The organism is Leisingera sp. (genome assembly GCF_982940295.1).
The window spans coordinates 57,672-113,473 of record NZ_CEYXRG010000014.1 but is presented as its reverse complement, the minus strand read 5'-3'; the positions used below and the strand labels follow the sequence as shown (position 1 = coordinate 113,473).

At 64.0% G+C, this 55,802-nt stretch carries 48 protein-coding genes and 1 tRNA gene (1 of these 49 only partly in view); 22 read left to right on the top strand and 27 right to left on the bottom strand.

Going from position 1 to position 55,802, the window contains the following annotated elements; all coding sequences use genetic code 11:
- Both AC4HIX_RS13945 and AC4HIX_RS13940 read left to right on the top strand, forming a co-directional pair.
- A protein-coding gene (locus AC4HIX_RS13945) for a YeaH/YhbH family protein (protein ID WP_475047100.1) crosses the window boundary here: on the top strand, positions 1-768 show its 3' portion. It extends 570 nt beyond the left edge of the window; the window shows 768 of its 1,338 coding nt (coding positions 571-1,338); its start codon lies beyond the left edge, outside the window; it ends in the stop codon at positions 766-768.
- A complete protein-coding gene (locus tag AC4HIX_RS13940) occupies positions 755-2,269 on the top strand; it encodes a SpoVR family protein (protein WP_475047098.1) in 1,515 nt (504 codons plus the stop codon). Before AC4HIX_RS13945 ends, AC4HIX_RS13940 begins: the two co-directional genes overlap by 14 nt.
- 122 nt (positions 2,270-2,391) lie before the next feature.
- On the opposite strand, the gene AC4HIX_RS13935 is transcribed toward AC4HIX_RS13940, so the two are convergent.
- On the bottom strand, positions 2,392-3,504 hold the full coding sequence (locus AC4HIX_RS13935; protein WP_475053008.1) for an S-(hydroxymethyl)glutathione dehydrogenase/class III alcohol dehydrogenase: 1,113 nt from the start codon (positions 3,502-3,504) through the stop codon (positions 2,392-2,394).
- Positions 3,505-3,860: 356 nt separating this feature from the next.
- On the opposite strand from AC4HIX_RS13935, the gene AC4HIX_RS13930 reads away from it, so the two are divergent.
- Together AC4HIX_RS13930 and cueR are read left to right on the top strand one after the other, a co-directional pair.
- Complete coding sequence (locus AC4HIX_RS13930) at positions 3,861-6,368, top strand: heavy metal translocating P-type ATPase (RefSeq protein WP_490399385.1); 2,508 nt, start codon at positions 3,861-3,863, stop codon at positions 6,366-6,368.
- Positions 6,365-6,754 carry a Cu(I)-responsive transcriptional regulator gene (cueR, locus tag AC4HIX_RS13925; RefSeq protein ID WP_039181103.1) on the top strand — a complete coding sequence of 130 codons (390 nt, stop codon included), beginning with the start codon at positions 6,365-6,367 and terminating at the stop codon, positions 6,752-6,754. The genes AC4HIX_RS13930 and cueR overlap by 4 nt, the downstream gene beginning before the upstream one ends.
- A 109-nt stretch (positions 6,755-6,863) precedes the next feature.
- On the opposite strand, the gene AC4HIX_RS13920 is transcribed toward cueR, so the two are convergent.
- From AC4HIX_RS13920 to pcaC, 4 genes are read right to left on the bottom strand one after another with little or no spacing between them, the layout of a single operon-like run.
- Complete coding sequence (locus AC4HIX_RS13920) at positions 6,864-7,694, bottom strand: 3-oxoadipate:acetyl-CoA acetyltransferase (RefSeq protein WP_490399384.1); 831 nt, start codon at positions 7,692-7,694, stop codon at positions 6,864-6,866.
- A gap of 11 nt (positions 7,695-7,705) precedes the next feature.
- Positions 7,706-8,326, bottom strand: a complete 621-nt coding sequence (pcaG, locus tag AC4HIX_RS13915) for a protocatechuate 3,4-dioxygenase subunit alpha (RefSeq protein ID WP_490399383.1) — start codon at positions 8,324-8,326, stop codon at positions 7,706-7,708.
- Entirely contained in the window at positions 8,326-9,063 is a 738-nt protein-coding gene (gene pcaH / locus AC4HIX_RS13910; RefSeq protein ID WP_490399382.1) for a protocatechuate 3,4-dioxygenase subunit beta, read from the bottom strand. Before pcaH ends, pcaG begins: the two co-directional genes overlap by 1 nt.
- On the bottom strand, positions 9,060-9,455 hold the full coding sequence (pcaC, locus tag AC4HIX_RS13905) for a 4-carboxymuconolactone decarboxylase (protein WP_490399381.1): 396 nt from the start codon (positions 9,453-9,455) through the stop codon (positions 9,060-9,062). The genes pcaH and pcaC overlap by 4 nt, the downstream gene beginning before the upstream one ends.
- A gap of 86 nt (positions 9,456-9,541) precedes the next feature.
- Here pcaC and pcaQ point away from each other — a divergent pair, with 86 nt between their 5' ends.
- Both pcaQ and AC4HIX_RS13895 read left to right on the top strand, forming a co-directional pair.
- Positions 9,542-10,468 (top strand): pca operon transcription factor PcaQ, encoded by a 927-nt coding sequence (pcaQ, locus tag AC4HIX_RS13900; protein WP_490399380.1) that lies wholly within the window; start codon positions 9,542-9,544, stop codon positions 10,466-10,468.
- Between the two features lie 119 nt (positions 10,469-10,587).
- Entirely contained in the window at positions 10,588-11,499 is a 912-nt protein-coding gene (locus AC4HIX_RS13895; protein WP_490399379.1) for an MBL fold metallo-hydrolase, read from the top strand.
- A 155-nt stretch (positions 11,500-11,654) separates the two neighbouring features.
- On the opposite strand, the gene AC4HIX_RS13890 is transcribed toward AC4HIX_RS13895, so the two are convergent.
- The 9 genes from AC4HIX_RS13890 to AC4HIX_RS13850 all read right to left on the bottom strand — a co-directional run bounded on the left by AC4HIX_RS13890 (position 11,655) and on the right by AC4HIX_RS13850 (position 26,982).
- On the bottom strand, positions 11,655-14,300 hold the full coding sequence (locus AC4HIX_RS13890) for a methyl-accepting chemotaxis protein (protein ID WP_490399378.1): 2,646 nt from the start codon (positions 14,298-14,300) through the stop codon (positions 11,655-11,657).
- Between the two features lie 264 nt (positions 14,301-14,564).
- Positions 14,565-15,023, bottom strand: coding sequence for a hypothetical protein (locus tag AC4HIX_RS13885; protein ID WP_490399377.1), 459 nt, complete (start codon positions 15,021-15,023; stop codon positions 14,565-14,567).
- Between the two features lie 170 nt (positions 15,024-15,193).
- On the bottom strand, positions 15,194-16,852 hold the full coding sequence (locus tag AC4HIX_RS13880) for a transcriptional regulator (protein ID WP_475047082.1): 1,659 nt from the start codon (positions 16,850-16,852) through the stop codon (positions 15,194-15,196).
- Between the two features lie 610 nt (positions 16,853-17,462).
- Positions 17,463-17,537: transfer RNA gene (locus AC4HIX_RS13875), tRNA-Gln, on the bottom strand.
- A 298-nt stretch (positions 17,538-17,835) separates the two neighbouring features.
- Positions 17,836-19,767 (bottom strand): acyl CoA:acetate/3-ketoacid CoA transferase, encoded by a 1,932-nt coding sequence (locus AC4HIX_RS13870; RefSeq protein ID WP_475047076.1) that lies wholly within the window; start codon positions 19,765-19,767, stop codon positions 17,836-17,838.
- 226 nt (positions 19,768-19,993) lie between these two features.
- On the bottom strand, positions 19,994-22,027 hold the full coding sequence (locus AC4HIX_RS13865; RefSeq protein ID WP_490399376.1) for a peroxidase family protein: 2,034 nt from the start codon (positions 22,025-22,027) through the stop codon (positions 19,994-19,996).
- A gap of 233 nt (positions 22,028-22,260) precedes the next feature.
- Positions 22,261-24,639 carry a hybrid sensor histidine kinase/response regulator gene (locus AC4HIX_RS13860; RefSeq protein WP_490399375.1) on the bottom strand — a complete coding sequence of 793 codons (2,379 nt, stop codon included), beginning with the start codon at positions 24,637-24,639 and terminating at the stop codon, positions 22,261-22,263.
- A gap of 25 nt (positions 24,640-24,664) precedes the next feature.
- Positions 24,665-25,666: a cytochrome-c peroxidase gene (locus tag AC4HIX_RS13855; protein WP_490399374.1), complete on the bottom strand. Its 1,002-nt coding sequence runs from the start codon at positions 25,664-25,666 to the stop codon at positions 24,665-24,667.
- Between the two features lie 95 nt (positions 25,667-25,761).
- Positions 25,762-26,982 (bottom strand): NnrS family protein, encoded by a 1,221-nt coding sequence (locus AC4HIX_RS13850; protein WP_490399373.1) that lies wholly within the window; start codon positions 26,980-26,982, stop codon positions 25,762-25,764.
- A 241-nt stretch (positions 26,983-27,223) separates the two neighbouring features.
- Here AC4HIX_RS13850 and AC4HIX_RS13845 point away from each other — a divergent pair, with 241 nt between their 5' ends.
- The 3 genes from AC4HIX_RS13845 (at position 27,224) to AC4HIX_RS13835 (ending at position 28,980) form a co-directional block, all read left to right on the top strand.
- A complete protein-coding gene (locus AC4HIX_RS13845; protein WP_490399372.1) occupies positions 27,224-27,919 on the top strand; it encodes a Crp/Fnr family transcriptional regulator in 696 nt (231 codons plus the stop codon).
- Between the two features lie 101 nt (positions 27,920-28,020).
- The gene (locus AC4HIX_RS13840; RefSeq protein ID WP_490399371.1) at positions 28,021-28,761 is read left to right on the top strand and encodes a cation efflux transmembrane domain-containing protein; all 741 of its coding nucleotides are present in this window, start codon (positions 28,021-28,023) and stop codon (positions 28,759-28,761) included.
- 21 nt (positions 28,762-28,782) lie between these two features.
- Complete coding sequence (locus AC4HIX_RS13835) at positions 28,783-28,980, top strand: Rossmann-fold NAD(P)-binding domain-containing protein (protein ID WP_490399370.1); 198 nt, start codon at positions 28,783-28,785, stop codon at positions 28,978-28,980.
- Positions 28,981-29,001: 21 nt separating this feature from the next.
- Here AC4HIX_RS13835 and AC4HIX_RS13830 read toward each other — a convergent pair whose 3' ends face one another.
- A complete protein-coding gene (locus tag AC4HIX_RS13830; protein WP_490399369.1) occupies positions 29,002-29,211 on the bottom strand; it encodes a hypothetical protein in 210 nt (69 codons plus the stop codon).
- Positions 29,212-29,335: 124 nt separating this feature from the next.
- On the opposite strand from AC4HIX_RS13830, the gene AC4HIX_RS13825 reads away from it, so the two are divergent.
- Genes AC4HIX_RS13825 through AC4HIX_RS13800 form a run of 6 tightly spaced genes read left to right on the top strand, consistent with a single transcriptional unit; the run spans position 29,336 to position 34,222 of the window.
- Positions 29,336-29,788, top strand: a complete 453-nt coding sequence (locus AC4HIX_RS13825; RefSeq protein ID WP_490399368.1) for a c-type cytochrome — start codon at positions 29,336-29,338, stop codon at positions 29,786-29,788.
- Positions 29,789-29,802: 14 nt separating this feature from the next.
- The gene (locus AC4HIX_RS13820) at positions 29,803-31,146 is read left to right on the top strand and encodes a cbb3-type cytochrome c oxidase subunit I (protein ID WP_490399367.1); all 1,344 of its coding nucleotides are present in this window, start codon (positions 29,803-29,805) and stop codon (positions 31,144-31,146) included.
- Positions 31,147-31,149: 3 nt separating this feature from the next.
- Positions 31,150-31,944: a CbbQ/NirQ/NorQ/GpvN family protein gene (locus tag AC4HIX_RS13815; RefSeq protein WP_490399366.1), complete on the top strand. Its 795-nt coding sequence runs from the start codon at positions 31,150-31,152 to the stop codon at positions 31,942-31,944.
- 4 nt (positions 31,945-31,948) lie between these two features.
- On the top strand, positions 31,949-33,826 hold the full coding sequence (locus tag AC4HIX_RS13810; protein WP_490399365.1) for a nitric oxide reductase activation protein NorD: 1,878 nt from the start codon (positions 31,949-31,951) through the stop codon (positions 33,824-33,826).
- 1 nt (position 33,827) lies between these two features.
- Positions 33,828-34,001, top strand: coding sequence for a hypothetical protein (locus tag AC4HIX_RS13805; RefSeq protein ID WP_475047055.1), 174 nt, complete (start codon positions 33,828-33,830; stop codon positions 33,999-34,001).
- Positions 33,998-34,222, top strand: a complete 225-nt coding sequence (locus AC4HIX_RS13800; protein ID WP_490399364.1) for an NnrT protein — start codon at positions 33,998-34,000, stop codon at positions 34,220-34,222. The genes AC4HIX_RS13805 and AC4HIX_RS13800 overlap by 4 nt, the downstream gene beginning before the upstream one ends.
- Before the next feature lie 118 nt (positions 34,223-34,340).
- On the opposite strand, the gene AC4HIX_RS13795 is transcribed toward AC4HIX_RS13800, so the two are convergent.
- From AC4HIX_RS13795 to AC4HIX_RS13755, 9 genes are all read right to left on the bottom strand, one after another.
- Positions 34,341-34,589, bottom strand: coding sequence for an EF-hand domain-containing protein (locus AC4HIX_RS13795; RefSeq protein ID WP_475047052.1), 249 nt, complete (start codon positions 34,587-34,589; stop codon positions 34,341-34,343).
- A gap of 433 nt (positions 34,590-35,022) precedes the next feature.
- Positions 35,023-36,165 (bottom strand): M56 family metallopeptidase, encoded by a 1,143-nt coding sequence (locus tag AC4HIX_RS13790; RefSeq protein ID WP_490399363.1) that lies wholly within the window; start codon positions 36,163-36,165, stop codon positions 35,023-35,025.
- Positions 36,155-36,571: a BlaI/MecI/CopY family transcriptional regulator gene (locus tag AC4HIX_RS13785; protein ID WP_490399362.1), complete on the bottom strand. Its 417-nt coding sequence runs from the start codon at positions 36,569-36,571 to the stop codon at positions 36,155-36,157. Before AC4HIX_RS13785 ends, AC4HIX_RS13790 begins: the two co-directional genes overlap by 11 nt.
- A gap of 325 nt (positions 36,572-36,896) precedes the next feature.
- A complete protein-coding gene (locus AC4HIX_RS13780; RefSeq protein ID WP_027236659.1) occupies positions 36,897-37,175 on the bottom strand; it encodes a DUF2160 domain-containing protein in 279 nt (92 codons plus the stop codon).
- On the bottom strand, positions 37,175-37,972 hold the full coding sequence (locus tag AC4HIX_RS13775) for a carbohydrate ABC transporter permease (RefSeq protein WP_421055566.1): 798 nt from the start codon (positions 37,970-37,972) through the stop codon (positions 37,175-37,177). The genes AC4HIX_RS13780 and AC4HIX_RS13775 overlap by 1 nt, the downstream gene beginning before the upstream one ends.
- Before the next feature lie 13 nt (positions 37,973-37,985).
- Positions 37,986-38,849: a carbohydrate ABC transporter permease gene (locus tag AC4HIX_RS13770; RefSeq protein WP_475047047.1), complete on the bottom strand. Its 864-nt coding sequence runs from the start codon at positions 38,847-38,849 to the stop codon at positions 37,986-37,988.
- On the bottom strand, positions 38,849-39,943 hold the full coding sequence (locus tag AC4HIX_RS13765; protein WP_475047046.1) for an ABC transporter ATP-binding protein: 1,095 nt from the start codon (positions 39,941-39,943) through the stop codon (positions 38,849-38,851). The genes AC4HIX_RS13770 and AC4HIX_RS13765 overlap by 1 nt, the downstream gene beginning before the upstream one ends.
- 7 nt (positions 39,944-39,950) lie before the next feature.
- Positions 39,951-41,015, bottom strand: coding sequence for an ABC transporter ATP-binding protein (locus AC4HIX_RS13760; RefSeq protein ID WP_490399361.1), 1,065 nt, complete (start codon positions 41,013-41,015; stop codon positions 39,951-39,953).
- 156 nt (positions 41,016-41,171) lie between these two features.
- Complete coding sequence (locus AC4HIX_RS13755; protein WP_490399360.1) at positions 41,172-42,905, bottom strand: ABC transporter substrate-binding protein; 1,734 nt, start codon at positions 42,903-42,905, stop codon at positions 41,172-41,174.
- A gap of 278 nt (positions 42,906-43,183) precedes the next feature.
- Between AC4HIX_RS13755 and AC4HIX_RS13750 the strand changes: the two genes are divergently transcribed.
- Complete coding sequence (locus tag AC4HIX_RS13750; RefSeq protein ID WP_490399359.1) at positions 43,184-44,302, top strand: THUMP domain-containing class I SAM-dependent RNA methyltransferase; 1,119 nt, start codon at positions 43,184-43,186, stop codon at positions 44,300-44,302.
- A 67-nt stretch (positions 44,303-44,369) separates the two neighbouring features.
- Here AC4HIX_RS13750 and AC4HIX_RS13745 read toward each other — a convergent pair whose 3' ends face one another.
- Entirely contained in the window at positions 44,370-45,824 is a 1,455-nt protein-coding gene (locus tag AC4HIX_RS13745; RefSeq protein WP_490399358.1) for a hypothetical protein, read from the bottom strand.
- Between the two features lie 362 nt (positions 45,825-46,186).
- On the opposite strand from AC4HIX_RS13745, the gene AC4HIX_RS13740 reads away from it, so the two are divergent.
- Entirely contained in the window at positions 46,187-47,200 is a 1,014-nt protein-coding gene (locus tag AC4HIX_RS13740) for a hypothetical protein (protein ID WP_490399357.1), read from the top strand.
- A gap of 90 nt (positions 47,201-47,290) precedes the next feature.
- Positions 47,291-48,091, top strand: a complete 801-nt coding sequence (locus tag AC4HIX_RS13735) for a TIGR03084 family metal-binding protein (protein WP_490399356.1) — start codon at positions 47,291-47,293, stop codon at positions 48,089-48,091.
- 241 nt (positions 48,092-48,332) lie between these two features.
- Here AC4HIX_RS13735 and AC4HIX_RS13730 read toward each other — a convergent pair whose 3' ends face one another.
- Positions 48,333-49,178, bottom strand: coding sequence for a 2-dehydro-3-deoxygalactonokinase (locus AC4HIX_RS13730; protein WP_490399355.1), 846 nt, complete (start codon positions 49,176-49,178; stop codon positions 48,333-48,335).
- Positions 49,179-49,595: 417 nt separating this feature from the next.
- Here AC4HIX_RS13730 and AC4HIX_RS13725 point away from each other — a divergent pair, with 417 nt between their 5' ends.
- From AC4HIX_RS13725 to AC4HIX_RS13710, 4 genes are all read left to right on the top strand, one after another.
- Entirely contained in the window at positions 49,596-50,612 is a 1,017-nt protein-coding gene (locus AC4HIX_RS13725) for an AraC family transcriptional regulator (protein WP_490399354.1), read from the top strand.
- A gap of 389 nt (positions 50,613-51,001) precedes the next feature.
- A complete protein-coding gene (locus AC4HIX_RS13720; protein ID WP_490399353.1) occupies positions 51,002-51,799 on the top strand; it encodes a sugar transferase in 798 nt (265 codons plus the stop codon).
- Between the two features lie 159 nt (positions 51,800-51,958).
- The gene (locus AC4HIX_RS13715; RefSeq protein WP_475047026.1) at positions 51,959-52,810 is read left to right on the top strand and encodes a CpsD/CapB family tyrosine-protein kinase; all 852 of its coding nucleotides are present in this window, start codon (positions 51,959-51,961) and stop codon (positions 52,808-52,810) included.
- Positions 52,811-52,946: 136 nt separating this feature from the next.
- Entirely contained in the window at positions 52,947-54,188 is a 1,242-nt protein-coding gene (locus AC4HIX_RS13710) for a GumC domain-containing protein (protein WP_490399352.1), read from the top strand.
- A 110-nt stretch (positions 54,189-54,298) separates the two neighbouring features.
- On the opposite strand, the gene AC4HIX_RS13705 is transcribed toward AC4HIX_RS13710, so the two are convergent.
- The gene (locus AC4HIX_RS13705; protein ID WP_490399351.1) at positions 54,299-55,669 is read right to left on the bottom strand and encodes an oligosaccharide flippase family protein; all 1,371 of its coding nucleotides are present in this window, start codon (positions 55,667-55,669) and stop codon (positions 54,299-54,301) included.
- Between the last annotated feature and the right edge of the window lie 133 nt (positions 55,670-55,802).

Genomic DNA, 55,802 nt, shown 5'->3' with positions numbered 1-55,802 from the left:
CGCGACCTGGAAGAGCAGATCGCTGAACTGGAAGCGCTGGACGACCGCACCCCTCCGCAGGAGGAATTCCTGGAGGCGCTGCGGAAAAAGCTGGACGGCATCATCCGCAAACGCAAGGTGGTCGGCTATATCGACCCGCTGGATCTGCGCTACGATACTTTTGTGCCGGAAAAGATCCGCAATTCCCGTGCAGTTGTGTTCTGCCTGATGGATGTGTCCGGCTCAATGCAAGAGCGCGAGAAGGACCTGGCAAAACGGTTCTTCCTGCTGCTGCACCTGTTCCTGGAGCGCTGCTATGAGCACACTGAGCTGGTGTTCGTGCGCCACACCCATCACGCGCAGGAAGTGGATGAGGAAACCTTCTTCTACGCCCGCGAAACCGGCGGCACCATCGTGTCGACCGCGCTGGAGAAGATGAAGGAGATCATCGAGGAACGCTATCCGCCGGATGAGTGGAACATTTACGGCGCTCAGGCCTCCGACGGAGAGAACTTCGGCAATGACTCGGCACGCTGCAAGAACCTTTTGCTGAACGACCTGCTGCCGGTCAGCCAGTTTTATGCCTATGTGGAGATTGTAGATGAAGCGGCGGAAATGCTGCTGAACAACCCGGAAGCAGGCGAAGACCTGTGGCAGAACTACCGTGAAGTGAAAGCACAGGCCCCGCATTTCGAGATGCAGCGGGTTTCGCAGCCGGGCCATATCTATCCGATTTTCCGGGAGTTCTTCCTTCCCAAGGTGAAAGGGGTGCAGAATGCAGGCAGCTGAAAAGGCGCGCGCGCCGCTGTTCGACGGGCCGGAATGGACCTTTGAGCTGATGGAAAAGGCGCGCGACGCGATCGAGCAGATCGCGCTCGAAGATCTTGGGCTGGATGTCTATCCCAACCAGATCGAGATCATCTCTGCCGAGCAAATGCTGGATGCCTATTCCTGTGTCGGCCTGCCGCTGATGTATCAGCACTGGTCCTTCGGCAAGCATTTCGCCCGCGACGAGGCGCTGTACCGCACCGGCCGCCAGGGGTTGGCCTATGAGATCGTCATCAACTCCAACCCCTGCATCAGCTACAACATGGAAGAAAACACCATGGCGATGCAGACGCTGGTGATGGCGCATGCGGCCTTTGGGCACAATCATTTCTTCAAAAACAACTACTTGTTCCAGCAATGGACTGACGCGGCGGGCATCCATGACTATTTGGCATTTGCCAAAAATTACATCGCCGCTTGCGAAGAGCGTTATGGCCTCAGCGCGGTGGAGGAAGTGCTGGACGCCGCCCATGCCTTGCAATCCCAAGGCGTGTTCCGCTATGGCCGCCCGCCCAAGCCAACCAGCGAGGAACTGGTCGCGATGCAGAAGGTGCGCGAGGGCTACGAAAGCGGCCAGAGCGTGCTGGACATCTGGACCGATAGCACCCTGGGGCGCGACAAGCTGGAAGAGGCCGAGGATGCGTCCTACAGCGCGCGCCGCAAGCAGATGAACCTGCCGCAGGAAAACCTGCTGTATTTCCTGGAGAAACACAGCCCGGTGCTGGAGCCCTGGCAGTGCGAGATCCTGCGTATCGTGCGGATGCTGGCGCAATACCTCTATCCGCAGAAACAGACCAAGGTGATGAACGAGGGCTGCGCGACCTTCGTGCATTACTACATCATCAACAAGCTCTATGAGGAAGGCCAGATCACCGAAGGCGCCTACATGGAGATGCTGCACAGCCATACCAATGTGGTGATGCAGCCTGAGTTTGACGACCCGCGGTATTCAGGCATCAACCCCTATGCGCTGGGGTTTGCGATGATGCAGGACATCCGGCGCATCTGCCAGGACCCGACCGATGAGGACCGGGAGTGGTTCCCGGACTTTGCGGGCAACCCGGATTGGCGCGGTGTGCTGCGCGATGCCTGGGCGAACTACCGCGACGAAAGCTTCATCCAGCAATTCCTGTCGCCGAACCTGATCCGCAAGTTCAAGCTGTTCACGCTGACCAATGACGCGGATCTGCCCAATCTGGTTGTCAGCCAGATTCACAACCGCGCGGGTTACAAGGCGATCCGGCGCGATTTGGCCAAGCAGTATGACCTGGCCTATCTGGAACCGGATATCCAGGTGACGGACGCGGACTTGCGGGGCGACCGCGAGCTGAAGCTGACACATACCGTGCGCGACGGCATCCATCTGGATGAAGAGGATCAGGAAGAGGTCCTCAAGCACCTGCGCCGCCTGTGGGGCTACGGCGTCAGACTGGATGCTGCGGAGGCGGCCGGCGAACACTGACCATAATATTCGGGCCTAGCCCTGGTGCTGGGGCATACTGGGCGCTGCAAGACTAGCCCCTCGTCAAAATGAAAACGCAGGCCCTGGGGCCTGCGTCTTGCGGTTTGGCAGTCTGCCGGGGATTAAAATTCCACCACGGCGCGGATGGATTTGCCCTCGTGCATCAGGTCAAAGCCTTCGTTGATCTGGTCCAGGGTCAGCTTGTGGGTGATCATCGGGTCGATCTCGATCTTGCCGTCCATGTACCAGTCGACGATCTTCGGAACGTCGGTGCGGCCTGATGCGCCGCCAAAGGCGGTGCCGCGCCAGCTGCGGCCGGTGACCAGCTGGAACGGACGGGTCGAAATCTCGGCCCCGGCCGGCGCCACGCCGATGATGATGCTTTCACCCCAGCCTTTGTGAGCGCATTCCAATGCAGTGCGCATCACTTGCACATTGCCTGTGGCGTCAAAGGTGTAATCCGCGCCGCCGCCGGTCAGCTCGACCAGATGCGCCACCAGGTCGCCCTCGACCTCAGCGGGGTTGACGAAGTCGGTCATGCCGAATTTCTCGGCCATTTCCACTTTGCCCGGGTTCAGGTCGACACCGACGATCTGGTCGGCACCAGCCAGCCGCAGGCCCTGGATCACGTTGAGGCCGATGCCGCCGAGGCCAAAGACCACCGCGCGCGAGCCGATCTCCACCTTGGCGGTGTTGATCACCGCGCCGATGCCGGTGGTGACGCCGCAGCCGATGTAGCAGACCTTGTCAAAAGGCGCGTCCTCGCGGATTTTCGCCAGCGCGATTTCCGGCACCACTGTGTGGTTCGCAAAGGTCGAGCAGCCCATGTAGTGGTGGATCGGTGTGCCGTCCTGCATCGAGAAGCGGGTGGTGCCGTCCGGCAGCAGGCCCTGGCCCTGGGTCGAGCGGATCGCCTGGCACAGGTTGGTCTTGGGGTTGAGGCAGTACTCGCACTCACGGCATTCGGGCGTGTAGAGCGGGATCACGTGGTCGCCGGGCTTCAGCGAGGTGACGCCTTCGCCGACCTCGACCACGACGCCGGCGCCTTCATGGCCCAGGATTGCCGGGAAGATACCTTCGGGGTCGTCGCCCGAGCGGGTGAATTCATCGGTGTGGCACAGGCCGGTTGCCTTGATTTCCACCAGAACCTCGCCCGCCTTGGGGCCTTCGAGGTTCACCTCCATGATTTCCAGCGGTTTGCCGGGGGCAACCGCAACGGCGGCGCGGGTTTTGATCATGTGACTGGTCCTTCGTCCATATTCTCCGGGGCCGGGCCGCCGCAGGGCGGGTCCGGGGTGAATGCGTTGCCAGCGGCAGGGCCGCGGGCCGGAATGACCCAGCGTTACATTTGCCGGCTGGCGCACGCAAGCATTGCCTCGGCACCCTAGCAGTCCCGGTGTGCCGGGCTTTGCCCCGAATGCGACAGCTGAGCGGCGGTCCGCGCCATCTGTTAAGGAAGAAAAAACTGCGTATTCCAGCAGCTTGCCCGCAGGCTTCCAGTTTTGGGAAGGAATCTTGCCGCGGGGCCTTGACCTTCCCCTGACTGGAACCCTCATATGGCCTAACATAGGATAAAACCCGCAGGTCTCCCATGTCAGAAAACAACCGTATTTCACTGCAAATCACCAATCTGAGCTGCGCGGGCTGCGCCGGGCGCGCCGAACGTGCCCTGGCTGCGGTCGAAGGGGTTGAGACGGCCTCGGTGAACCTTGCAAACGCAACCGGCCAGGTCGAGGCCGCGCCGGAAGTGGAGCTGGTTCAGCTGACGGATGCGCTCAAGTCCGCGGGCTACCCGGCGGCGGAGTCGGAAGTGACCCTGGCGCTCAGCGGCATGAGCTGCGCGTCTTGCGTGGGGCGCGTAGAGCGGGCGCTGCTGGCGGTGCCAGGCGTGCTGGAGGCGCGCGTCAACCTGGCCAGCGAAAGCGCGCAGGTGCGGTTCCTGACCGGGGCGGTCCGCGCCGCCGATCTGGCCCGCACGGTGACAGATGCGGGCTATCCGGCGCGTCTGAGCAGCGGCGCACCGGATGAGGCGGAGCAGGCGAGCCAGCGCAAGGCGGATGAGATCGCCGCGCTGGGGCGGCAGGTGCTGATCGCCGCGGTGCTGACGCTGCCGGTTTTCCTGATTGAGATGGGCAGCCATATTATTCCGGCGCTGCATCATTGGGTTGCGGCCAATATCGGCATGCAGAACAGTTACTTGCTGCAATTCGCCCTGACTACCCTGGTGCTGGCGGGGCCGGGACGTCAGTTCTATACCAAGGGGTTCCCGGCACTGTTCCGGGGGGCGCCGGATATGAACGCGCTGGTGGCGCTGGGCACCTCGGCCGCTTACGGGTTCTCAGTCATCTCCACCTTTGCGCCGCGGTTGCTGCCCGCGGGCACCGCCAATGTCTATTACGAGGCCGCCGCGGTGATCGTGGTGCTGATCCTGACCGGCCGGTTTCTGGAAGCGCGCGCCAAGGGGCGCACCGGCGCCGCGATCCGCAAACTGGCCGGGCTGCAGCCGAAGACCGCCATGGTGGTTGCCGGCGGCGACGCTGTGGAAACGCCGGTCGAGGAGATCGGGGCAGGGGACCTGATCCGGGTCCGCCCGGGCGAGCGCATTGCGGTGGACGGCGAGATCGTCTCGGGCAGCTCCTACATCGACGAAAGCATGATCAGCGGTGAGCCGGTGCCGGTGGCGAAATCCCGCGGCGATGAGGTGACAGCAGGCACCATCAACGGCAACTCCGCGCTGGAATTCCGCGCCACCCGTGTGGGGCGCGACACTGTGCTGGCGCAGATCATCCGCATGGTGGAGCAGGCGCAAGGCGCAAAGCTGCCGGTGCAGGGGCTGGTCGATCGGATCACCCTGTGGTTTGTGCCCGCGGTCATCGTGGTGGCGGCGCTCACGGTGCTGGCGTGGTCGTTGTTCGGTCCGGCGCCGTCGCTGCCGCTGGCGCTGGTGGCCGGCGTCTCTGTGCTGATCATCGCCTGCCCCTGCGCGATGGGGCTGGCCACGCCGACCTCGATCATGGTGGGCATCGGCCGCGCCGCCCAGATGGGGGTGCTATTCCGCAAGGGCGACGCGCTGCAGCGGCTGCAGGAGATCAAGGTGGTGGCGCTCGACAAGACCGGCACCCTGACCGAGGGGCGTCCGGCGCTGACTGAGCTGATCTGCTCCGAGGGTTTCACCCGCGAGGAGGTCCTGCGCTTGGCCGGCGCGGCTGAGGCGCAGTCCGAACATCCCATTGCCCGCGCCATCACGGCAGCGGCCGGCAAGGGGCTGCCCAAGGCGGACGCCTTTGAGGCGATCCCGGGCTACGGCCTGCGGGCAGAGGCAGAGGGGCGCGAGGTTCTGGTGGGCGCTGCCCGGCTGATGGTGCGCGAAGGCATCGCGCTTGGCGCGCTGGCGGCGGAAGGTGACAGGCTCGCGGAACGCGGTGAAACTCCGCTGTATGCAGCCATTGACGGGCAGGCGGCGGCGGTGATTGCGGTGGCCGACCCGATCAAGCCGGGCACCCCGGCAGCGATCAAGGCGTTTCACGATCAGGGGCTGAAGGTGGCGATGATCACCGGCGATGCAGCCGCGACGGCGCAAGCGATTGCCAGGCGGCTGGGCATTGACGCGGTGAAAGCCGAATGCCTGCCTGCGGACAAGGTCAAGACGCTGCAGGAGCTGCAGGCGGAGCATGGCGCGCTGGCTTTTGTCGGCGATGGCATCAATGACGCGCCGGCGCTGGCAGCGGCGGATGCAGGCATCGCCATCGGCACCGGCACCGATGTGGCCATTGAAGCGGCAGATGTGGTGCTGGTTTCCGACGATCTCCGCGGGGTGGTCAATGCGCTGACCGTCAGCCGCGCCACCATGCGCAACATCCGCCAGAACCTGGGCTGGGCCTTCGGCTATAATGTGCTGCTGATCCCGGTGGCCGCCGGGGTGCTCTATCCCTTTGGCGGGCCGTTGCTGTCGCCGGCATTGGCTGCGGGCGCGATGGCGCTGTCGAGCGTGTTTGTGCTGTCCAATGCCCTGCGCTTGCGCCGCCTGAAACCTGCCATAGATGAGGAGCAGGCAGTATCTGCGGCCAAGGAAACCGGCAAGCAGGAGGCGCGCGCATGAACATCGGGGACGTATCCAGCCGCTCAGGGCTTCCTGCCAAGACGATCCGCTATTACGAGGACATTGGTCTGATCAAGCCGCACCGCAGCGCCAACGGCTACCGCTGCTTTGCCGAGACTGATCTGCACAAGCTGGCCTTTCTGGGCCGGGCCCGGGCGCTGGGTTTCACCATCGAGGACTGCCGCACCCTGATGGCGTTGTACGAGGACGAAAGCCGCGCCAGCGCCGATGTGAAACAGCTGGCGCAGGAGCATTTGGCCAAGATCGAGGAGAAGATCGCGGATCTTCAGGCGATGCACGACACGCTTGGCGAGCTGGTCAACAGCTGCGCGGGCGACAGCCGCCCGGACTGCCCGATCCTCAAGGACCTGTCCGGCGAGGGGTGATCCTTCCGGCGGGGGAGGCGGGGTGTGCTCCCGCGCCCTCGGCTGCCCTGGTGGGCCGCCTGGCGGCCTTGGGCATGGCTTCGGGCCTTACGGCCCGAAGCGGGCGCTCTCAGGCAGGTCGCAGCTCCAGGATCTCGCGGGCCTGCTGCCAGGTGGCGACGGGGCGCTCGTATTTTTCACAAAGCTCTGCTGCGCGTTTCACCAGCGCAGCGTTGGAGGGCGCCAGGGTGTCCCGGTCCAGCCGCATGTTATCCTCCAGCCCGGTGCGGGTATGGCCGCCCGCGGCGATGGACCATTCGTTGACCAGGATTTGCCCCGGCCCGACGCCGGCGCCGCACCACTGGGCCGCCGGCGCCAGCCGCTGCATGGTTTTGACGTAGTAATCGAACACGTCCTTATCGACCGGCATCGCGTTCTTCACCCCCATCACGAACTGCACGTAAAGCGTGCCGGGAATGCGTCCCTCGCGGTTCATCTTCACCGCCTGGTGGATATGCGACAGATCGAAGGCCTCGATCTCCGGTTTCACCTCGTGAGCGCGCATCTCCGAGGCCAGCCAGTCCACCAGATCGGGGGAATTCTCATAGACCCTTGTGGGGAAGTTGTTGGAGCCGACCGACAGTGATGCCATGTCGGGGCGCAGGGGCAGCATTCCGCCGCGCTCGCGGCCCGCACCGGAGCGGCCGCCGGTCGACAGCTGGATGATCATGCCGGGGCAGTGTTTCTGCAGTCCCTCCATCAGACGCGCGAATTTCTCCGGGTCCGAGGTCGGCGTCTGGTCGTCGTTGCGCACGTGGCAATGGGCAATCGAGGCACCGGCCTCAAACGCCTCATGCGTGCTTTCGATCTGTTCTTCGATGGCGACCGGCACCGCCGGGTTGTTTTCCTTGGTCGGCACCGAGCCGGTGATGGCGACGCAGATGATGCAGGGTTTGCTCATGGAATTCCCCTTCAGATATCGAAAAACACGGTCTCGTTTTCGCCCTGCAGGCGGATGTCGAAACGGTAGACAGGCGTGCCGCCGCGCAGCTCACGCTTGGCGATCAGGGTGGCGCGGCGGCGCTCCCACTCTATCACATTCAGCACCGGGTCGGCAGCGTTGGCCTCACCTTCGTCCTCGAAGTAGATCCGCGTGTTCAGCCCCACGTTGATGCCGCGGGCGACGATCCACAGGCTGATATGCGGTGCCATCATCTGCCCGCTACGGCCCATGACCGGCCCGGGTTTCACGGTGTCAAAGCCCCATTCGCCGGTCTCAAAGTCGGTGATCACCCGGCCCCAGCCGCGAAAACCCTCCTCCACCCCGCCTGAATGCTCCGGGTGGGCATAGAGGCCGTCTGCATTGGCCTGCCAGGCCTCCAGCAGCACGTCCTTGACCGGCGAGCTGGTGCCGTCGATGACGACGCCCTCGACCCGGATGCGCTCGCCCTTGGCATTGGGGCCGGCGATGTCCCAGCCAAGCTCCTGATCGTAGATTTCGAACCCTGCCGCACCGGGGGCGAGGCCGATATGGACATACGGCCCGGCGGTTTGCGAGGGGGTTTCCTTCAGGTAGTCCAGCTTCTGCCGCATCAGTTCCCCTCCAGCCGGTTTTCAAACAGGGTGGACCGCCGCCCGCGCAACACGATGTCAAAGCGATAGGCGATGGTGTCGAGCGGGATGGTGGCGTTCATATCGAGCCGGGCCACCAGCATTTCTACCGCCTCCGGGTCCGGGATGGTGTTCACGATCGGGCAGCGGGCAATCAGCGGGTCGCCCTCGAAGTAGAGCTGGGTGATCAGCCGCTGGGCAAAGCCGCTGCCGAAGACCGAGACATGGATATGCGCGGGCCGCCAGTCGTTGACCCAGTTGCGCCATGGGTAGGCGCCGGGTTTGACGGTGCGGAAATGGTAGCAGCCGTCCTCATCCGTCAGGGTCCGGCCGCAGCCGCCGAAATTCGGGTCCAGCGCGCCGAGGTAGGTGTCCTTCTTGTGCCGGTAGCGGCCGGAGGCATTGGCCTGCCAGATCTCCACCAGCGTGTTCGGCACCGGACGCGCGTTTTCATCCAGAACCCGGCCATGCACGATGATGCGTTCGCCAACCGGGCTTTCGCCGGGCTGGGCGAAGTTGCTCAGCAGGTCGTTGTCGGCGGCATTGATGTCGTTGTGCCCGAATGCCGGGCCGCTGATTTCGCTGGCGGTGTTTTCCAGGCTGATCAGCGGAAACTGCGGCGAGCGGGTGACCGAAGTCTTGTAGTCCTGCGACAGGGCAGGCGGGTGCCAGCGCCGGTCGCGCTGATAGAACTCCCCAGGTTTCGGCGGCGTGCTCATGCGGGCTCCCCTCCTTCGGCTGCCATTTCGGCATAGGTCTCTTTGGCCAGTTTCAGCGCCTGATTGGCGCGTGGCACGCCGGCATAGATGGCGACATGCTGGAACGCTTCCATCACGTCTTGCTGGCTGGCGCCGGTGCGGGCGGTGGCGCGAATGTGCATCGGGATCTCGGCAAAGTTGCCGGTCGCCGCCAGCAGCGCGAGTGTCAGCATCGACCGTTCCCGCAAGGAGATCCGGTCCGAGGCCCAGACCGTGCCCCAAGCGCCCTCAGTAATCAGTTTCTGAAACGGCTGGTCGAGCGCGGTCTTGGCGGACTCGGCGCGGTCCACATGGGCATCGCCCAGCACCTTGCGCCGTATTTGCATGCCGCGGTCGTAACGGTGTTGCGTCATTGCAGCCTCCCTTTGCCGGGGAGTATCGCATACCGCAAGTGATCTGTATAATCCCCAGTCAGGCATGAAATGATAACTGTATTGATATGCGTCTCTCGTCCTCTTTAAAGTTGCGCCACCTTGAAGTCTTCGTCGAAGTCGCCCGCAAGATGAGCGTCACCCAGGCGGCTGAGGCGCTCGGCATGACCCAGCCTGCGGTCACCCGGGCGCTGCGCGAGCTGGAAGCGGTTTGCGGCAAGCCGCTGGTGGAAAAACATGGCCGCGGCATCCGGCTCAGCAGCTATGGAGAGCTGTTCCGGGATCACGCGGGGCGCAGCCTGGCGCTGGCGCGTGACGGGGTGGCGCTGTTGCAGGGGCTGGGGGAGGCGGAGGGGCCGCAGGTCGCCATCGGGGCGCTGCCGACCGTGGCCGCGGATCTGGTGCCGGACACGCTGGCGCAGCTGCGCGCAGGCAGTGCTCCGGGGCGATTTACGGTGATGTCCGGCGGCAATCAGTATCTGATCGATCAGCTGCGCCGCGGCAGTCTGGATGTAGTGGTCGGCCGGTTGCCCGCGCCCGAAACCATGGCCGGAGTGGAATTCGACCCGCTGTATCGCGAGCGCGTCACAGCGGTGGTCGCGAAAGACCACCCGCTGGCCGGCGTTTCCCACTTGCCGCCGGGCGTATTCGAGGGCTTTCCGGTGCTGATGCCGTCGGAAGGCTCGATCATCCGCCCCTTTGTCGAGCGGATGTTCCTGGAGCAGGGGCTGGCGCTGCCGCGGTTCCCGGTCGAAACGGTGTCCGCCTCCTTCGGGCGGCGCTTCGTGCTGGCGCATCAGGCGGTCTGGATCATCAGCCATGGTGTGGTGCGGCCGGATCTGGAAGGCGGCACCATGACCGCACTGCCGCTGAACACGGACAGCACGTTGGGGCCCGTGGGCCTGTGCACCCGCCGTGAACACCAGCTTAGCGCTGCCGCCCAGCGGTTTAGCGCTGCCCTGCGCCGCCATTGCTCCGCTTTAGGGCTCAGGTGATGCCACCGCTGGCCGGCCTGCGGCAAAGCAGGCGTTTCCCTCTCGGCTGCCATGCCTTATAATTCACCAAATGGAATATTTGCATTTGATGCAGGCTGAGTGACACGGGAGGAGAGGTCATGACCTTGAGCAGACGGAATTTCGGCCTGGCGGCTGCGGCGGGGCTGGCTGCGGCGGCAGCACCTCGATGGGCCCTATCCCGGATCGAACTGGGTACTATGCGGCTCGAAACGCTGTCGGACGGCCACCTGACCCTGCCGCCGGAGTTTATCTTTGGCGGGCTGGACCCGGAGGCGCTGCAGCCGCTGCTAGACCAGTACGGGATCGGGGACGGGCCGCTGACGCCGGAGGTCAACGTAACCCTGCTCAGGGACGAAGGCCGGGTGGTGCTGTTCGACGCGGGCTCCGGGCCCGCGTTCCAGGACAGCGCGGGGAGGCTGCCTGAGGCGCTTGAAGCCATTGGGGTTGGCCCGGAGGAGGTAACCCATGTGGTCTTTACCCATTGCCATCCGGATCACCTCTGGGGGGTGCTCGACGATTTCGATGAGCTACTGTTTCCCGAAGCTGCCTTCTTGATGGGGCAGGGCGAGTGGGATTACTGGTACGATCCGGAGACGGCCGCCAGCATCGGCAGCAGCCGCGCTGCCATGGCCGCTGGGGCCCGCCGCAGGATGGAAGTGCTGGAGGACAGGGTGCAGCTGTTCGCCGATGGTGCGGAAATCCTCCCCGGTGTTGCCGCCCGGGCCACACCGGGCCACACGCCGGGGCATATGGCCTTTGAAGTCCGCAGCGGCAGTGAAAGCGTCCTGATCCTGGGCGATGCTGTTGGCAATCACCATGTGAGCTTTGCCGAACCCTCCTGGCCGGTCGGCTCCGACCAGGATCCGCAAACAGCGGCTGCGACGCGCCTGCGCCTGATGGATCAGCTGGCCGCGGAACAGATGCGGCTGATTGGCTATCACTTGCCGGGCGGTGGCATCGGGCGTGCCGAACGTTCCGGCAGCGGCTACCGCTTTGTGCCTGAGGGGTAGGGCAGGGCTCTTCCAGCGCCGCCTTTGTCCTCCCTGCCTGCTTAGGCGGGTGCACCAATTGCATCCGCAGAACGGGGAAGGTGCGCCCAAGCCGCTGTCCGGTTGATCCGGGCAAACGCAGCCCGGCCAAACTACAGCAGGTGTGCGGAAGCGCCTCAGGCTCGCATCCGCCAGGTCTCCTCTGGTTCCGGGCTGCTGCTTTGTCCAGTGTCTGCAGCTTGGGTGCGGAAGGCGCCGATGGCGCCTGCCATGGCCTGAGCTTCCCTGGACAGGCCCAGGCTGGAGGAGGTGACCTCCTCGAACAAAGCCGCGTTGCGGGTGGTCGCGTCGTCCAGGTTGGCCATCGCCGTATTGATCTCCTGAAGACTTCCGGATTGCTCCGCAGACGCCTGCGAGATGGACTTCATCAGGTCGGCTGCGCTGGCGACAGAGGCAGAGATTTCGCCGATCGCCGTTCGGGTCTGCTCAACCAGATCTGCACCGAGCTCGACGTTCCGGCCAGCCTCATCCACCAATGCAGCGATTTCTGTCGCGGCCTCCTTGGACCGGTGCGCCAGGGTCCGCACTTCCGAGGCGACGACGGCAAAACCCTTGCCAACAGTGCCTGCACGGGCTGCCTCAACACCGGCATTCAGCGCCAGCAGGTTGGTCTGCTGGGCAATGGCCTCGATCATGCCAATGATCCGGGAAATCTTCTCGGAACTGTCCTTGATCGCCTCCATCGCGCCATAGGTCCGTTTCACCACCTCGATGCTATCGCTGGCGTTCTGCCGCGCGGCCTCGACCGAAGCCGACGCGTCACCCGAAGCCTGGGCGGTGCCGGCAATGGAGACGGACAGCTGGTTCACCGCAGCCGCGGTTCCGGCCAGGGTCTGCGCGGTGTGCTCTGAGCGCTCGGACAGGTCGTGAGACGCTGAGGAGATTTCAGTGCTGCCGCCTGCGATCGACTGGCCACTGGTGCTGAGGCTGCGCACGGAGGCCTCCAGTTTCTCCAGCGCTGCATTGAAATCATCGCGCAGCTTGGCGTAGCCTTCGCCTATCTCACCCTGGATGCGATAGGTCAGATCGCCCTGGGACAGGCGTTCCAGCCCGTTGCCGATGGCCGCCACCGCGGCAGTCTGCTCAGCCAGGCGCGCACTGCGCTCGGCCTCGGCTGCCTGCTCCACTTCTGCCTTTTCCACCAGCCCGTCGCGGAAGACGGAGAGTGCCGTGGCGATGCGGAAGATTTCGTCGCTTGAACGCTCGTAGCCGGTCACCGGGCGCAGGTTGCCTGCCGCCAAACGCTCAGTTGTGCCGCTGATGTCTGCCAGCGGCCGCAGGATGAGGAACCGGGTCAGCACCAGCGAACCCAGAAACACTGCCGCCGCGACTGCCGCCAGGATCTGAAGCTGCCGCTGCGCTGCAGTCACATCGGCGGCAAGCCCATCTGCGATAGAGGCAATCTGCTGCTGGCTTTCGGCTCCCAGGCTGGTCGCCTTGTGGGAAAACTCCAGCACCGCCTCCACCGTGGCCCGGGACGCTGCCGCGGCTTCGGCCGCGGCCTCCAAAGCTGCAACCTTGAAAACTGGCAGGCCCTGCGAGGGATCCGCCAGCGCTACCATCCCCTTCAATTCCTGTTCGAATACGCCACCGTTGAAACCGCTATAGCCCGCCAGCATCCGGGCGGCCTCCTGCAGCGGCCCGGCGGCATCTTGGGCCGCGGCAATGTCATGCGCAGCGGCCATGTCCAGCGCTGCCACCTGAAAAGCACTGATCCAGCCGTTGATTTCCAGCAATTGCTGCAGCACGCCGACCTGGTTGTCCAGCAGACCTTGGATCGCAGTGCGGTTGTCGGCGCTGGCCTGGGTCGCCGCAACCGACAGGGTGAACACCATCCGCTCCATCGCCTCGGTCAGCGGGCGCACGCTGGCATTGCGGGCGGCCAGCACGTCTTTACGGCTGTCCTTCAGCTCCTTGCGGCTGGCCGTCAGCGTATAGCTGAACAGCTCAACGGCCTCACGGACCTTTTTCACGCGAGAAGCTTCCAGGCCAAGCTCTTCCAAACTGCCCAGCACCGGCTCCAGACGTTTCAAAGCGTCCTTCGCCATCTTCTTGAGCGCCCGTTTTGTTGGCACATCGCGCACGTGGCCCAACGCCAGCGCCGCGCCTGAGAGAACGCTGATGTCAGCCCTTGCTTCCAGCAGCGTCTGCAGGCCGCCGAATTGCTTCTCCACCAGGTTGTTCAGGACCTCATCGACCTGGATGATAGTTTCTTCGCCGCCGTCCATCAGGCTGTCGCGGGCCTCTGCGGCCACCGCGACAAGCTTGTCCTGCACTGTCTGGCTAAGGGTTTGCAGGCTGGCCGTCTGTGTGTCGATCCAGGCCTGATTGCGAAAGGCCCCCTGGCGCGCAGCGATCAGGTTCCTGAGCATTCCGGCGGCGGCAGACGCCTCCGGTGCGAATAGGGCCTGCTCCGCAGCGGGCAGCCCGGCAACGGTGCCATCAAGTTTTGCGACGGCGGCAGCGGCCCTTTCCTCGGCCTCGGCCAGCTCCTCAACCGATCCGGCCTGTAAGACGCCGATCATCGAGTTCTTGGTACTGCCTGCGGCATTGACCAGCCGGCTGCTGAGTTCCAGCTGCGGGACCTTCTCCTGGGTCAGAACCTCCATCTGGCGGCCGGTCTGTGTAAACACCAGAGTGACCAGAACACCGCCAACGGCGGAGGCGGCGCCCATTGCCATCAGAATAAGCGTGACCTTGGCGCCTATGCTGGAAAACAGCCGGAAGCGCCGCCGCGCCGGCACATCATTTGTATTCGTCATCGTCTCACCCTAGCCAGCCGCCTGTTTTCATCTGCGCCCGGTCCAGCCAAGGGGGGGCACGCCCCCACTGCCGTGATGGTTGGGCCAGGCACTTAACGATGCAGGGATGCCGCGACGCGGCTGCCTGCTTCTTTCCGTTAGCAGGGCAGCAAGACTCTAAAGAAAGCATGAGCGGCACGGAGAAAATCGGTCGCATTTTATCGGCCGGCAGCCAGCTCATCGGTTCCGCAATCGGAGTGCCGCTGGTTTCTTGTGGCTCTGAGGCTAGTTAGCGTCCGAGAGCCGCCATACGGCGTGCAAAGGCAGGTTCATGGTTTCGCCCACAGGACGGTAACCGGCCACTGGGTCGAACGCATGGCGGATCTTGCCGCCCTCGCGGCGGCTAGTGAGCAGAACCGGGCGGCCATTGACGTGTTCGCCGGAAACCGAGACCGGCAATGTTCCGGTTAACCATCCGCCATAGCTGACCGAACCGTTGCGGCCGCGGATGACGATCTCGAAATAGTCCAGCGCTGCCATGCGGAAAATCAGATCCGGAACACCTTCTGGACTGCTGCCAAGATGTTCGACCGTTATCTCGGCCCCGATCAGATTACGCACCGAGTAGCCCCAGCGGTGCATAAAATCTTCGACAACATCCAGGATGTCCTGCGTTCGCTCCTCAGGCTGCACAGCAGGTCCGAAGTCAGAGAAACTGCGTTCAAATTCCAGGTTTTCGCTCACACGCACTCCCTATGCTGCCCGCTGCAGGTCATAGCTGCCGCCGTCAGCGGGCAGTTACCGGCGATGCTAACACGTGCGGTCCGGCTTATCGGTAAAAGATGCTATTCAAATGTGTATTACTAAGCGTCACCCGGTGGCGGACATTGCCCGCATGGACCGCTGGGCCAGTATCAGTCCGGCACACCGGCTTGCCGCAAGGCTGAGGCCCACTCCGGCCCGGCCGGGCTCATTGCGGCCGGGTTATCCCGCTGGAATTGCGACAGACAGAATTTCGGCGCCGCCTCAAGCAGTTTATGCACCGTGGTCCGCGCCTCGTCGTCCCGGCCAGACATTTGCAGCGCAATTGCCTTGGAACGCAGCGGTACCGGGAACGCGCCCTTGGCCGCCAACGAGCGGTCGGCCAGCTCTATCGCGCGGCCATAGTTGCGGGCCGAAAGATGCGCCAGCGCCGAAATCGCGTCGAAGTAGTAGCGCTGCGGACCCAGAGGTGTCAGCCTCCGGGCCGCGTCGGTCATCTCAACCGCTTCGTCCGGCATATCCTGATAGGCCAGCGTTGCCCCTTTCAGCAGCAGCGCCAGGGCTTCGTTCGGATTGTCGCGCAGCGCCAGGTCATAGGCGTCCTGCGCCAGATCGAAGCGGAAGGTCAGGTGGCTGGAGATGAGCCCCTTCAGGGTGTGGGCAAGCGAAAATCCCGGAGCCCCTTCGATTGCCGCTTCCGCCATCCTGCTGGCGAGGCGGCTGTCCTCTTCGCGGTTCGGCGACAGCCCCTTTTCAACCCGCATCACATGCCAGAACCCCATCCAGGTCAGCGGCAGCGCATGTTTTGGCTCCCGCTCCAGCAGGTGGGACAGGATTTCATGCGCCCGCTGGAACTTTTTCACATCCATTTCCTGCATCAGGGAAATTGCGGCCATCAGCAGAACATGGCTTTCCAGCGCCTTCAGCGGTTTGAACCCGGCCAGCCGAACCGCCTCGCCCGCGGCGCTTTGGCCGATCTGAAGTGTGGCGTTGCGCAGCATAGAGCTGCGCCCCTCCGTCAGGCTGTTCTTGCTGCCTTCGAAGCTGCGCGACCAGATCACCTTTTCGCGGACCGCATCATGCAGGTCTATTTCGGCGCGGAACCGGTTGCCTTCGCTAGTGACCGTCCCCGACACCAGGAAATCGACCCCCGCAACGGAAGAAACTTCAGCAGGCCGCACCGTTTCCGGGTCGAACTGGCGCGAGGCCAGATAGGAGGTCACCGAAAACGCCCAGCTGCGGGACAGGTGCCGCGACAGCTCTTCGGACATCAATGACCCAAGCGGTGCGTCCGCCTCGCCTGGCGACCGGTGGGCAAAGGGCAGCACTGCAATCGACGGCAGCAGCCTGTCCAGGATTACGCGCCCCGGAGTTGCTCCTGAATGAGACGACGGCTGCGCCGAACTGCGGGCAAACTCCGCCCGGGCTTCCGTCAGCCAGGCCTTAAAGACGGATTCATGAGGAAGCTCAAAGCCCTCCATGAATTCTGCATTGCCATTGCAGCTGTCCAGCTCCACCCGGGACAGGTCCAGGATGACCCGTTCGCGGTTGGCAAACAGCAGCTTGGCTGCTTCCGGTCCCAAGTGCCGCCGCAGCGTCGACAGCGCCGTGCGCAGGCTGGCCTTGGCCTGCTCGGGCTGCGCCAGGCACCAAAGTGTCTTTTCCAGAAACGCCCGCGTCCGGATCCCTCCGTCGGCGGTGGACAGCAACGACATCAGAGCCTGGTGCTTGGCCCCAAGCTGTACGCTGGTTCCATCTGTGTCAAAAACGCCAAAAGCGCCAAACCGGCAAATCTTGAGAAAGACAGTCATCCGCCAACCCCACTATACGGTTGCTACATACTGGATTAAATCACCATCATATTGCATTGCTCGAAACTGTTTTGCAATTAAAGATTGTAAAAGGCGGAAAATTCGGCTTGATGCCTCTGCCTGCACCCGGAATTTGAGTGCGCTCAACCTAGCATAGTTTACCTTGCGTTAACTTGCAACCGGCCTGCTGCGCAGCGGCCCGAACCGCTCAGGCGCCGTCCCGCACTGCTGTTCGCGCTGGCAGGATGCAACTGCGGGTACGCACGGAATGCGTGTAAACGCTTTCTGACAGATGGCTTCTTGGCGGTTTGCGGGGCGGCAAGCCCTCTTCGCCAGATCGGAAGCGTACCGGCAGTGACGAATGCAATCGCAACGGACGCCTTACGGACTTGGGTCATCGCGCACCACTTGCCTTCTCCACCAGGATTCCTTCCGTGCCAGGCTGGCCTCATTCAGTGCAGCTTCAGCGAGGAGGGCGGAAACAGGTGGAACTCTGCACAATGCGGAGTTGAAGCCAGATCAGCATGATCCGAAGAAAAACACTTCGAGGGAAGCCGCCTCTGATCTCTTTAGAGGTTGGTACCTGAAAAGAATTTTTCTGAGAGGCCGATGGCTGGGGTGGTAGGATTCGAACCTACGGTACACGGTACCAAAAACCGCTGCCTTACCACTTGGCTACACCCCATCGGTGAGGCGCTGTCTAAAGTTTGTTGCGGGGGGGTGCAAGAGGGTTTTTGAAAAAAAAATGCAGTTCCTTCTCCATACCCCCGAAAAAATCTGCGAGCAGGTGGCGGAGTGCCTGCCCGGCTGGAGGGATGCGAAAGGAAAAGAGTAATGAATTTAAATAGTTGACCTATTCCCGCCACACGCCCGCGAGCCGTTCCCGGGTGGATCCAAAGGCCTTGCTGCGGCTGTTCAAACCGTTCGCAGCACGCAAAAAACGGCGGCCAGCCCAGGGAGGGCTGGCCGCAAGTGAAACCGTCTCAGGAACCCCAGATCGCCTGGTGCGCTTCCTCGCCGCTTTCGAAGATATGCGGCTGCACGCCACGGCTGGCGAGCTCGCCTTGCATCTTGAGGCGCATGAAGGCGCTGGTGGTGTAATGGGCGATCGAGGCTGAGTGCGCCTCCAGCGTCTGGCCGACCGAGACAGCGTAGTCGTCCTGCAGGTCTTCGGCGATGCGGAAGCCGTTCTGGTTCATCACCATCTTCACATCGCGGCCGCTCTTGGCGAAGGCCTCCTGCAGAACGCGGTCCAGGTCCTCGATGTCGCGCTTCTTCTTCACGCTCCATCCTTCGAGGTTCAGGAACATTGTGTGGCGCGCGGCGTCATAGGTGACCCGCTCGGAGAGGTTGAGGTTGAGCAGGTCATCCAGCAGCCCCATCGGCTCATCCCGGAAAATGCGCGCGTCCATCTGGGCGACGTTTTCGATGATGGGCCTAAACTCCATCTGGTCGAGGATGTCGCGCTGCAGGTCGATACCGGGGGCGATCTCGATCAGCTCCAGCCCCTTGGGTGTCAGTTGCAGCACGCAGCGTTCGGTCACATAAAGCACCGGCTGCGAGCGCTGAGAAGCGTACGGGCCGGAGAAGGTGATCTGCTCGATCAGGCGGACGAATTTCTTGTTGCGGCCCTCCTGAACGATGCGCAGCTCGCCGTCCTCGACCGCAACTTTCAAGCCGCCTGCGGTGAAGGTGCCGGCAAAGACCACGGCGCGGGAGTTCTGGGAGATATTGATGAAGCCCCCGCAGCCATTCAGGCGGCCGCCGAAACGGGAAGCGTTGACGCTGCCTTCAGCGTCGCATTCAGCCATACCGAGGCAGGTAAGGTCGAGGCCGCCGCCGTCGTAGAAATCGAACATCTGGTTCTGGTCGATCACCGCATCGGCATTGGCCGAGGAGCCGAAGCTGGAGCCGCCCGCCAGCACGCCGCCCACCGCGCCGGCCTCGGTGGTGAGGGTGATATACTGGGTGGCTTTCTCCTCGTTGGCCACCGCCGCCACACCATCGGGCGCGCCGACACCGAGATTCACGGCACCGTTGGGCGGCAGCTCAAAGGCGGCGCGGCGGGCGATGATCTTGCGCTGGTCCAGCGGCATTTTCGGGATGCCTTCGACGGGCACGCGGATTTCGCCTGACAATGCCGGATTGTGCTGCACGCCATAGTTCATCCGGTGCATTTCCGGGTCATCTGCGACGCAGACGCAGTCCACCAAAAGGCCCGGAATTTTTACGTCCTTGGGCTTGATCGAGCCATCCTCGACGATGCGCTCCACCTGCGCGATGACTATCCCGCCGTTGTTATGGGCCGCCATCGCCTGGGCCAGGCAGTCCAGCGTCAGCGCCTCGCGTTCCATGCTGATGTTGCCGGAGCGGTCGGCGCTGGTGCCGCGGATGAAGGCGACGTCGATTTTGGTGGCCTTGTAGAACAGCCAGTCCTCGCCATCGACCTCGACGTGTTTGACGATGTCCTCCTCTGTCACCTTGTTGACCTTGCCGCCGCCGTGGCGCGGGTCGACGTAGGTGTGCAGGCCGACCTTGGAAAACAGTCCCGGCTGGCCTGCCGCGCAGGCGCGGTAGAGCTGCGAGATCACTCCCTGAGGCAGGTTGTAGCCGCAGATTTTATTCTCCTGCGCCGCCTGGGCCACCTTGGGCATCCGGCCGAAGTTGCCGGCAATTACCCGCCGCAACAGCCCGTCGTGGTGCAGCCGCCCGGTTCCCAGACCCTTGCTGTCGCCGGCGCCCGCACACATGATCAGGGTCAGGTCGCGGGGGGACCCCTGTTCCACGAACCGCTTTTCCAGAGCGGCATGCAGCATTTCCGGGATGCAGCTTTGCACAAAGCCGGTGGTGGTCACGACATCCCCGTCGCGGATCAGCGCCATTGCCTGTTCGGTGGTGGTTGTCTTGTCTTTCATGGCGGCGCGTCCTCCCCGATGCCGGTTGCCGTCCGTCCAGGAACTGCCTCCTAACGGCGGGATGATCGGGAATGTTAGGCGCGTGCGCCGGCCGGCCTGTCCTTCGATTGCGTCAGCGGATCGAGGACTTACGACATCGCCCAGTCATGGCTTGCCTGAAGTTTCCGATCGGCTCCTGCAATTTCCGCGGCACATGCATTTTGCATACTGCCGCCGGCCGTTGGGCCTAGAAAAGGCTTGCCCCGGCCTCCAGCCAGTCGCGCAAGGTGATGCCTTCAAAGGTAACGGAGCAGCCGTCGCCGAATGCAAAATTCAGCCCGTCAGCTGTGTCCATCGCCTGCGCGGTCCACGTGTGCGGGCCAACGACTTTGGTCCTGTCTACGCCAAGTTCGAAGTCCGAAATTGTATCCGCACCTGTTTTCCGGGTGTTGAAGACAAAGCAATCCGCGCCTGCACCGCCAGTCAGGACGTCATCCCCTTTGCCGCCAGCCAAAGTATCGTTTCCCGTGCCGCCTTCCAGGGTGTCGCGGCCGGAACCGCCTTTGAGACGATCGTTATGGCTGCCACCGGACAGGAAATCGCTCGCACTGCCGCCTTTCAGTGTGTCGGCGCCGCCGCCCCCGTCAAGGCAATCGCTTCCCCTGTTGCCGCTCAGGCTGTCTCTGCCGCCGCCTCCTTGCAGGTCGTCGTCACCGGATTTGCCTGACAGGACATCCGCCCCTTTACGGCCAAAGATGAAATCCTGCCCGGACCCGCCGCTCAGAATGTCATCGCTGGCAGTGCCTGCAATCCTGTCCATCGCGGCAAAGGCGTCCTTTTGCAGGTTCTGAACATCTGTGTTGCGCAGGATGACGTCTGACAGCGTGGTGTCCCAAAGCGCCGTCAGCTCCTCTGCCGGGATGCCTGCGCGGCCCTCGCTCCAGAACGGGTCGCCGTCGCGCAAGCGGGTGAATTGATCAACCATGACAACCGTAAAGGTTTCGCCCAGCAGCCCCTTGCCGAAAGCGTCTTCGGCAAGTCCGCCGATCCAAGCGTCCACCAGATCCGTGTCGCCATAGGCGTCTTTCAGCTTGGCGGCCAGCGCCGGGTCGGAGGTAATGTCGGAGAAGCTTTCAGCGCGGGAAAGGCCCAGGGCCTCGCGCAGATCATTGTAGCCGGCCACTCCCAGGTCGCGGCCGCGCTGGATGTTCATCGCGGCCAGATCCAGCCCGCCTGCACCAGGCGGCCCGAACAGGAAAGAGCGCACGTCTTCAACCACTTTGGTGTCTATGGCCTCGGAGGTTTGGGTAGCGGCGCCGCGCAGGACATCCCCGATCATGCCCGATTGGCTGACCAGATCAGGCTGGAAGAATGCGTCGCGCAAGGCCAGCGGGTCCAGTTGAGTTCCGGTTTCAGTGACCCGCTGCAGGTTGGCCGACAGCAGGGTATGGCCCAGCCGGTAGACTGCGCCCGAAAACTCGACTGCAATCCCCGGGTTCACACTGGGGTCATAGCCCTGATAAGCGCCAAAGGCATCTTCGCCCAGCAAGACAGGCAGAAATTCCTTGTAGGTGATGGCTTGCACCAGCGCTTCGACCCGGGCGCGGGCAGCCTCAAACAGCTGCTCACCCGTCAGCGACGGGTCCCTTTCCGCCAGCTCCTCCACCAGGCGGTTGTGCTCGCGCGTGAACAGCGTGTGCATCGAGGTCAAGGCAACATTCTCTGCAGCGCGGACGTCGCCGGTCAGGAACCCGTCGCCTTCCAGGTGCAGATGGTCATTTGCGGTCATCTTCAGCTTGCCGCCGTCACCGCGCATGGCCGCGACCATGTCTTCGGTCGAGCCATAGATCATCGAAGCGTCGATACACGCGGTGATTTCATTGACGAATTCGCCGTCGTGCTGTTCCACCCGGGTGAATGGAATGATCGCTTCCCCGGTGCCGGACGGGTCGAAAAAAGGATCGCCCGCCGGAACTTCTATGTGCGCGTGAATGCCGCTTTCGTTTCCGGTCAAAGAAAGGTCGTGGTCCAGGAACTGGCCCCAGATCCACAGAAAATCTGATGCTCCGGCGGCATTGGCCGTCTCGCCGCCCTGTGCCGACAGAATGTTGGAAATCTCGCGTGCATTCGGCCGGCCGGCGCCGGCCATCTCGCCATTCGGCCCCAGCGCGCTGGCGGCCAGCCTTAGCAGTTCGGTGCCGGTTGCACCCCAGTCAGGATGGTCTGGATTTGCGGACGTGCCATCGGAGGGCCGAGCGGCCCCAATCTGTAAACTGGACATGTGATCCCCCAATCACTCGTAAAAAAACACTGTCACCGGAAATGCCATCGTGCGGCCTGAAAACGCCTGTGCGCCCCTTGCCGCCGAATGCCGAAATCCCCCGCAGATGCAGCTGAACCCGGGCTGCAGTTCTCAGGTAGTGCTTCACGAATTCGTGTCAAACCGTGTGCTTTTCGTGAAATTTGCGGAGGGCAGCGGAGATCGGGGGCGTCTGCCGGTTCAGCGCGCTTTCTTCAAGCCTGCCTGGCCTGCGGCGCGGCGCTGCCGGCCTCACTGGTTCCGGTCCACTTGGCAATCTCATCCAGCAGTTGCGCCTTTCGGACGGGTTTGGACAGGAACCCAACCATGCCAGCCGCACGGCACGCGGCCTCATCAGTGCTTAGGACATTGGCGGTAAGTGCCAGAATAGGGCAGGGCGCGCGGCCGTTATCCCGTTCCCACGCCCGCAGCCGGCGGGTCGCCTCAAGCCCGTCCATCACCGGCATCGACATATCCATCAGCACCAGATCGAAAGGCCGCGCGGCAAAAGTCTCGACAGCTTCCTGGCCATTGCTGCAAATTGTCATCTGTATGCCGGACGGGCCAAGCATCTTTTTCAATACCAGCTGATTGGTGCGGTTGTCTTCCGCCACCAGCAGCCGCAGGCTGCTGAGCCCGGCGGCCGTCCCGCCAGTTTCAGACCGCACCTCCGGTACAGCGGGCGCCGCTTCGGTCTGCAACGCCCTTTGCAGGGTCTGCAGCAGAACGCGGTTCCGGGCAGGTTTCATCAGCACGTGCAAGGTCTTGCACTGCTTGAGCGCCTGGTAGCCTGAGATAAGCCGGCTGCCCACGCAGAAGACCACCGGCAGCTCCCGGCAGCCGGGCAAGCTGTGAAGCCGCTGGCACAAGTTTCTGGCTTGCTCCAGCGGCACGCTGTTCTCCACCAGTACCAGATCCGGCTGCTGCTGGCGGGCGGCCAGCGCTTCCACCTGCTCCAGCAACTCCGCCGGGCCGGCCGGGACCATGGTGTCCGCGCCCCAATACGCCAGCTGCCGGAGCCGCACATCGCGGGAAAACGCCAGATCGGCAACCACCGCCACCCGCTTGCCGGCCAGCGGCCTGGCCGGCGCCGGGGCCGGGGCAGCAACCGGCAGGCTCAGACAGACCGTAAAGCAGGAACCTTTACCGGCCTCAGAGACCACGTCGATGCGCCCGCCCATGGCCTGGGCCAGACGGGATGAGATCGCCAAGCCTAGGCCGGTGCCCTCAAACCGCCGTGCGGTGGTGCTTTCCACCTGTTCAAAGGCGTGGAAGATCTGGCCGATGCTGTCCTCGGGAATGCCGACGCCCGTGTCGCGGACGTCGATGCACAACGGAATGGCGTGACTGAGGTCGTGATTCAGGGTGATGCTGATATGGCCTTTCAGGGTGAATTTGACGGCGTTGCCCACCAGATTCATCAGGATCTGCCGCACCCGGCCGCTGTCGCCAGTGAATAGGGCGGGCGTGTGCTCGGGTATGTCGATGCAGATCTCCACTCCCTTGGCGGTGGCGCTGGGCGACATCAGCGTGGCCACATCATAAATCACGTCGCGCAGGTTGAACGGCTGCTGCAGCATCTGCGCCTTGCCAGCCTCCAGCTTGGAAAAGTCCAAAATGTCATTGACGATGCGCAGCAGCGCTTCGGAGGAGGCCAGGATGGTGCCGGTGCAGGATTTCTGCTCGGGGGTGAGGTGGGTCTCGTTCAGCACTTCCGCCATCCCCAGCACGCCGTTGATCGGTGTCCGGATTTCGTGGCTCATAGTTGCCAGGAAACGGGACTTGGTCTCAGTAGCGGCTTCCGCGCGGGCCTTTTCCTGCTGCAGATGCTCGGCAATCCGCTTTTTCTCCTGCAGGCTCGTGTCCAGTGTGTCGAGCGCGGCAAAAACGGCGCCAATCTCGTCACCGGCTTTCGGCAGACCGGATTTTTCACCGCTGGCCAGCCGCTGCAGCTTGGCGGCAGCGGATTGGATCGCTGCTGAAATGGCATGCGCCTTGCGCATCGAAAAGATCAGCGCCGCGGCCATGATCAGCGCGGTTCCTATGAGCCCAAGCGCAAAGATCCGGGAGAGCGCCTGGTTGGCCGCGGCGACGGTCAGCTCCGCATGTGCTGCGGCAAGGTTTGTGACCATTGCAGCCTGCCGGGTGACGGCCTCGCTGCTCATCATCAGCGCGCTGAGGGTCGGGATATCCTGGGCTGGTTTGATGCTGAGAAGAACAACTGCCATCAGGCACCATTCGGCCAGCGCTTGGTTCAGCGCTTCGGCCTCGGCCCTGAGCGGCGCGGGCAAGGGCAGTTGCAGCAAGGCGCCAAGGTCGCCGTTGATCTCTTGAAGATGCTGTTGAAAATTGCCCGCCACCTCCTCCTGCGGGATCAGCCGGGTCATCGCCAGAACGTCCTGCGCATAAGTTTGGGCGGCCGTGATCCCGGTGCTCACGCTGCTGGTGCGGCGGGTGACTTCCAGCGAGGCCTCCATCACGGCGTCCTTGCGGCCTGAGGCATAGACCGCCATGCCGCCGACCAGCAGCACCGCGAACAACGCGGCCACCGTGATGACGAGAACCGGCAGGACAATGGATCTTTTGATGATCATGAACGAATGCCTTCAGCCGCGCGCATCAATTGGCCGGCAGGATCGGGGTTGGCACATTGGTTTCATTGTCCGTCAATGTCTCAAGAAAGGCGATGAGGTCGGCAATGTCGCCCTCGTTGGCGGCAAAGCCTTCGATGCCGGTCTGCCGCGTGGTGCCGGCCGCGCCGCCATCGGCATAATGGCGGATGACCGCAGGCAGCGAGGGCAGTGACCCGTCATGCATATAGGGCGCGCGAAGGACGATGTTCCGCAGCCCCGGGGTTTTGAAGCGAAAGTGCTTGTCGGGGTCTAACTCTGACGCACTGCCGCTGCCCAGGTCCGAGTTGAGCAGTCCGATATCATGCATCTTGTTGTCGGTGAACATCCAGCCGGAATGGCAGGACACGCAATTCGCGCGGCCTGCGAACAGCGCAAAGCCGCGCTTGGCGGCCTCCGGTACCGCGGCGGCATCGCCGCTGACCCAGCGATCAAATCCGGCAACACCGCTGACGATAGTGCGCTGATAGGTGGCCAAGGCGGTGAGGATGGTTTCCTTGCGGATACCCCGGCCGGGAAACAGCCGCTCGAACCCGGTCTTGTATTCGGTCACCGCCGTCAGACGGGCAATAATATCCTCGAAATTCGCGTTCATTTCATCCGGGGCGGTGATCGGTCCGACAGCCTGTTCCTCCAGGCTGGCCGCGCGCCCGTCCCAGAACAGCGGTGTGATCCACGCGGCATTCAGGATCGTGGGCGCATGGCGGTGCACGGGATTGTCGGAGGCGCCAATCGCCTTGGGAACAGGGGATTCCCAGCCGAAAGAGGGGTTGTGGCAGCTGGAGCAGCTGGTGTTCTGTGCGCCGGACAGGCGCGGGTCGAAGAACAGCATCTTGCCGAGGGTGGCGATCCCGCGGTCATAAGGCGCGTTCTCCGGAAACGGCACGGTATCCGGACGCCGGAATGCATCGAGCCCGGCGGGTTGCGCCAGGCTCTGGACGGCCCAAAACAGCAGCGGCACCGCAGCGGCGGCAGCAGCTTTCCACTGCATTCAGGACCTCCTCTTTCAATCCCATTCTACCTACCCGGAATGGCAGCCTCTGAGAAGGCCGTTAATAATACATGACCTATGCAGGTTTCGTTGCGTCAGGGGAGGTTCCCTCCGGTCCGGCCTGCGGTCTTCCTGAGACTTTTTTTCGGTCCAATGCGGCGGGTGACCAGCCAGGGCCCGGTTTTCAAGAGCATCAGCGCAAATCCTGCGGTCCAGAGCACCGCAGAGGCGGCGATCCCGTCCCAGCCTGCAGCGAGCTCTGCAGCGCCGGCAAGGCGCAGGGCAGCAGCACCCAGCAGCAGCAGGAAGGCGGCGGTCAGGACCGGGCCTGCAACCAGCGGACGGCCGCTGTGGCCCATGGTGGCGCGCATCATTACCGCCAGCGTCATGCCGCCAATGGCACCGATGCCCAAAATGTGTGCGGCGGCCGCCGGGTCCAGCAGGCCAAACGGCACGCCGCCCGCTGCGATCAGCCCCGCGGGCACCAGCGCATAGGCCAGGTGCAGCATCAGCAGCAGCGGCTCCGGCAGGGTTGCAAGGCCGCGCCAGCGCGCCAGCCGCACCGCATGCAGCAGGCCGGCTGCCAGCAGCAGCGCGCCGCTGGCAGGGGCCCAGGGCGCTGCGGTCCAAGCCAGCAGCGCCGCGGCGCCAAACACCAGCGCCACCGCGTCGAATTTCCCGAACGGCACCGGCATTTTCTCAGCCCCCTGTTTGGCCAGCCAGTTGCGGGTGAAGCTGGGGATGATCCGCCCGCCGATCAGCATGATCAGGAAGATCAGCACCGCTATCCCCAGACGGCGCGAGACATCCGCCGTGCCTTGGGTCATCGCCTCGATGTGATAGCAGGCGTTGGCAATGCCCAGCAGCGTGACCGGCACCAGGACTTTGAGGTTGCGCCAGTTTTCACCGGCGATGATCTCCCGCGCGATCATGGCAATAACGGCGGCCTGAAAGGCGCAATCCACCGCCATGACCCCAAGTGCGGGCAGGCCCAGCCAGCCTGCCGCCGCCAGCCGTCCTGACAGCCACAATCCCGACAGCAGCGCCAGCGGCCAGCCGCGGGCAGGCATCCGCCCGGTCCAATTCGGTACCGCAGTGAACAGGAAGCCCGCTACAACCGCCGCGCCATAGCCGAAGATCATCTCGTGAATATGCCAGTCGGTGGGCAGGAACGGACCTGAATACTCCAGATCGCCGCGCCAGATCAGCAACCAGGCAGGGATTGCCAGCAGGGCAAACAGGCAGGCGCCCAGAAAGAACGGCCTGAAGCCGAATGAAAACAAAACAGGTCCGGTGTATTCAGTTCGCGCAGCCATCACGGCCTCCTTGCATCCGGTCAAAGTCAGGCGGGCGGCACTGGTCAGGTGCCGCCCGCCGGTCCGGCGCAAGGGACGCAATCTTTCGCCGAACCCCGTGGATCAGCACCGGCGGGCAGGGAGGAGGGAGGCTCCCCCGGATCCGGGTTCCCGTTTTTGCCGCACGGTTGTTTCCTCTGCCGCCACTATGCGATAACGGCGGGGTGACCTCTTTGTCCTTCAGCAAACTTGCGGTGCATTCTTGTCCAAGCTCGACGAAAGCCTCCTGACCGGGCTGCCGCCCTTCAGCCTCCTGGAGCGCAGCCAGATCCGCGAAATCCTCGATCAGGCGCTGCCCAAGCGGTATGACGAGGGCGCGGAAATCTTTCACGAAGGCCATGACGCCGAGCGGTTCCACCTGCTGCTGGACGGCTACATCCGGGTGGTGAAGACCACCGAGGGCGGCGAGCAGATCATCGCGCTGCATATCTCGCCAGGCCAGCTGTTCGGGATTGCTCCGGCGCTGAACCGCGACACCTATCCGGCCACCGCCATCGCCGCCTCGGAATCGCTGGCGCTGTCCTGGCCGGTGCGTCTGTGGGGGGATTTCACCGCCAACTACCAGGGCTTTGCCACCGAGAGCTACAACACCCTGGGCCAGCGGCTGGGCGAGATGCAGACCCGGATCACCGAGCTGGCGACGCAAGCCGTTGAGCAGCGGGTGGCGGCGGCGCTTCTGCGGATGGTGACCCAGTCGGGCCGCAAAGTGGAGGAGGGGATCGAGATCGCCTTCCCGGTGACCCGCCGCAACATCTCCGAGATGACCGGCACCACGCTGCATACCGTCAGCCGGCTGTTGTCGGCCTGGGAGAAGGACGGCGTGGTGAAATCCACCCGCAAGCACATCGTGGTGACGGCCCCGCACCGGCTGGTGGTCCTGAGCGGGGCTCAGGGGTAGCACACCGCCGTTAGACGAGACTTTGCGCTGCGCGGGAGTTGGCGTTGCCCTGACGCAAGACTATCTGTGGGTCTGATTTTGTCAGATCAGGATTGCGCGGCATGTCATCTCCCGAACCCGGCAGCAAGAAACTCCTGGAAAGCCGGTCGCTTGCAGTGGCCATGTGGGGCAACCTTTTCATGGCAGCGGCGGGCCTGGCCGCCGGCGTTCTGTCGAACTCCAACGCTATCATGATGGACGGCTTGTTCTCCCTGATCGGGTTCGGCTCGGCGCTGCTTGGGCGGCGCATCAGCCTGCGGGTCGATGCAGGCCCCGACAAGACGCGGCCGTTCGGATACGCTGCGGACGAGGCGATCTTTTCCACCTTCCGGTCGCTGTCGCTTCTTGGGCTGGTGCTGTTTGCCATCACCAATGCTCTCAAGAGCATCTACAATTATCTCAACGGTCTCGTGCCCGAGCCGCTGAATTTCGCACCGATGATCATCTACTTCGCGGTGATCGGGCTGACTTGCACAATTCTGTGGGCGTTTCATCACTTCACCTGGCGCCGCACGGGCAAGACCAGCGCAATCCTGCGGCTGGAAGCGAAGGCGGCACTGTTCGACGGGCTGATCACGGCCGCGGCTGGCGTGGGCCTGGGGGCTATTTATTTGTTCCAGGATGGCCCGCTGGCACCGGTTGCACCTGTAGGCGATTCCGCCATCGTCCTTCTGCTGTGCCTGCTGGCCATCGGATCCTATGTTCGGGAATTCCGCGGCGGGCTGAAAGAGCTTGCCGGCGTAAGTGCCAGCCCCGGGCATCTCGCCAGCGCACGGCGGGCTTTGCGTGACGCTATTGCTTAAGACGGCGGGACTTTGCGGGACATGTCCGTCACCAAATTGGGCCGCACGCTTCTGGTGACCGTCTACTACGATCCCGGACGGAGCGTGACCGCGGCGGAGGCAGACAGCCTGAACCTGCGCATGATCCGGGACGCGCGGTCAGCGCTGAATGGTGCCGATGTGCTCTTGATCATCACCGAACATCCAAGGCGCTGGCCGGAAGCCCTGAATCCCTTTTGAGAGAGGCACGGTTAAGGCGGGTCAGGCCATCGCCAAATCTCTTAAGCTCTCCCGGAACGCCTTTTCCTCCAGTCCGTATTCCTCACAGGCATCAATCAGCGTGTGGAACGGTGCGATCGGGCAGCCGGGACAGAGCATCTGGCGGTTCATGAACTCACCCGCGCAGGCGGGCCAGTGGTGGAACAGCTCGGAGAGCGGCAGGTCAGGATCGTCGAAATCGGGGCGGCGCATGTGGCATCCTCCTTTTCCTGCATCTTGCGTGCAGCAATGCGCCCGGTCTTTGCGCTTCAACAACATATGCGGCGGTGCGCGGGTTTAGGCAGGGCCTATCCGCAACTGTACTCAGGACCGCGATATGTCAGAGATACTTACCAAGTCGCGGGCCAGGAACGTGTTCTACGGGGGCTCCTTGTTCTTCGTCGTCGTGTTCGTGGCCATGACCGCGCACAGCCACCGCTTCATCGTGAACACGTCCACTGCTGGCATGGAGCTGACCGACGAGGTGCGCCAGGGCAAGCACGTGTGGGAGCGCCATTCCTGCATCAACTGCCACACGCTGCATGGCGAGGGCGCCTATTTCGCCCCGGAAGTGGGCAACGTCATGACCCGCTGGGGCGTTCTGGACGACCCCGAAGGCGCCTATGAAATGCTCGACGGCTGGATGAAGTCGCAGCCCTCCGGCATCGAGGGCCGCCGCCAGATGCCTTACTTCGAGCTGACGGAGGAAGAGACCAAGGCCTTGTCCGAATTCCTGCGCTGGGCGGATCAGACCGACACCCAGAACTGGCCGCCGAACGACGCGGGCTGAGGGGGAGAGAAACAATGAAATATCAATCTCAAAAAGTGGCCTACGCCTATTTCATGGTGGCGATGGCCCTGTTTGCCATTCAGGTCCTGGGCGGGCTTTTAGCAGGGTGGATCTATGTCTGGCCCAACACGCTGAGCGAGCTCCTGCCGTTCAACATCGTACGGATGCTGCACACCAACGCACTGATTGTCTGGCTGCTTTTGGGTTTCTTCGGCGCTGCCTATTACCTGGTGCCGGAGGAATCTGAGCGTGAGCTGTTCTCGGTGAAACTCGCCTATATCCAGCTGGCCATTCTTGTCGTCGGCACCTTGGGCGCAGTCGGCTCCTACCTCGTGGGCATCCACGGCGGGCGGGAGTTCCTGGAGCAGCCCCTGTGGGTCAAGTTCGGCATTCTGGTCGCGGCGGTGATATTCCTCGTGAACATCTCCCTGACCGTGCTGGCAGGCCGCAAGACTGCGATCACCAACATCCTGCTGATGGGGCTTTGGCTGCTCTCGCTCCTGTGGATCTTTGCCTTCATCAACCCGGACAACCTGTCGCTCGACAAGATGTACTGGTGGTTCGTTGTCCACCTGTGGGTGGAAGCCACTTGGGAACTGGTGATGGCTGCGATCCTTGGCTACCTGATGCTGAAGCTGACCGGTGTTGACCGTGAGGTGGTGGAGAAATGGCTCTATGTCATCGTGGCGCTGGCCCTGTTCTCCGGCATCCTCGGCACTGGCCACCATTTCTTCTGGATCGGCACCCCGGGCTACTGGCAGTGGATCGGCTCGATCTTCTCGACCCTGGAGGTGATCCCGTTCTTCGCGATGATGAGCTTTGCCTTCATCATGGTCTGGAAGGGCCGCAAGAACCACCCGAATAAAGCGGCGCTGCTGTGGTCGCTGGGGGCATCCACCGTGGCTTTCTTCGGTGCCGGCGTCTGGGGTTTCCTGCACACGCTGCACGGGGTGAACTACTACACCCACGGCACCCAGATCACCGCCGCCCACGGGCACCTGGCCTTCTACGGCGCCTATGTGGCGATGAACCTGGCGATGTTCACCTATGCGATGCCGCAGCTTCGCAACCGCGATCCCTATAACCAGGTGCTGAACATGGCGTCCTTCTGGCTGATGACCGGCGGCATGGCCTTCATGACCTTCGTGCTGACCTTTGCCGGCACCATCCAGACCCACATGCAGCGCATCATCGGCGACTACTACATGGACGTGCAGGACCAGCTTGGCATCTTCTACCTGATGCGCCTCGGCTCCGGCGTGGCAGTGGTCCTGGGCGCGCTGCTGTTCATCTATGCAACCGTCGTGGTCCGCCGCGAAATCATCAAACCCGGCCCCGCGGCCGTACCGGGAGAGTAAGCCATGAACGCGATGAACATGCCTTCCGTGCCCTTCTACCGTCCCGCAGGCGATGAATGCACCGTCTTCGAGATGGCCCAAGCCAACGGTCTGCCCCTTCTTCTGAAGGGGCCCACCGGCTGCGGCAAGACGCGGTTTGTGGAACATATGGCAGCCCGGCTCGGGCTGCCCCTCCACACCGTTGCCTGCCACGACGACCTGTCGGCTGCCGACCTGATCGGGCGCTACCTGCTGAAGGGCGGCGAGACGGTCTGGGTGGACGGGCCGCTGACCCGCGCCGTGCGCGAGGGCGGCATTTGCTACCTCGATGAAGTGGTCGAGGCCCGCAAGGACGTTGCTGTGGTGCTGCACCCGCTGACCGACGACCGCCGCCGCCTGGTGATAGACCGCACGGGTGAGGAACTCTCCGCGCCCAAGCCCTTCATGCTGGTGGCCAGCTACAACCCCGGCTACCAGAACATCCTGAAGAAGCTGAAGCCCTCGACCCGGCAGCGCTTCCTGTCGATCGGTTTCGACTTCCCGGAAGCCTCTGCCGAGACCGCGGTCGTTGCCTCTGAGAGCGGGCTGGACGAGGACCGCTCCGCCGCGCTGGTGCGGCTGGCGGGCCATATCCGCAAGCTCTCCGGCATGGACCTGGAGGAAGGTGTCTCTACCCGCCTGCTGATCTACGCCGCCACGCTGATCGCCAAGGGCATGAGCGTCGAGCGCGCGGTGGAGGCCGCCATCATCGAACCTCTCAGCGACGAGGGTGATGTGCAGCAGGCGCTGCGCGACCTTGCCGCCAGCGTCTACGGGTGATGCCATGATCCACGCTCTCGACCTTCTGGAACCCGAAGAAACGGTTGGCAACCTGTGGCACGGCATGGCCACACGGATCGGCGCCGCTGAGGACGGAACTGAACACACCGTCCGGTTCGAGGACATGCGCGCCAGCGTGGCGGCCTTGTTCCGGGCGCTGGGCGGGGCCGGGGGCGTGGAAATCCATGTGGCGCCCGCGGTGCTGTCGGACCACCGGCCGGACCGGCTGCGCCGCATCGGCACCCCGCGGGAGATGGTGCATGTGGCCAGTTTCGACGGCGAGCGCCTGCGCCTGCCGCCGGAAATGGCCGCCTTTCCCAGTCTCGAGCTGAACCGCAAGGCCTACCTGTGGCTGGCCGCAATGGCCGCCATGATCGAATTGCCGGAACGCAACGAGGACCGCTATCAGGCCGATCAGCTGGAAATCGCTGCCAATGCCCGTGCTGCGGACAAAGTGTTTGCCGCCTGTCCTGGGCTGCGGTCTGCCTATGGCGCGTTCTGTGCCCATACCGCCGGGACCCGCAAGCGCAACGGCCTGCCGCGTTCCGAAGCGCGGATCGAACGGATGGTGCTGGATCAGATCGGCACTGACTGCCGGGTTGCCGAGCCCTGCACCTGCACCGCGCCGCGCGGCTACCGCACCTATCAGCCGGTGCCGTTCTGGCTGCGTTTGGCCGTTCCGCAAGCGGGCAGGGGGGCAGCCCCCGAAGCGGAGGAGATGAAAACGCCGGGCCTCGCCGTCTCCACCCGCAAGACCGCCAAGCGGCAGGATCAGGACCAGACCACCCGTAAGGACAGCTTTATCGTCCACCGGTTTGAATCCATCCTGTCCTGGGCCGAAAGCCTGAACATCAACCGGATGGTCGATGACGACGACAATGAGAACGCCCAGAAAGCGGCGGAGGATCAGGACAATCTCACGCTCTCGCAGCACATGAAGCGCGCGGCGTCGCGGCTGCGGATTTCGCTGGACCTTTCGCCGCAAGATGCCGAGCATGAACGGCTGGCGGGGCAGTTCACTTATCCCGAGTGGAACCACAAGCTGGGCAAACACATGCCCGCCCATACTTGTGTGCTGGAGGCCGAAGGCAAACCTGCCGACAGCTTCCAGCCCGACCCGCGGCTGGTTAGCCGCGTGCGCCGCCAGTTCGCCCCGCTGCACCCGCGCCGCGTGATGCTGCCGCGGCAACTGGACGGCGACGAGCTGGATCTGGAAGCGGTGGTGAAATCCCATGTCGATCTGGCCTGCGGCCAGCAGGGCAGCGACCGGGTCTGGCAGGCCAGCCGCCCGATGGCCCGCGACCTGAGCGTGGCGGTGCTGATGGACTGCTCCCGCTCCACCGAGGCCACCGTCGGCGACCGCCCTGTGATCGAAACCGCCCGCGAGTCGCTGGCTGCCCTCGCCGGCGGCATCGCCACCGCGGGTGACCGGCTGGGCATTTGGGGGTTCTCCTCGCTGCGCCGCGACCGGGTGTTCGTGACCCGCGCCAAGGGTTTCGAGGACCCGATGTCAGAGGCGGTCACCGCCCGCATCGGCGGCTTCAAGCCCGGCCACTACACCCGGCTCGGCGCTGCAATCCGCCATGCCTCTGCCCAGTTGGCTGAGGAAGGATCCGAACGCCGCCTGCTTTTGGTGCTGACCGATGGCAAGCCCAATGATCTGGACCACTACGAAGGCGTGCATGGCATCGAGGACAGCCGTATGGCGGTGCGCGAAGCGCGCGCCCTGGGCCAATCGGTGCACGGCGTGGTGATCGACGCCGACGGGCAGGACTGGTTTGCCCGCATCTTCGGCCGCGCGGGGTTCACCCTGCTGCCCGACCCGGACCGGCTGCCGCGCGCGCTGCCGGAAATCTACCAATCCCTGACAATGGAGCACTGAGATGAAACGCATTCTCTCCTTCGCCCTGCTGGCCCCCTCCAGCGCCTTTGCAGCGACCTTCGAACGCCCCATCCCGCAGCCCCAGACCGAAACCGCCGAGTTCTGGTTCCTGATGGGCTCCATCGCCCTGATCGTCAGTCTGGGGTTCGTCCAATACCTGGTTAGCCGGCGATGATCCCGCAGCCCTCTTGGCGGCTTCTGGCGGCGCTCTACCCGTTCGGGGCGGGTGCGGCAGCCGTCAACATCTTCTTTGCCTCGCTGATTGCCAGCTGGATCGGCTGGCGGGTGCTGACTCCCTATGAATCGGTGGCCTGGGGACTGCTGCTGGGCGTGCCTTTCACTTATGCCTTTGCCCGCCATATCGAGCGGCTGAAACGGCAGGCCGACGGCGGCTGACCCCGCGTCGGGATGCGAAAAGGGCCCTGCACTGCAGGGCCCCGGTACCGTTTAAGACCGGCGTGAAACCAGGTGGCAAGGCGGCTCGGGGGGATGGGGGAGCCGCCTTGCCGCAGGATCAGCTGTCTGCTGCCAGCAGGCCAGCTTCCTCCGCTGCCTGCACCTCGGCCAGATCGGCCTCGCCATCGGCATTGGCGTCAATGGTGGCAAAGGTTTCGGCCGTCAGATCCGGGAAGGCCGCCTGCAGTTCCTCCAGCGAATAGGTGCCGTTTCCATCGGTGTCGGCCTCGGTGATGGACTCCATCGCGGCCAGCGGCGAAGCGGCCAGAGCAGCAAAAGCGGCGGCGGTCAGCGCGAATTTTTTCATGTGAGACACTCCATTCGTTTGTTTGGTTTTCTGCTTGCGGCCACGCTGTTCCGCGGGCCGTGGCATAGAGCTATGGCGTCCCGTTCTCTGGTGCTATCCCCTTGAGGTGAATTGGCAATTTCCGGCACTAGACTGCCTGAACGCGGCTGTCCCTTCGGCGCTTTGCTGCCCCTGCCGCAGGCTGGTCCTTTCTCCGCTCAAGGCCGGGTGGCCGTTCCGCAGAATTCTGCCTGCACGGTTTCCGGCCTTCCCGCGCTCCTTGAAAGCTTGCACCGGGAACCAGCAGTGCAATCGGGGGGAGTTCACGAAGATGAGCTGTCCCGCCTCTAGAATCTGCGGCCGGCACCAGATCGGGCGGGCAGTGTCAGGCGGCACTAGAAGCTGAAGCTGTGCTTAGGGTTGGGAACAGCGCGGCTGCACTGCGCCGGCGCGCCTACTGAGACGCAACGGCAAAGCCGCCGTTCAGGGCGCTGACGGCAAGCTCCGGAGTGCTCGTGCGGCTGGCCATCCGTTCCAGATTTACGATGGTCGACAGCATGATGCGGTCATGGCTCCAGTCGCTCGGCCGCTGCAGCAGCATCGCCGTTGCCAGCACCGCCCCGGCCATGGCCAGGGATACCAGCCCCCAGCCCAGCGAGTTCGGCCCCTGCGGCTGAACTGCTGTCACCGCGATAATGCGCCGCTGCAACGACGCGCCGCGGCGGGTTTCGCGGCGGTCCACCAGTGCTACCGCCGGGCTGCGGCGGGTGAACAGGGCGGGCCCGCGGGCGGCATGGGCGCAGGCGCGGATCAGGCATTCGCAATAGGCGCGCACATCGAACCGGGGCCGGGCCATCAGTGCCTGGTCGCAGGCAAACTCACGCAGCAGCCGCACTTCGCGCCGCCAAAGATAGAAGGCCGGGTTCCAGAACAGGGCGGGGCGCAGCATCTCCAGCAGGAATTCGCATTCGATATCGCGCTGGCGGAAGTGCTGCAGCTCATGCGCCACAGTCAGGCGCAGATCGCGCGGGTCGTTCAGCAGGGCAGAGGGCAGCACCACATAGCGGCAAAACAGCCCGCGGGTCGAATAGGCTACACGGATGGTGTCGGAAACCATCAGTTGTACCCGCCCGATCCGTTTCCAGGTAAAGGCGCCTGCCAGATTCTGACGCAGCCGGAAGACAGAAACAGCCACATGCGCCAGGCAGATCAGCGCCCCGGCAGCAAAGGCAGCGGCTGTCACCTGTGCCCAAAGCGGTTGCAGGCTGCTGAGATCGCGCACGGCGTCCTCCCGCAGGCCGAGCAAGGTTTCAAACTTGCCCGCGCTCATGCTGACATTGCCCTGCAGGTACTGCGACACCAGCATGTCCGAAAAGTTCGGCGGGTGCGCGATGACAAAATGGGTGAAAGCAAGGATCAGAACCGGCGAGGCCGCCAGCAGGACTGTCATCCCGTTCAGCAGCCGCAGTTGCGGCTGGTAGGCGCGGCCCAGCCTGCTTCGGGCCAGGATCTTGCGCGCGGCCAGCCACAGGGCAGCACCCGCCAGCAGCAGGATGTTCAGGTCGATATAGGCGTTAAGCAGAACCTCAGTTGGCATTGTCCCCCAGCCTTTCCTCCAAGAGCGCCCGCATCTCCTCGAGCATCTCGTCGGTCACATCCTCATCATCGACCAGCCGCGCCACCAGTGCGGCGGGCGCGCCGTTGAAGAGCTTGCTCGAAAGGTTCTTCAGAGATGTTTTCTGATACTCTGCCTTGGGAACGGCCGGGCGGTAAACCAAAGAGCGGTCCTTGCGCTCGCTGGTAAGGAAGCCCTTTTGCTCCATGATCTTGAGAACCGTGGCCACCGAGGTATAGGCGCGTTCCTGCACCTTGTTCAGCTCGGCCAGGATATCACGCACGGTGCCGCCGCCGATGTCCCAGACGACGGTCATGAATTCCAGCTCAACCTCGGTCAGCAGGGAAGTGTCGTGTTTCTTGCGCATCGCCTCGGCAGTCCGGCTCATTTGGTGGTTCCAGTCATGCTAGGGGAAGGGGGCTCCCGTGAAAACTATTTTTTTAGAAGACGTGCGGCGGCGGGGGTTCTGTTGTCAAATTGTGCGCTGCCGCGCGAGTCTGTTCAGCAGGATTGCGGGGTGATGGGCCAGTCTTTGGGACGGTGCCTGGCGCATCGGTTCGGGGCTTTGGCTGAGAAGGCCTTGAAGGGCAGGTTTGCCTTCAAGGCCGGTCTCCAGCGTGTTTTAGGTTTGCGCGTCAAGGGCAAGCCGCCTGCGGCGGGGCCTTTGGCCCCCTTGACCCGCAGGGGCAGCATTGAAACTGACCCGCAGGTTATCAGACCTTCCAGAAGCAGAAGATGCCCCAGGCAATCGACAGGCCGAGCGGCCACCACAGCGGCATCCCTACCAGTCCCAGCCAGGCCAGGAAGATGTAGGAGGTGCCCAAGAGGCTGATGAACAGCCGGTCGCCGCGGGTGGTGGTGAGGCCCAGCACGCCCTTGCGGGCCGCGCCGCCGGGGTGGCGGATCTCAGCGATGATCAGCACGCCGATGGCGGTGAAGATGCCGATGAACAACAGGGCAGTGGGCCAGGTCCAGGCCATCCATGAAAGCATTACACCCTCCCCATCGCGAAACCCTTCGCGATGTAGTTGCGGACAAACCAGATCACGATGGCGCCCGGAATGATTGTCAGAGTTCCCGCTGCCGCCAAGAGCCCCAGTTCATAGCCCGCGGAGGACGCGGTCTTGGTCATGGTGGCGGCAATCGGCTTGGCGGCGACGGCGGTCAGTGTTTTTGCCAGCAGCAGTTCCACCCAGGAGAACATGAAGCAGAAGAATGCCGCCACACCCACGCCTGCCTTGATCGACGGCACAAAGATCGTCGCGAAGAAGCGCGGGAAGGAATAGCCGTCGACAAATGCGGTCTCATCCAGCTCCTTGGGCACGCCGCCCATGAAGCCCTCCAGGATCCACACCGCCAGCGGGATGTTGAACAGGCAGTGCGCCAGCGCAACGGCCAGGTGGGTGTCGAACAGTTCCACCGCGGAGTAGAGCTGGAAGAACGGCAGCGCGAATACCGCAGCCGGTGCCATCCGGTTGGTCAGCAGCCAGAAGAACAGCTGCTTGTCGCCCAGGAACCGGTAGCGGCTGAAGGCATAGGCTGCCGGCAGCGCCACCGCAATGGAGATCACGGTGTTGATCGACACATAGGCGATCGAGTTGATGTAGCCCCAGTACCAGCTGGGATCGGTGAAGATGGTCTTGTAGTTGTCCAGCGTGAAAGTCTGCGGGAACAGCGAGAAGCCCGCGAGAATTTCATTGGTCGTCTTGAAGCTCATCGCCACCAGCCAGTAGATCGGCAGCATGAGGAACAGGATATAGACGATGGGGACGATGGATCGTTTCTGCATTGTGATCCCTCCCTTAGTTCAGGTCGTCTTTGGTCATCAGCGTGTAGAACAGCCAGCTGACCAACAGAGTGATTGCGAAATAGATGAGCGACATGGCAGCTGCGGGGCCGAGGTCGAACTGGCCAAGTGCGATTTTCACCAGGTCGATCGACAACAGCGTGGTCGAGTTGCCGGGTCCGCCGCCGGTCAGAACGAACGGCTCGGTGTAAATGTTGAAGCTGTCCATGAAGCGCAGCAGGATGGCGATGGTCAAAACCGTCTTCATCTTCGGCAGCTGGATGAACCGGAACACCGCCCAGTTGGAGGCACCGTCGATCTTGGCCGCCTGGTAATAGGCGTCGGGGATCGAAACAAGGCCCGCATAGCTCAGCAGCACCACCAGCGAGGTCCAGTGCCAGACGTCCATGGTGACAATGGTCACCCAGGCCGCGACGGGGTCCTGCGTCATGTCATAGTTGATGCCCAGCACGTGGTTCAGCGTGTAACCCAAGAGGCCGATGTCAGGCAGGGTGAAGATGTTCCACATCGCGCCGACCACGTTCCACGGGATCAGCATCGGCAGCGCCATCAGCACCAGGCAGACCGGCACCCAGAAGCCCTTGCGCGGCATCGACAGCGCAATCGCGATGCCCAGCGGCACCTCGATGATCAGGATCAGGAAGGTGAACAGGAACTGGCGGCCCAGCGCCGCGTGGAAGCGGTCAGAGCGCAGGATCTGCTGGAACCAGTCCAGTCCCTGCCAGAAAAACACGTTGTCGCCAAAGGTCTCCTGCACCGAGTAGTTGACCACCGTCATCATCGGGATCAGCGCGTTGAATGCGACCAGCGCCAGCACCGGCAGCACAAAGAACCAGGCTTTCTGGTTTTCGGTTTTCATCAGGCCGCTCCTTGTTCGTCTGCAGCGGGGGAGGTGGCAAGCCAGCCATCCACGTAAAGCCGGGTCATGTCCTGGCGGAAGGCGAGGTGCACAGCGCTGCCTTTTTCGGGGGCGGCGCCATCGGTGATCGCGTTGATGCGCTGACCGCCGGCCTCGCATTCCACCACCGTGTGGCGGCCGATGTCAGAGACCTTGGTGACGGTTGCGGGCAGGCCGGTGTTCGAAAGGGACACAAACTCCGGGCGGACACCGATTTCGGTCTGGCCGTTAGCTGCACCCTGAATGGGGCCTTCCAGCGCGATCTGCTGGCCCGCGAACACGGCGGCACCGTGCTGCAGCTCGCAAGGCAGGATGTTCATCCCCGGCGAGCCGATGAAATGGCCCACGAAAGTATGCGCGGGGCGTTCGAACAGCTCGACCGGCGTGCCGATCTGCACCACCTCGCCCAGTTGCATCACCACCACCTGATCGGCAAAGGTCAGCGCCTCGGTCTGGTCGTGGGTGACGTAGATCATCGTAGCCTGGACGCGCTGGTGCAGCTCCTTGAGCTTGGAGCGCAGCTTCCACTTCAGGTGCGGGTCGATCACGGTGAGCGGCTCGTCGAACATCACCACGTTCACATCCTCGCGCACCAGCCCGCGGCCCATGGAGATCTTCTGCTTGTTGTCGGGTGACAATCCTGCCGCCTTCTGATCCAGCATCCCGGTCACTTCGAGCATTTCGGCAATCGCCATCACCCGCCGGTGCACGGTGGCCTCGTCCCGGCCGCGGTTGCGCAGCGGGAAGGCCAGGTTGTCGTATACCGTCATGGTGTCGTAGATCACCGGGAACTGGAACACCTGGGCGATGTTGCGCTGGTCCGGGGGCAGGGCGGTCACGTCCTTGCCGTCGAACAGGATCTGGCCTTCGGATGGAACCAGCAAGCCCGAGATGATGTTCAGAAGGGTGGATTTGCCGCAGCCCGAGGGGCCAAGCAGCGCATAGGCGCCGCCGTCGGTCCAGTCGAGGTCGATTTCCTTCAGCGCGTAATCCGAGTCGGATTTCGGTGCCGAAAGATAGCTGTGGCGCAGTTTTGAGAGAGTTATTTTAGCCATTGATGCCTCACGCCGCGCGGCTGCCGTCAGGGGCAAAGAAATATGCCTGCGCGGGGTCCATGTAGAAATCGTGCAGCTCACCCACCTGATAGGGGTGGACGCCGTGGGCCAGCGAGACCCAGCTGCCGGTGCCCATGTCGAAATGAGCGGAGCTTTCAGAGCCGGAGAGCTCGGTCACCTGCACCTGGCCCGACAGCTGCACATGGGCGCCGTTTTTCGCCACAGGCAGCACGTGGTGCGGGCGGATGGCGATGGTGTAGGTGCCATCGGCCAGCCCGGCGGCGGCACCGCTCAGCTCCCAGGTGACGCCAGCGCCCAGCAGGGCCGTGCTGCCCTGCTTGGTGATCTCGGCGGTGTTGATCGGCGGGTCGGAGAACACCCGCGCCGCATCGACATTGCCGGGGTTGCGGTAGATCTCGGCGGTGGGGCCGAACTGGGTCACCCGGCCATCGCTCATCAGCGCGGTCTTGCCGCCCAGGAGCAGCGCCTCTTCCGGTTCGGAGGTTGCATAGACCACCACAGCGCCGCGGCCTGCAAACAGCTCGGGCAGCTGGTCGCGCAGCTCTTCGCGCAGTTTGTAGTCGAGGTTGGCCAGCGGCTCATCCAGAAACACCGCGCGGCTTTCCTTGGCGATCGCGCGGGCCAGCGCACAGCGCTGCTGCTGGCCGCCGGACAGCTCATGCGGGCGGCGGTGCAGCATCGGCTTCAGCTGCAGGATCTCAGCAGCTTCCTCGACGCGGCCGGCAATCTCCGACTTGGCCATGCCTGCCACCTTGAGGGGCGAGGCGATGTTCTCATGCACCGTCATGTGCGGGTAGTTGATGAAGAACTGATGCACCAGGCTGATGTTGCGCTTCTGGGTGCTGAGACGGCTGACATCCTCGCCATCCATCAGCACCTGGCCGCTGGCCATCGGGTCAAGGCCCGCCATCAGTTTAATGAGTGAGGTCTTTCCGGAGCCGGTGGCGCCGAGGAGGACGTTAAAGTGACCGGGCTCCAGCAGCAGGGAGGTTTCCTTGATGTGCTGAATAGCGCCGACGCGCTTGGTCACACCCTTGAGTTCGAGTGCCATCTTGCTTTGACTTTCTGGCAGGCGGCCTGTTTGCGCGCGGGGCAGGGGCGCGCTGGGGTCTTGGGGAAAAAGGCCCCGGAAGACGGGAAAGGGTCTCCGGGGCCTGATGCAGCCCGGCCAGATGATGGGGATCGCTGGCCGGGCCGGGAGGAGGCCTTAGTTGGTTGCCCAGCGGGCCACCAGCTCGTCATAGTTGACGGTCTGGCCTTCCGGCTTCTCGTTTTCCAGCTTCGGCTTGGCACCGCCATTGGCGAACCACCACTCCGCGTCCTTCTCTTCGTTCAGGCGCGGGCCGCAGCCGCCATAGACATTCGCCTGCTCGTCTGCACGCTGCATACGGCCCATGGTGATGTCCATTTCCTCGGCCAGACGGTCCATCGCTTCCTGCGGCGTGAAGGCGCCGGAGTTCACGTCACCGATTTGCTGCCACCAGATCTGGGCCAGCTTCGGATAGTCCGGAACGTTGATGCCGGTCGGCGACCATGCCACACGGTCAGGCGAGCGGTAGAACTCGACCAGGCCGCCCAGCTTGGGTGCGCGCTCGGTGAAGCTTTCGTGGTTCACGGAAGAGTCGCGGATGAAGGTCAGGCCAACGTGCGATTTCTTCACGTCCACGGTCTTGGAGACGACGAACTGGGCATAAAGCCAGGCAGCCTGGGCACGGTCCAGCGGGGTGGACTTGAGGAAGGTCCAGGAACCAACGTCCTGATAACCGACCTTCTGGCCTTCTTCCCAGTAGGGGCCGTGCGGGCTGGGCGCCATCCGCCACAGCGGGTTGCCCTCGGCGTCGACGGTGTTGTTGCCTTCGGACTGCGGCTTCACCATGTCGGCGGTAAAGGCGGTGTACCAGAAGATCTGCTGCGCCACGTTGCCCTGTGCCAGTGCCGGCAGCGACTGGTAGAAGTCATAGGATGCAGCGCCCGGAGGAGCATACTTGCGCAGCCATTCGTCCCACTTGCGGATCGCATAGACCGCCGCCGGGCCGTTGGCAGCACCGCCGCGGGTCACGCTGGCGCCCTGCGGGTTGCAGGAGCCTTCTTCCATGCGGATGCCCCATTCGTCGATCGGCACGCCGTTCGGCTCACCCTTCGAACCGGCACCGGCCATCGACAGCCAGGCATCGGTCATCCGCCAGCCAAGGTCCGGCGCGCGCTTGCCGTAATCCATGTGGCCATAGATCGCGGTGCCGTCGATTTCCTTGACGTGCTCGCTGAAGAACTCGGCGATGTCCTCATAAGCGGACCAGTTGACCGGAACGCCCAGGTCATAGCCGTACTTTTCCTTGAATGCGGCCTGCAGGTCTTCGCGGTCGAACCAGTCCTTGCGGAACCAGTACAGGTTCGCGAACTGCTGGTCGGGCAGCTGGTACAGGTCGCCATCCGGGCCGGTGGTGAACTGGGTGCCCATGAAGTCATCCAGGTCGAGGCCGGGGTTGGTCACGTCCTTGAACTCGCCCGCCATCATGTCGGTCAGGTTATAGGCCAGCTGCAGGCGCGAGTGGGTGCCGATCAGGTCGGAGTCATTGACGTAGGCGTCATAGAGGTTCCGCTTGGTCTGCATCTGGGTCTGCACGGCCTGAACGACCTCGCCTTCACCCAGGATCTGGTGATTCACCTTGATGCCGGTGATCTCCTCGAATGCCTTGGTCAGAACCTCGGATTCGTAGGAGTGCGTCGGGATGCCTTCCGACAGCACGTTGATCTCCATGCCTTTGAACGGCTCAGCCGCCTGGATGAACCACTGCAATTCCGACAGCTGCTCATCCTTGGTCAGCACCGAAGGCTGAAATTCTTCATCAATCCATTTCTTGGCCGCCATTTCATCGGCATAGCCAATCGATCCCGCAACCATCGCGCAAACGGCGGCTGCGGACAAAAGATACTTCCGCATCTTTTTCCTCCCTGAAAGTCGTTTAAAGCCAGCTATGCATTGGCTGCACCTGACTGCCATAGAGCTTTCATAGGTTGGATTATGTTGTCAAACTAATTTTTTAGTAAGTGCTATGTGATTGTTTTAATTGGTAGAATGGGCCGCTCGTCAGGCGCATTCCGCAGGCGCATACCATGCCGCATCGCAGCATCTCCAGTTGTGACGCAACGCCACTTCTCGCCCTCATTGCCGTGAAAAAAGCAGTCGCCGCGCCAAGGCATTCCCGTTACAGAGACGCCATGACGCAAGAAAGCACATTCGAGATTTTCCTGACCGCACCGCCGGGGCTGGAGCAGGCGCTGCTGGCCGAGGCCAAGGAGCTGGGCTTTGCCGCGCCCAAGGCAGTGCCGGGCGGGGTCACGGTGCAGGGGAATTGGGCGGAGGTCTGGCGGGCCAACCTTTCGGTACGCGGTGCCGCGCGGGTTTTGGCGCGCATCGGCGAGTTCCGCGCCTTCCACCTGGCCCAGCTCGACAAGCGCGCGCGCAAGTTTCCCTGGGGCGATGTGCTGCGCCCGGACGTGCCGATTAAGGTGGAGGTCGCCACCAACAAGAAATCCAAAATCTACCACGCCGGCGCCGCTGCCCAGCGGGTGGAGAAGGCCATTGCCGAGACCCTCGGCGCCCCCGTCACCAAGGACGCCGAGCTGACGGTGAAGCTGCGCATTGAGGACAACCTCTGTGTCTTCAGCGTCGACACCTCGGGCGAGGGGCTGCACAAGCGCGGCCACAAATCCGCCGTCGGCAAGGCGCCGATGCGCGAAAATCTCGCCGCCCTGTTCCTGCGCGAATGCGGCTTTAACGGCAACGAGCCGGTGGTTGACCCGATGTGCGGCTCCGGCACATTCGTGATCGAGGCAGCCGAGATCGCCAAGGGCCTGCTGCCTGGCCGCAGCCGCAGCTTTGCCTTTGAACGGCTGGCGACTTTTGATGCGAACGCCTGGGCAGAGCTGAAGCAGCAGGGCGAGGCACGCGAAACGGACGTGCTGTTCCACGGCTCCGACCGCAACACCGGTGCCGTTGAGATGTCCACCGCCAATGCCGAGCGCGCCAGCGTCGCGGACTGCACCCGGTTCATACAGGCCGCCGTCAGCGATTTGCAGCGCCCCGAAGGCCCGCCGGGCCTGGTCATCGTTAACCCGCCTTACGGCGCCCGCATCGGCAACAAGAAGCTGCTCTTTGCCCTCTACGGCGCCTTGGGAAAGGTGCTGCAGGAACGCTTCTCCGGCTGGCGTGTTGGTATCGTCACCTCCGAAACCAGCCTGGCCAAAGCCACCAATCTGCCCTTCCTGCCGTTCGGCGCGCCTGTTGCCCACGGCGGCCTGAAGATCCGCCTTTTCAAGACTGATCCGCTGCCCTGAACAGGCCCGGGAACGCTAGAGGGCGCCCCGCGGCGCCCTCAACAAGGTTCGCATTGATCAGGCTGGTTCAGCCGATGTCGTAGATATCGCCCGTCCCGCCCTCGGTGCCGCCACCGGGCACAGTGCCACCCGCTGGCTGGGTCATCAGCGCCATAAAGTCCTCGGCACCGGGCTCGCCGCTGCTGCCCTGAAACTGGCCTGCCAGGTTGGCGTCATACCAGTTGCTTAAGCCCTCGCCGGTGACACCGCCATTGGCATAAGAGCTGCCGCTGCTGGCCGCCACGGCCGGATCATAGCCGCCTTCCAGAACCTGTTGGGACCCGTCCGGGTTGCTCACCACCAGAGACATGCTGCTGAGGTCGATATCCTCCAGCGTCAGCCCGGCGCCGGACCACAGGGTGAAGTTGGCATTGGTGACGGTGCCGTCGGTGCTGTCCGGCACCTGGCCGAATTGCACCATCGCGTCGAAATTGCCGGGCACGGTGGTGCCGGTGATCAGCGCATTGACGGAATTGGCATTGGCCTCATGGCCGGTCACCGGCAGCGCGTTTTCGTCCGGGAAGAAATTCAGCCCGCTTACGCTGGCGTCATCCGCCATGTTGAAAAACAGCCCGTCGATGTCGGCCACTTCACCGTCCCAAGAGGTCGGCTCCATCTTGATGAACAGCTGGTTTTCCGGCGTCTGCAGCACCTCGACGGTGACACTCGGTTCGCCATTGCCGCCGATCTCGAAGAATACGGACGTCTTGCCGCTGTCTCCGCCGCCACCTGTGTCACCACCGGTCCCCTTGGTGCCGCCAGTTCCGCCGGACCCACTGGTGCCGCTTCCTTTGGTCCCCCCGCTTCCCTTGGTCCCGCCGCTGCCCGAGCCTCCGGTACCGCCGGATCCCTTGGTGCCGGACCCGCAGCCATGCGTTCCACCCGAACCCCTGGTCCCGCCTGACCCGCCTGAGCCACCAGTCCCTCCGGACCCGCCAGACCCGCCGGTTCCGCCTGAGCCGTTCCAGTCATCTTCCTCGCGGTACCACCAGTGCTTTTTGCCGTGATGGCCCTTGCCGCCGCAGCCCTTGGTGCCTCCGGATCCTTTGGTGCCGCCGGACCCTTTGGTGCCGCCGGACCCTTTGGTGCCGCCGGACCCTTTGGTGCCGCCGGACCCCTTGGTACCGCCGGATCCTTTGGTACCGCCGGATCCTTTGGTGCCGCCGGACCCTTTGGTGCCGCCGGACCCCTTGGTACCGCCGGACCCCTTGGTACCGCCGGATCCTTTAGTGCCGCCGGACCCCTTGGTGCCTCCGGAACCCTTAGTTCCGCCAGAGCCTTTGGTGCCGCCGGAGCCGTCCTCCTCATCCTTCCTGTCTTCGCGCCAAGCCTTATAGCCCTTGCCTTTCCAGCCATAACGGTCAGACAAGTGGCTGTCGTACCAGCGGCCGAAATGCCCGCCTTGCACGCCGCCGTTATAATAGCTGTTGCCGCCGCAGGCCTGCTTGCCGCCCCAGCCCCATGAAAAATGTCCCCGGCCCATTATCTACCCCCAGGCAAAACCTCGAAACCCAATTGCGGATTGGCCTGTGCACAGGACGCAAACACGCAATTGGCAACGGTAAGGAAGCCGGCGGGAAGGGCCAAATTTTCGGCACATTTTAGGCAAATTCCAAGAATTCCGGAGTGAATAGGGAAACAATACTCCGTCGCTTGCCCCGATTGTGCCGAGCTCTCCGGTCAATGCAACGTCCCACGTGTTTCCAGGCGGCGCGAATCAGCCTGCGGCCCGCAGCGATTGCCCAATTCTGTCCCGAAAAATGCCGCCTTCGCCCGCTAAGGCGTTAACCGCAGAGGGGTGAGCTGGCCCGGATCCGGGCCAGCGTGTTGGAAAGGGGGCAGGCAATGGCTGACGGGAAATTCGACGACCGCACCGCGTATATCGCGGCGGCGGCCTGGGAGGTGCTTGGCGAGGAACCGGTGGAAATTACCGCCCCGGGCGGCAAGTCGCGCTCCTCGCTGCGGCTGCATTTCAAGGACCGCACGGCGGTTGCCACCCTGCGCGCCAATTTCCGCCGCACCCACCTGGAAGCCTTTGTGCTGGAGCAGCTGGCACCGCATTGCGACGACATTCCGCGGGTGCTGGGGGTGCATAATGACGTGCTGTTTCAGTCCGATACCGGCGAGACGCGGCTGAGCGAGGAGATCATCGAGCATGGCGAAGCAGACCAGCTCGACCTGGCGGCCGAGGCCTGCGCCGCGATCTTCCGCATCCAGGCGGCGGCCCGCAAGACTGAGCTGCACACTGTGCTGCCGCATCTGGGCGCCAACCGCAGCTGGATCCGCAACTTCATCAGTTCGGTGGAGGCGCTGGAATCCTATTCCATGGGCGTCCCCGATGCGTTCGACTACCCGGCGGTGGCCGAATACATGGAGCAGCCGGGGGTTCAGTTCCTGAAGTGGGACTGCCGCGCCGGCAATGCGGCAATCGGCGAGGACGGTTATGTCCGCTGGTTCGACTTTGAGTATGCGGGCCTGCGCCACGGGGCAGAGGACTTTGCCTGGCTCATCGGCGACGAGACCTGGCCGATTGCGCCCGACAAGATGGCCGATGTGATGATCGAGACCTTCGATCCAGCCTGCGGCCATGAGATCGGCGCATATCTGGAGTATCTCTCTGCCTATACCGCCTTGCACTGCATTCAGCGGCTGGAGCTGATCCAGAAGGAAGTGAAAAATCGCGGCTGGCTCAGCAAGGAGCGTGTGCGCAAGTTGGACGATGCCGGCGTGCATCCGGAATTTGCCGCTCAGCTGTGCCGCACCGGCGCATATTACGCAGCGCAGTCCCGGCTGACCGCACCGCTCAGCCGCAATTTCGAGGCCGCGGGCCGCGCCTTCAAGGCCATGTCCGAGGGTTGAAGGTTTGTCTCTCCTGTGACGTGCCGTCCGGGTTTCGGTGATGAAATCCGCGGGGTTATCCTGCCGCCAGACACACACGGGGGAGGAATTATGCAGCAGGCCGAAGATTTCCGTGCCGAAAGCCGCGCCCTGGCGGCCATTCTGGAGGACCTGCCGGAGGCGGAGTTTCACCGGGCAACCCAGTTCAAGGACTGGACCATTGATCACGTGCTGGGGCACCTGCACCTGTTCAACGCCGCGGCGGAGGCGTCGCTGCAGGGCGAGGCGGAGTTCGCCGCCTTCATCGCGCCGGTGCTGCGGGACATGCAGGCGGGCAAGTCCATCCTCGAATGCCAGTTCCCTTGGCTGGATGGCCTGTCGGGCCGCGCTCTGTATCAGGCTTGGCAGCAGGGGGCAGAGCGCTGCGCCGATGCCTATACCGCCGCGGACCCCAAGACGCGGCTCAAGTGGATCGGCCCGGACATGAGCGCGCTCAGCTCCATCACCGCCCGGCAGATGGAGACCTGGGCGCATGGCCAGGAGGTGTTCGACCTCTTGGGCCTGCAGCGGCAGGAACAGGACCGCATCCGCAATATCGCGCATCTGGGTGTGGCCACCTTTGGCTGGAGCTTCCGCAACCGCGGGCTGGAGGTGCCGGACCCTGCGCCTTTCGTGCAGCTGACCGGCCCGTCGGGCGCAGTCTGGGAGTGGAACACGCCGCAGGACGGAAATTTCGTCAAGGGCAGCGCAGTGGAGTTCGCGCAAGTGGTCACGCAGGTCCGGAATGCCGGCGACACCAGCTTGCAGGTGGAAGGCACCGCCGCGCAGGAGTGGATGCGCATCGCTCAATGCTTTGCCGGCCCGCCGGAAACGCCCCCCGCCAAGGGCAGCCGCTTCACCGCAAAGTCCTGATCCGCCACTCTGTTCATCCGGGGCAACTAAAGTGCAGGAGCCCCGGTAAGGTGCAGGAGCAGGAGCTCCCGCCCGGCTTCAGCCGTCCTGGCGGACGGCTTGTGCCTGTTGGGGGTCCCGGCGCATCCGGGGCGCCTGCGGGCGCGGGAGCGCTTTGTTTTCTCAGGCGCGGGTGGTTTCCGGACGCTTTGAGCGGCGGCCTCTGGTGCACGCGGTCCGGCCGGACTTCAGCCGCAGCCGCTCAGCTTCCGTTCCAGGCGCGGGTCAGGCCTTCCAGCGCCATACGGTCGGGATCCGCAAGGCTGACCGGCACTGCTTGCGCCTCCAGCGCGGCCGAATAAAGCGCCTGCGCCTGCGGCTCTGCGATCAGCGCCAGGTTCTGGCCCAGCCAGTAGGGCCGCGCTGCGGCCAGCTCGGCGCCCAGCAGCAGCCCCCAGATCCGGGCGCGTGCGGTGGCGGCCGGCATCTGCCCCAGAACCGCCGCGGCCTGCACCGAGGCCAGGCGGGCCGCCAGCAGCTCCGGCTTGGCAATCCCGTCCGCTGCCGCATCCTTCAGCACCGCCTCGTCCCAATCGCCTGCCGTCTCCAGCCCCATCGCCTGTGCCGTGGCTTGCACCACCTGCCCGGTCAGGGCGCTTTGGAAACTGACCGCCTCTCGGGCGCTCACCTGCACCCAGTGTGTCACCGCTCCCGGCAGGCACACCACCCCGTCCCAGTCCGGGTTCAGCTGCAGGAACCCGCTGAGCCGGGCCAGCGCGCCGTGCATCGCGCCGCAGGGGGCCGCCTGGCTGAGACCGGTCAGGGCATGGACCTCCAGCCCCTCCAGCCGGGTTTCGTGCAGCGGCAGATCCGCCGGCGCAACCGGAACCGGGCGCGGCGGCACCAGCGAACTGCCGCCCAGCACCACCGGACAGGCAGTGCCGCCCATCGCCTGACGCAGCGCTTGGGCCAGCGCGGCCGGGCGGCCATCCGGCAGGTGCAGCACCTGCGCAGGGGCCGGGGTGGTGCCAGTCACAGTCCAGGCGGTGAGCGTCAGACCGTCCAGATTGGCGGCCAGCCAGCCGGCCGCGTTTTGCGGAGGGTGCATGATGTCCTCGTTTCTCTGCCATGGCATTGCACGCGCTTATGGCGGCGATTCCCTTGCCCGGCAAGGGCACAGAGCGCTCCTGGACAGGCCCGGATACCCGTTTGGAGAGGGTCCTGTCCGTTGGTATGCCCGTCATAGGCTATATCGTCCGGGAATTGTTCAAATGACAAGCTTTGAAGCTCTGCGTCACGGACGGAAAATCCAGTATCATCTTTCTGTGGCCAGTCCGGGACAGCACCTGCCCGGCGGAGCGGCCGCAGCGCAGCAGAAAGGCTGCACCGCGCCGGCACTACGGACTGACTGATGGCAGCACGCCTGCTCTGAACGTCCGTCTGCGCCGGATCCATCAAGTCCGGACCGCGGCTTTGGCCGCAATCACCGCAACCGGCCGTGACAGCAACAGGAGAGACCGCAGACATGCCCGCCGCACCGGCACCGCACAATGCAATATTTGCCCAGCTGGCCGCGCGTCATCTGCTGGCACAGGGCTTTACCCCTGCCGCAGTGTTCGCTGGAACGGGGTTCGGCCAGGGCTTGTTGAACCAGGAAGAGCCTGCCGCGCCCTTTGCCGCGATCGCCGGTCTTTTCAGCCGGGCCGCAGAGCTGTCGAAAGATCCCCTGTTCGGCTTTCACCTCGGCTGCCGCAGCGACCTGCGCGCGGCGGGCCTGCTGGGCTACATCGCCCGCACCTCGCCGACCGCGGGGTGCTTCCTGCGCAATATCGCGCGGTATGCCGGGGTAATGAGCAGCGGCTGGGAAGTGGATACGTCCCGTCTCGCGTCTCACGGAGAGTTCGCCTGGTCCTGCAAAGCGGCCTCCGGCCAAAAGGCGGATCAGTACATCGAATTCCTGGCGGCGCTGTTCTTCACCGCCCTGCGCGAGGCCGCCGGGACCCGGATCGAGCCGCAGCAGGCGGCCTTTGCCCATCGGCACCGCCGCGGTGTCGATGAGATGGCGGCCTACTACGGCTGCCCGGTGCGGTTCGGCGCCGCGGCCAGCTGCGTTGTCTTCAAACCGGAGGATCTGGACTTGCCGCTGCTGAGTGCCGACCGTCTGCTCTTGCGGGTCTTGCGCGCCTATGGCGACCAGATGCTGCACGGGCGGGGGCTTGGACGCGGCAGCACCGATCTGACAGCGCAGGTCGAAGAAGCGGTGTCCGCCCGGCTTTCCGGCGGTTCGGCGTCGCTGGCAAATGTGGCGGGGGATTTGGGCATGAGCCCGCGCACCCTATCGCGCAAGCTGGCACGGGCAGGCACCAGCTACTTCACCATTCTTGAGGAGTTGCGCAAGGCTCTGGCGATCCGCTATCTGCGGGAGAGCAGGCTTTCGCTGTCCGAAATTGCCTTCCTGCTCGGCTATTCCGGCCTAAACAGCTTCAGCGAGGCCTTCCGGCGCTGGACAGGGCAAAGTCCGGGCCAGTTCCGGGGCGGCTGACCGGTGCAAATCGCGCTGGGCTTGCTTCGATTCTGCACCTGATTTAACTGGATTAGGAACAATTCCGGGAATCCCCAGGAAATTGTTTCCGCCCGCACCCCTTGCTGGCGGCTTTTTTGGGGGTTTCCGGGCGCCTTTCCACAATTTGCGCGAATTTTCTAAAATTTAGTTTAACTAGGGGTGACTGCCGGAATGCAGGGCCGCCAAGGATTTAGGCGGAGCACAATATGGACGCGGGCGCGTGGGGGCGCGCCCCGTTTTGGAACCTGAAAATCAGTAGAGGCGTTCTGCGGCCCACGGCGCGCGGGATACCGGTTTGAGTTTATAACCAGCCGCCCTTTTCAAGGGGGCGGTCCAGCCAAGTTCGGGCTGGAAAACGGGGGTTTGAAATGAAAGACATGGTTCCCGATGGGGCGGGTCTGTCTTTTGCGCAGTTCGAGCAGAAGGCCAGGCAGGGCGCAATAGCCCGCCGGTCCTTGCAGCAGTTGCGCTTGCAGCCGGCCAATATGAACACAGGCCTGACAGGTCTCGCGGTGCCCCGCCTGCCCGCTGTCCGGCCCGCGCGCAGCGCAGGCGGCAGCGGATACTGGAAGGCAGGCAAGCGGGGCTTGGATTTGCTGCTGGTGGCCGTCAGCCTGCCGTTGACGCTGCCGCTGATCGCGCTCTGCGCCGCGGCACTCTGGCTGGAGGGCGGGCGGCCTTTCTACACCCAGCCGCGGCTGGGCCGCGGCGGCAAGGTGTTCCGTATTCTAAAGCTGCGTACCATGGTGCGCGATGCCGACGCCTTGCTGCAGCATTACCTGGCCACCGATCCGGCCATGCGCTGGGAATGGCAGCAGACGCAAAAACTCAAGAACGACCCGCGCATCACCCGCGTGGGGCGTGTGCTGCGGATGACGTCGCTGGATGAGCTGCCGCAGCTTTGGAACGTGATCAAGGGCGACATGAGCCTGATCGGCCCGCGCCCGATGATGCCGGAGCAGCTGCCGCTTTACGGCGATACCCGCGCTTACTTTGCGCTGCGCCCGGGTATTACCGGCATCTGGCAGGTTTCGGTCCGCAACGAAGGCAGCTTTGACAGCCGTGTGCAGGCCGATTTTGAATACTGGGAGGACGTGTCCCTTAGCCGGGACCTGCGGCTGCTTTGGCGCACCGTCGGTGCGGTGATGAAGGGGACGGGATATTAACTTCTGTCTGCTCCGCTGCAGATCTGCGCACCGGGCGCGGCAGCGGAACAGCCAGCCATTGCGGAGGGCGTGTTTGTGAAGCATTTTGCAGTATCAGGGGCTTGTGCTGCCACCCCGGCGCCCGGCCCGCAACAGGGACTGGACAGCGATGAGGACGGGATGAGCGAGCAGGGCTTCAAGCGGTTCCGCCGCCGCCGCTCGGCAGCGGCTGCAGCGCCGCCGTCCGCTGGCGGTTCCGGCGCAGCATCCTCCCCGCCGATGGCGGCACCGGGCACACTGCCTCCGGCGCAGCTGCCGGCAACCCTGCCGGAGCCTTGGGACCTGATCCGCCAGGGGCCGTTCGACCCGGTGGTGCAGCGGGCAGCGCGCCTGCCTCTGGTCAGCCGGTTCCGCACCTCGCCTGCGGCCAAATCCTTTGACCTCCTGCGCACCCGGCTGCTGCACACTCTGAAGGAGCGCGGTTGGAAGCGGGTCGCCGTGACAGCGCCCGCAGCAGGAAGCGGCACCACTTTCTCGGCGGTCAATCTGGCGCTCAGCATGGCGCGGGTGCCGGGCAGCCGCACCATCCTGATGGACATGAACTTCCGCCGCCCCGGCGTGGCGCAGGCGCTGGGGATGGCGGCGCATGGCGATCAGGCCGCTTTCCTCTCCGGCAGTATCCGGATGGAGGACCAGCTGCTGCGCCCGCTGCCCTCGCTGGCCGTTGGCCTCAACCAGACTGCGGACCAGGACGCGGCGGAACTGCTGCACAGCGGCTGCTGCGGCGAGGCTCTGGACGAGATGATGCTGCGCTCGGGCGCCGATACCGTGCTCTTCGATCTGCCGCCGGTGCTGGAGCATGACGACACTGCCGCCTTCCTGCCGCAGGTGGACGCCGTATTGCTGATATCGGACGGCACCGGCACCACCGCCGCCCAGCTGGCCGCCTGCGAAAGGATGCTGGCCGGCCACACGGAACTTCTGGGCGTCGTCCTGAACCGCGCCCGCAAGTCGGACAGCCCGCTGAACTGACCGCCGCGGCGTCATAGTTTTGCCCGGTTGCTGTGGTCAAAATCCCGGCACGGGCCGCCGCCGGGCAGGCTGAACCGATACAGACCCAGGCACAGGCAAAGGCATAGGCACGGACTGGGGGCAAGAGAGCAGACAGATGGGGCCGATTTACTCGCTTGGCGATTTTCTGGACATGGTGCGGCGCAGGCTGTTCACCATCGGCTGCGTCTTCGTACTGGGCTGTCTGCTGTCGCTGTGGTTCGCGGCCAAGCAGCAGCATGAGTATGAAACCGCAGAGGTGCTTCAGGTCACCCAGCCGCAGATCGCAGGTGAGCTGGCCAAATCCACCGTCGAAGGGTCTTCTGCCCGCCGTATGCAGCTGATTGAGCAGCGCCTGATGGCCCGCGGCACGGTGCTGGAGGTGATCGAGAAATTCGGCCTCTATGCGGATATGGAGGCACTCACCCAGTTGCAGAAGGTGGCGCTGCTGCGCGAGTCGGTGCGGATCACCGGAGTTGCCGCCGCCCGCGAGGGCTTTGCCGACGATGGCACCATTTCCGTGCTGACCATCACCGCCCGGATGCCCACCGCCGAGCAGGCGCAGCAGGTCGCCAGCGAATTCGGCCGCCGCACGATTGAACTCAGCGTCGCCACCCGCATCGACCAGGCCCGTGAAACCCTCAGCTTCTTTGCCAGTAAGGAGGCCGCGCTGGCCGATCAGGTTGCCGCGCTGGAGGATGAGATCGCCGAATACCGCAACGAAAACGATGTGACCCTGCCGGGGACCATCGAATTCCGCCGGGCCGAGATTGCCGCTTTGAACGAGGGCCTCCTGGAGATTGCCCGCGAGCGGATCGAAATCCGCCGCGCGGCAGATCAGGCCCAGGCCACTGAACGCCCTGCCACCGCCCGCCGGATGCAGGAGGAAGCGGAGCAGCAGCTGGCCACGCTGGCGGCACAGGAGCAGCTGCTGACCCAGCGCAAGTCCGGTCTCGAGGCTTCCCTGCAAACCACCCCGGAGGTGGAGCGCCAGCTGGGTGCCTACGACCGGCGGCTGGAGCAATTGCAGACGGAACTTGCGCAGATGACCGCCCGCCGTAACGAGGCTGAGGTGGGTTTCCGCCTTGAAACCGGCCGCCAGGCAGAGCGTCTGACGGTGATCGAACCGGCGCCGCTGCCCGATTACCCGGTAACCGGCGCCCGCAAGACCAAGGCTCTGATGGGGGCTGCGGCCAGCCTGTTCGCTGCGCTGCTCGCCGCCTTCTTGCAGGAACTGCGCCACCCGGTGCTGCGCACCGCCGCTCAGATGGAGCGGGAAACCGGTCTGTCCCCGGTGGTCTCCATCCCGGTGATGGACACCCGCCCGCCGCGCCGCGGACTGTTCTGGCGAAAGAGCTAGAAATCAGGCACCTTCGCCCGGCCGCCCCCATGGGCGGGCGCTTTGCTTCCGCCCGCGGCCGGGCGCTGCCCTCATCGGTTGACTCGAAAATTGCGGATACTGGCTCGTGATCAGGGTGTACTCAACGCCGCTGCCATGGCCGTGACCTCTTCCCAATGCCAGCTCAACGCCGCTCCGCCTGCCGCAACAGCGACCAGCGCAAAACCTGCATCATGCAAAGGGTCCCAAACGTGATGCCGGCGCGCCAGCCGCACCAGCACCGGGTAGGCTGCCAGCATCGCCAGCCCCAGCGCCGCGATGCCGCCCGCCAGCCCGAACCAGGCCACACCGCCCAGGAACAGCGCCGTCTGCAGGCAGGCGCGCGCCGCAGAGAACACAAAGAACCCGCGGCTGTCGCCTGCCGCCAGCGCCGCCTGGTCGTAGGTCATGGTGATCACCGCCGGCGCCAGCGCCAGGGCAATCAGCACGATCATCGGCCCGGCCTGCAGATACCTGTCATCATACAGCAGCTGCGCCAGCCACGGCCCAGCCCAGGCCATCACCAGCAGCAGTCCCAGGATCGCTGCGGTCAGACCGCCGCGCAGCTGCCGCTGCCGCCGCAGGTTTTCAGGCGCTTCCCGCACAGGCTTGTCGCGGTAGACCGGGATCATCAGCCGCTGGTTCACCGCATGGCCCAGCAGCATCGGAAAGCTCGCCAGGAAATAGCCGATGTTGTAGACCCCCAGCACTTCAAGCGGCACGAACTTCCCCAGGATCGCCCGGTCCCCCTGCGAGGTCAGGAACCAGAAGGCGGTCGACAGGAAAATCCACTTACCGAAATGGATCAGCTCCCGCGCGGCGGCCTTCTCCCAGCGGAACCGGTTGGCCGCGCCCGGCAGGCCGTAGTGGCACAGCGCCAGCTTGGCCGCCGCCTGGATCACTCCGCCCAGCACCAGCGCAATCACCGACTGCGTCGCCAGCGCCAGCGCAATCATCGCCGCCAGCCCGATTACCTGGCCGCCCAGGTCCAGCACCGTGACCCGCCCCGCCAGCAAATGCCGGTGCGCGGTCTCGATCCGCGTCGGGTTGAAGCCCGCAACCGCCAGCCCGGCGCCGGCAATGGGCAGATAGACCAGCAGCTCCGGCGCGCCATAGAACGCCGCCGCGGGCCAGGCCAAGAGCGCCGTCAGCGCCCACAGGCCAAAGCCGCGGACCACCTGAATGGTCCAGGCGGTGTTCAGGAACTCAGGATCATCCCCCCGCTTGTTCTGGGCAATCGAAGGCCCGATGCCCACGTCCGAGAACAGCGACAACCCCACCGTCACCACCGTGACCAGCGCCATCAGGCCAAACGCCTCCGGGAACAGGATGCGGGTCAGGATCAGGTTGGAGGCCAGCCGCAAAGCCTGGCTGCCGCCATAGCCGATCATCAGCCAGGAGGCCGAGCGCAGCACCCGCGCCACCATTCCCTGGCCTGCAAAATGCGAAGCAACCCGCTGCATCTTTTCCGTGGCTCCCCAACGTCCGCCACAGCAGGCTAGGGAGGCGGGGCAGGGCCGTCAATCACACGGAGCCCGCAGTGGCGCGAACCGCTCCAGCGGCCCGGAAATGCAGGACAATCCCGCCACCTGTGCC

What these genes read in the sequence shown, in the direction of transcription:
- AC4HIX_RS13825 (WP_490399368.1), top strand. Translation starts at nt 29,336, where the DNA reads ATGTCAGAGATACTTACCAAGTCGCGGGCCAGGAACGTGTTCTACGGG.
- AC4HIX_RS13930 (WP_490399385.1), top strand. Translation starts at nt 3,861, where the DNA reads ATGTCAGAAAACAACCGTATTTCACTGCAAATCACCAATCTGAGCTGC.
- pcaQ (WP_490399380.1), top strand. Translation starts at nt 9,542, where the DNA reads ATGCGTCTCTCGTCCTCTTTAAAGTTGCGCCACCTTGAAGTCTTCGTC.
- cueR (WP_039181103.1), top strand. Translation starts at nt 6,365, where the DNA reads ATGAACATCGGGGACGTATCCAGCCGCTCAGGGCTTCCTGCCAAGACG.
- AC4HIX_RS13730 (WP_490399355.1), bottom strand. Translation starts at nt 49,178, where the DNA reads ATGCACCCTCCGCAAAACGCGGCCGGCTGGCTGGCCGCCAATCTGGAC.
- AC4HIX_RS13710 (WP_490399352.1), top strand. Translation starts at nt 52,947, where the DNA reads ATGGGGCCGATTTACTCGCTTGGCGATTTTCTGGACATGGTGCGGCGC.
- AC4HIX_RS13800 (WP_490399364.1), top strand. Translation starts at nt 33,998, where the DNA reads ATGATCCCGCAGCCCTCTTGGCGGCTTCTGGCGGCGCTCTACCCGTTC.
- AC4HIX_RS13735 (WP_490399356.1), top strand. Translation starts at nt 47,291, where the DNA reads ATGCAGCAGGCCGAAGATTTCCGTGCCGAAAGCCGCGCCCTGGCGGCC.
- AC4HIX_RS13805 (WP_475047055.1), top strand. Translation starts at nt 33,828, where the DNA reads ATGAAACGCATTCTCTCCTTCGCCCTGCTGGCCCCCTCCAGCGCCTTT.
- AC4HIX_RS13755 (WP_490399360.1), bottom strand. Translation starts at nt 42,905, where the DNA reads ATGCGGAAGTATCTTTTGTCCGCAGCCGCCGTTTGCGCGATGGTTGCG.
- AC4HIX_RS13835 (WP_490399370.1), top strand. Translation starts at nt 28,783, where the DNA reads ATGTCCGTCACCAAATTGGGCCGCACGCTTCTGGTGACCGTCTACTAC.
- AC4HIX_RS13815 (WP_490399366.1), top strand. Translation starts at nt 31,150, where the DNA reads ATGAACGCGATGAACATGCCTTCCGTGCCCTTCTACCGTCCCGCAGGC.
- AC4HIX_RS13850 (WP_490399373.1), bottom strand. Translation starts at nt 26,982, where the DNA reads ATGGCTGCGCGAACTGAATACACCGGACCTGTTTTGTTTTCATTCGGC.
- AC4HIX_RS13810 (WP_490399365.1), top strand. Translation starts at nt 31,949, where the DNA reads ATGATCCACGCTCTCGACCTTCTGGAACCCGAAGAAACGGTTGGCAAC.
- AC4HIX_RS13750 (WP_490399359.1), top strand. Translation starts at nt 43,184, where the DNA reads ATGACGCAAGAAAGCACATTCGAGATTTTCCTGACCGCACCGCCGGGG.
- AC4HIX_RS13890 (WP_490399378.1), bottom strand. Translation starts at nt 14,300, where the DNA reads ATGACGAATACAAATGATGTGCCGGCGCGGCGGCGCTTCCGGCTGTTT.
- AC4HIX_RS13745 (WP_490399358.1), bottom strand. Translation starts at nt 45,824, where the DNA reads ATGGGCCGGGGACATTTTTCATGGGGCTGGGGCGGCAAGCAGGCCTGC.
- AC4HIX_RS13940 (WP_475047098.1), top strand. Translation starts at nt 755, where the DNA reads ATGCAGGCAGCTGAAAAGGCGCGCGCGCCGCTGTTCGACGGGCCGGAA.
- AC4HIX_RS13820 (WP_490399367.1), top strand. Translation starts at nt 29,803, where the DNA reads ATGAAATATCAATCTCAAAAAGTGGCCTACGCCTATTTCATGGTGGCG.
- AC4HIX_RS13780 (WP_027236659.1), bottom strand. Translation starts at nt 37,175, where the DNA reads ATGCTTTCATGGATGGCCTGGACCTGGCCCACTGCCCTGTTGTTCATC.
- AC4HIX_RS13880 (WP_475047082.1), bottom strand. Translation starts at nt 16,852, where the DNA reads ATGACTGTCTTTCTCAAGATTTGCCGGTTTGGCGCTTTTGGCGTTTTT.
- AC4HIX_RS13770 (WP_475047047.1), bottom strand. Translation starts at nt 38,849, where the DNA reads ATGAAAACCGAAAACCAGAAAGCCTGGTTCTTTGTGCTGCCGGTGCTG.
- AC4HIX_RS13790 (WP_490399363.1), bottom strand. Translation starts at nt 36,165, where the DNA reads ATGCCAACTGAGGTTCTGCTTAACGCCTATATCGACCTGAACATCCTG.
- AC4HIX_RS13765 (WP_475047046.1), bottom strand. Translation starts at nt 39,943, where the DNA reads ATGGCTAAAATAACTCTCTCAAAACTGCGCCACAGCTATCTTTCGGCA.
- AC4HIX_RS13840 (WP_490399371.1), top strand. Translation starts at nt 28,021, where the DNA reads ATGTCATCTCCCGAACCCGGCAGCAAGAAACTCCTGGAAAGCCGGTCG.
- AC4HIX_RS13855 (WP_490399374.1), bottom strand. Translation starts at nt 25,666, where the DNA reads ATGCAGTGGAAAGCTGCTGCCGCCGCTGCGGTGCCGCTGCTGTTTTGG.
- AC4HIX_RS13785 (WP_490399362.1), bottom strand. Translation starts at nt 36,571, where the DNA reads ATGAGCCGGACTGCCGAGGCGATGCGCAAGAAACACGACACTTCCCTG.
- AC4HIX_RS13920 (WP_490399384.1), bottom strand. Translation starts at nt 7,694, where the DNA reads ATGAGCAAACCCTGCATCATCTGCGTCGCCATCACCGGCTCGGTGCCG.
- AC4HIX_RS13715 (WP_475047026.1), top strand. Translation starts at nt 51,959, where the DNA reads ATGAGCGAGCAGGGCTTCAAGCGGTTCCGCCGCCGCCGCTCGGCAGCG.
- AC4HIX_RS13865 (WP_490399376.1), bottom strand. Translation starts at nt 22,027, where the DNA reads ATGTCCAGTTTACAGATTGGGGCCGCTCGGCCCTCCGATGGCACGTCC.
- AC4HIX_RS13795 (WP_475047052.1), bottom strand. Translation starts at nt 34,589, where the DNA reads ATGAAAAAATTCGCGCTGACCGCCGCCGCTTTTGCTGCTCTGGCCGCT.
- AC4HIX_RS13740 (WP_490399357.1), top strand. Translation starts at nt 46,187, where the DNA reads ATGGCTGACGGGAAATTCGACGACCGCACCGCGTATATCGCGGCGGCG.
- pcaG (WP_490399383.1), bottom strand. Translation starts at nt 8,326, where the DNA reads ATGCGGCAGAAGCTGGACTACCTGAAGGAAACCCCCTCGCAAACCGCC.
- pcaH (WP_490399382.1), bottom strand. Translation starts at nt 9,063, where the DNA reads ATGAGCACGCCGCCGAAACCTGGGGAGTTCTATCAGCGCGACCGGCGC.
- AC4HIX_RS13870 (WP_475047076.1), bottom strand. Translation starts at nt 19,767, where the DNA reads ATGAAAGACAAGACAACCACCACCGAACAGGCAATGGCGCTGATCCGC.
- AC4HIX_RS13705 (WP_490399351.1), bottom strand. Translation starts at nt 55,669, where the DNA reads ATGCAGCGGGTTGCTTCGCATTTTGCAGGCCAGGGAATGGTGGCGCGG.
- AC4HIX_RS13830 (WP_490399369.1), bottom strand. Translation starts at nt 29,211, where the DNA reads ATGCGCCGCCCCGATTTCGACGATCCTGACCTGCCGCTCTCCGAGCTG.
- AC4HIX_RS13775 (WP_421055566.1), bottom strand. Translation starts at nt 37,972, where the DNA reads ATGCAGAAACGATCCATCGTCCCCATCGTCTATATCCTGTTCCTCATG.
- AC4HIX_RS13725 (WP_490399354.1), top strand. Translation starts at nt 49,596, where the DNA reads ATGCCCGCCGCACCGGCACCGCACAATGCAATATTTGCCCAGCTGGCC.
- AC4HIX_RS13895 (WP_490399379.1), top strand. Translation starts at nt 10,588, where the DNA reads ATGACCTTGAGCAGACGGAATTTCGGCCTGGCGGCTGCGGCGGGGCTG.
- AC4HIX_RS13720 (WP_490399353.1), top strand. Translation starts at nt 51,002, where the DNA reads ATGAAAGACATGGTTCCCGATGGGGCGGGTCTGTCTTTTGCGCAGTTC.
- AC4HIX_RS13760 (WP_490399361.1), bottom strand. Translation starts at nt 41,015, where the DNA reads ATGGCACTCGAACTCAAGGGTGTGACCAAGCGCGTCGGCGCTATTCAG.
- AC4HIX_RS13860 (WP_490399375.1), bottom strand. Translation starts at nt 24,639, where the DNA reads ATGATCATCAAAAGATCCATTGTCCTGCCGGTTCTCGTCATCACGGTG.
- pcaC (WP_490399381.1), bottom strand. Translation starts at nt 9,455, where the DNA reads ATGACGCAACACCGTTACGACCGCGGCATGCAAATACGGCGCAAGGTG.